At 70.5% G+C, this 53,930-nt stretch carries 58 protein-coding genes (2 of these 58 cut by a window edge); 19 read left to right on the top strand and 39 right to left on the bottom strand.

The features are described 5' to 3' along the window. The 3 genes in view from cmk to aroA are tightly spaced (each overlapping or abutting the next) and all read right to left on the bottom strand, a layout consistent with a single transcriptional unit that may run on beyond the window. Positions 1 to 335, bottom strand: the 5' portion of a protein-coding gene (gene cmk, locus AAFN86_RS17175) for a (d)CMP kinase (protein WP_347544701.1). Its footprint begins 307 nt before the window's first position; the window shows 335 of its 642 coding nt (coding positions 1-335); its start codon is at positions 333 to 335; the stop codon falls past the left edge of the window. Beyond that, positions 332 to 601, bottom strand: a complete 270-nt coding sequence (locus tag AAFN86_RS17170) for a hypothetical protein (RefSeq protein WP_347544586.1) — start codon at positions 599 to 601, stop codon at positions 332 to 334. The genes cmk and AAFN86_RS17170 overlap by 4 nt, the downstream gene beginning before the upstream one ends. Beyond that, the gene (aroA, locus tag AAFN86_RS17165) at positions 576 to 1,922 is read right to left on the bottom strand and encodes a 3-phosphoshikimate 1-carboxyvinyltransferase (RefSeq protein WP_347544585.1); all 1,347 of its coding nucleotides are present in this window, start codon (positions 1,920 to 1,922) and stop codon (positions 576 to 578) included. Before aroA ends, AAFN86_RS17170 begins: the two co-directional genes overlap by 26 nt. A gap of 92 nt (positions 1,923 to 2,014) precedes the next feature. Between aroA and AAFN86_RS17160 the strand changes: the two genes are divergently transcribed. After that, complete coding sequence (locus AAFN86_RS17160; protein WP_347544584.1) at positions 2,015 to 2,341, top strand: TIGR02300 family protein; 327 nt, start codon at positions 2,015 to 2,017, stop codon at positions 2,339 to 2,341. Positions 2,342 to 2,795: 454 nt separating this feature from the next. On the opposite strand, the gene AAFN86_RS17155 is transcribed toward AAFN86_RS17160, so the two are convergent. From AAFN86_RS17155 to AAFN86_RS17125, 7 genes are all read right to left on the bottom strand, one after another. Further along, entirely contained in the window at positions 2,796 to 3,236 is a 441-nt protein-coding gene (locus tag AAFN86_RS17155; protein WP_347544583.1) for a hypothetical protein, read from the bottom strand. Continuing rightward, entirely contained in the window at positions 3,233 to 4,030 is a 798-nt protein-coding gene (locus tag AAFN86_RS17150; RefSeq protein WP_347544699.1) for an exodeoxyribonuclease III, read from the bottom strand. Before AAFN86_RS17150 ends, AAFN86_RS17155 begins: the two co-directional genes overlap by 4 nt. 217 nt (positions 4,031 to 4,247) lie before the next feature. Then, positions 4,248 to 4,700, bottom strand: coding sequence for a hypothetical protein (locus tag AAFN86_RS17145; protein ID WP_347544582.1), 453 nt, complete (start codon positions 4,698 to 4,700; stop codon positions 4,248 to 4,250). Positions 4,701 to 4,706: 6 nt separating this feature from the next. Next, a complete protein-coding gene (locus AAFN86_RS17140) occupies positions 4,707 to 5,390 on the bottom strand; it encodes a fumarylacetoacetate hydrolase family protein (protein ID WP_408906610.1) in 684 nt (227 codons plus the stop codon). 363 nt (positions 5,391 to 5,753) lie between these two features. Continuing rightward, positions 5,754 to 6,554, bottom strand: coding sequence for a gamma-glutamyl-gamma-aminobutyrate hydrolase family protein (locus AAFN86_RS17135; protein WP_347544580.1), 801 nt, complete (start codon positions 6,552 to 6,554; stop codon positions 5,754 to 5,756). A gap of 287 nt (positions 6,555 to 6,841) precedes the next feature. Further along, a complete protein-coding gene (locus AAFN86_RS17130; RefSeq protein ID WP_347544579.1) occupies positions 6,842 to 7,510 on the bottom strand; it encodes an outer membrane lipoprotein carrier protein LolA in 669 nt (222 codons plus the stop codon). 43 nt (positions 7,511 to 7,553) lie between these two features. Continuing rightward, entirely contained in the window at positions 7,554 to 8,159 is a 606-nt protein-coding gene (locus tag AAFN86_RS17125) for a DUF4412 domain-containing protein (protein ID WP_347544578.1), read from the bottom strand. A 147-nt stretch (positions 8,160 to 8,306) separates the two neighbouring features. Between AAFN86_RS17125 and AAFN86_RS17120 the strand changes: the two genes are divergently transcribed. Continuing rightward, complete coding sequence (locus AAFN86_RS17120) at positions 8,307 to 8,528, top strand: YMGG-like glycine zipper-containing protein (RefSeq protein ID WP_347544577.1); 222 nt, start codon at positions 8,307 to 8,309, stop codon at positions 8,526 to 8,528. A gap of 323 nt (positions 8,529 to 8,851) precedes the next feature. Here the strand turns inward: AAFN86_RS17120 and AAFN86_RS17115 are convergent, their stop codons facing one another. Then, entirely contained in the window at positions 8,852 to 9,499 is a 648-nt protein-coding gene (locus tag AAFN86_RS17115) for a PRC-barrel domain-containing protein (protein ID WP_347544576.1), read from the bottom strand. Positions 9,500 to 9,674: 175 nt separating this feature from the next. Here AAFN86_RS17115 and AAFN86_RS17110 point away from each other — a divergent pair, with 175 nt between their 5' ends. Beyond that, on the top strand, positions 9,675 to 9,842 hold the full coding sequence (locus tag AAFN86_RS17110) for a hypothetical protein (protein ID WP_347544575.1): 168 nt from the start codon (positions 9,675 to 9,677) through the stop codon (positions 9,840 to 9,842). Positions 9,843 to 10,042: 200 nt separating this feature from the next. Here the strand turns inward: AAFN86_RS17110 and AAFN86_RS17105 are convergent, their stop codons facing one another. Both AAFN86_RS17105 and AAFN86_RS17100 read right to left on the bottom strand, forming a co-directional pair. Then, positions 10,043 to 10,468, bottom strand: a complete 426-nt coding sequence (locus AAFN86_RS17105) for a hypothetical protein (protein ID WP_347544574.1) — start codon at positions 10,466 to 10,468, stop codon at positions 10,043 to 10,045. Between the two features lie 5 nt (positions 10,469 to 10,473). After that, entirely contained in the window at positions 10,474 to 10,761 is a 288-nt protein-coding gene (locus tag AAFN86_RS17100) for a hypothetical protein (protein WP_347544573.1), read from the bottom strand. A 120-nt stretch (positions 10,762 to 10,881) separates the two neighbouring features. On the opposite strand from AAFN86_RS17100, the gene AAFN86_RS17095 reads away from it, so the two are divergent. Beyond that, the gene (locus AAFN86_RS17095) at positions 10,882 to 12,624 is read left to right on the top strand and encodes an AI-2E family transporter (RefSeq protein WP_347544572.1); all 1,743 of its coding nucleotides are present in this window, start codon (positions 10,882 to 10,884) and stop codon (positions 12,622 to 12,624) included. A gap of 195 nt (positions 12,625 to 12,819) precedes the next feature. On the opposite strand, the gene AAFN86_RS17090 is transcribed toward AAFN86_RS17095, so the two are convergent. The 5 genes from AAFN86_RS17090 to AAFN86_RS17070 form a co-directional block, all read right to left on the bottom strand. Further along, positions 12,820 to 13,011: a hypothetical protein gene (locus AAFN86_RS17090; protein WP_347544571.1), complete on the bottom strand. Its 192-nt coding sequence runs from the start codon at positions 13,009 to 13,011 to the stop codon at positions 12,820 to 12,822. 61 nt (positions 13,012 to 13,072) lie between these two features. Then, on the bottom strand, positions 13,073 to 14,779 hold the full coding sequence (locus AAFN86_RS17085; protein ID WP_347544570.1) for a sensor histidine kinase: 1,707 nt from the start codon (positions 14,777 to 14,779) through the stop codon (positions 13,073 to 13,075). Between the two features lie 47 nt (positions 14,780 to 14,826). Further along, the gene (locus tag AAFN86_RS17080) at positions 14,827 to 14,997 is read right to left on the bottom strand and encodes a hypothetical protein (RefSeq protein WP_347544569.1); all 171 of its coding nucleotides are present in this window, start codon (positions 14,995 to 14,997) and stop codon (positions 14,827 to 14,829) included. A 32-nt stretch (positions 14,998 to 15,029) separates the two neighbouring features. After that, positions 15,030 to 15,680 (bottom strand): sigma-70 family RNA polymerase sigma factor, encoded by a 651-nt coding sequence (locus AAFN86_RS17075; RefSeq protein WP_347544568.1) that lies wholly within the window; start codon positions 15,678 to 15,680, stop codon positions 15,030 to 15,032. A gap of 150 nt (positions 15,681 to 15,830) precedes the next feature. After that, entirely contained in the window at positions 15,831 to 16,322 is a 492-nt protein-coding gene (locus AAFN86_RS17070; RefSeq protein ID WP_347544567.1) for a sigma-70 family RNA polymerase sigma factor, read from the bottom strand. Between the two features lie 62 nt (positions 16,323 to 16,384). On the opposite strand from AAFN86_RS17070, the gene AAFN86_RS17065 reads away from it, so the two are divergent. The 4 genes from AAFN86_RS17065 to AAFN86_RS17050 all read left to right on the top strand — a co-directional run bounded on the left by AAFN86_RS17065 (position 16,385) and on the right by AAFN86_RS17050 (position 19,621). Beyond that, on the top strand, positions 16,385 to 17,104 hold the full coding sequence (locus AAFN86_RS17065) for a PhyR family response regulator anti-anti-sigma factor (protein ID WP_347544566.1): 720 nt from the start codon (positions 16,385 to 16,387) through the stop codon (positions 17,102 to 17,104). A gap of 103 nt (positions 17,105 to 17,207) precedes the next feature. Beyond that, positions 17,208 to 17,405, top strand: coding sequence for a CsbD family protein (locus AAFN86_RS17060; RefSeq protein ID WP_347544565.1), 198 nt, complete (start codon positions 17,208 to 17,210; stop codon positions 17,403 to 17,405). A gap of 126 nt (positions 17,406 to 17,531) precedes the next feature. Further along, the gene (locus tag AAFN86_RS17055) at positions 17,532 to 17,696 is read left to right on the top strand and encodes a DUF1328 domain-containing protein (protein ID WP_347544564.1); all 165 of its coding nucleotides are present in this window, start codon (positions 17,532 to 17,534) and stop codon (positions 17,694 to 17,696) included. Between the two features lie 83 nt (positions 17,697 to 17,779). Continuing rightward, positions 17,780 to 19,621, top strand: coding sequence for an ABC transporter ATP-binding protein/permease (locus tag AAFN86_RS17050; RefSeq protein ID WP_347544563.1), 1,842 nt, complete (start codon positions 17,780 to 17,782; stop codon positions 19,619 to 19,621). Positions 19,622 to 19,901: 280 nt separating this feature from the next. On the opposite strand, the gene AAFN86_RS17045 is transcribed toward AAFN86_RS17050, so the two are convergent. The 5 genes from AAFN86_RS17045 to AAFN86_RS17025 all read right to left on the bottom strand — a co-directional run bounded on the left by AAFN86_RS17045 (position 19,902) and on the right by AAFN86_RS17025 (position 25,523). After that, positions 19,902 to 20,861, bottom strand: coding sequence for a glycosyltransferase family 2 protein (locus AAFN86_RS17045; RefSeq protein ID WP_347544698.1), 960 nt, complete (start codon positions 20,859 to 20,861; stop codon positions 19,902 to 19,904). 38 nt (positions 20,862 to 20,899) lie between these two features. Next, complete coding sequence (locus AAFN86_RS17040) at positions 20,900 to 22,726, bottom strand: hypothetical protein (protein WP_347544562.1); 1,827 nt, start codon at positions 22,724 to 22,726, stop codon at positions 20,900 to 20,902. A 70-nt stretch (positions 22,727 to 22,796) separates the two neighbouring features. Then, positions 22,797 to 23,405, bottom strand: a complete 609-nt coding sequence (locus AAFN86_RS17035) for a DUF938 domain-containing protein (RefSeq protein WP_347544561.1) — start codon at positions 23,403 to 23,405, stop codon at positions 22,797 to 22,799. Between the two features lie 130 nt (positions 23,406 to 23,535). Beyond that, positions 23,536 to 24,492 carry a tripartite tricarboxylate transporter substrate binding protein gene (locus tag AAFN86_RS17030; RefSeq protein ID WP_347544560.1) on the bottom strand — a complete coding sequence of 319 codons (957 nt, stop codon included), beginning with the start codon at positions 24,490 to 24,492 and terminating at the stop codon, positions 23,536 to 23,538. After that, positions 24,489 to 25,523 (bottom strand): mannonate dehydratase, encoded by a 1,035-nt coding sequence (locus tag AAFN86_RS17025; RefSeq protein ID WP_347544559.1) that lies wholly within the window; start codon positions 25,521 to 25,523, stop codon positions 24,489 to 24,491. The genes AAFN86_RS17030 and AAFN86_RS17025 overlap by 4 nt, the downstream gene beginning before the upstream one ends. Positions 25,524 to 25,566: 43 nt before the next feature. Between AAFN86_RS17025 and AAFN86_RS17020 the strand changes: the two genes are divergently transcribed. The 6 genes from AAFN86_RS17020 (at position 25,567) to AAFN86_RS16995 (ending at position 31,989) form a co-directional block, all read left to right on the top strand. Further along, entirely contained in the window at positions 25,567 to 26,226 is a 660-nt protein-coding gene (locus tag AAFN86_RS17020) for a GntR family transcriptional regulator (protein WP_347544558.1), read from the top strand. Positions 26,227 to 26,247: 21 nt separating this feature from the next. Then, the gene (locus AAFN86_RS17015) at positions 26,248 to 26,721 is read left to right on the top strand and encodes a DUF1801 domain-containing protein (protein WP_347544557.1); all 474 of its coding nucleotides are present in this window, start codon (positions 26,248 to 26,250) and stop codon (positions 26,719 to 26,721) included. Further along, entirely contained in the window at positions 26,675 to 27,067 is a 393-nt protein-coding gene (locus tag AAFN86_RS17010; RefSeq protein ID WP_347544556.1) for a DUF1801 domain-containing protein, read from the top strand. The genes AAFN86_RS17015 and AAFN86_RS17010 overlap by 47 nt, the downstream gene beginning before the upstream one ends. 75 nt (positions 27,068 to 27,142) lie before the next feature. After that, positions 27,143 to 27,475: an FKBP-type peptidyl-prolyl cis-trans isomerase gene (locus tag AAFN86_RS17005; protein ID WP_347544555.1), complete on the top strand. Its 333-nt coding sequence runs from the start codon at positions 27,143 to 27,145 to the stop codon at positions 27,473 to 27,475. A 298-nt stretch (positions 27,476 to 27,773) separates the two neighbouring features. After that, positions 27,774 to 29,114, top strand: coding sequence for a diaminopimelate decarboxylase (lysA, locus tag AAFN86_RS17000; RefSeq protein ID WP_347544554.1), 1,341 nt, complete (start codon positions 27,774 to 27,776; stop codon positions 29,112 to 29,114). Between the two features lie 319 nt (positions 29,115 to 29,433). Beyond that, the gene (locus AAFN86_RS16995) at positions 29,434 to 31,989 is read left to right on the top strand and encodes a TIGR02302 family protein (protein WP_347544553.1); all 2,556 of its coding nucleotides are present in this window, start codon (positions 29,434 to 29,436) and stop codon (positions 31,987 to 31,989) included. 151 nt (positions 31,990 to 32,140) lie between these two features. On the opposite strand, the gene AAFN86_RS16990 is transcribed toward AAFN86_RS16995, so the two are convergent. Next, entirely contained in the window at positions 32,141 to 33,448 is a 1,308-nt protein-coding gene (locus AAFN86_RS16990) for an FAD-dependent oxidoreductase (protein WP_347544552.1), read from the bottom strand. A 59-nt stretch (positions 33,449 to 33,507) separates the two neighbouring features. On the opposite strand from AAFN86_RS16990, the gene AAFN86_RS16985 reads away from it, so the two are divergent. Beyond that, the gene (locus AAFN86_RS16985; RefSeq protein WP_347544551.1) at positions 33,508 to 34,287 is read left to right on the top strand and encodes a glycosyltransferase family 2 protein; all 780 of its coding nucleotides are present in this window, start codon (positions 33,508 to 33,510) and stop codon (positions 34,285 to 34,287) included. After that, positions 34,271 to 34,825: a hypothetical protein gene (locus AAFN86_RS16980; RefSeq protein WP_347544550.1), complete on the top strand. Its 555-nt coding sequence runs from the start codon at positions 34,271 to 34,273 to the stop codon at positions 34,823 to 34,825. Before AAFN86_RS16985 ends, AAFN86_RS16980 begins: the two co-directional genes overlap by 17 nt. Positions 34,826 to 34,838: 13 nt before the next feature. Here AAFN86_RS16980 and fabG read toward each other — a convergent pair whose 3' ends face one another. Together fabG and AAFN86_RS16970 are read right to left on the bottom strand one after the other, a co-directional pair. Continuing rightward, positions 34,839 to 35,543, bottom strand: a complete 705-nt coding sequence (gene fabG / locus AAFN86_RS16975; RefSeq protein ID WP_347544549.1) for a 3-oxoacyl-ACP reductase FabG — start codon at positions 35,541 to 35,543, stop codon at positions 34,839 to 34,841. Next, positions 35,540 to 36,358, bottom strand: a complete 819-nt coding sequence (locus tag AAFN86_RS16970; protein ID WP_408906609.1) for a HesA/MoeB/ThiF family protein — start codon at positions 36,356 to 36,358, stop codon at positions 35,540 to 35,542. The genes fabG and AAFN86_RS16970 overlap by 4 nt, the downstream gene beginning before the upstream one ends. An 85-nt stretch (positions 36,359 to 36,443) precedes the next feature. Between AAFN86_RS16970 and AAFN86_RS16965 the strand changes: the two genes are divergently transcribed. Then, a complete protein-coding gene (locus AAFN86_RS16965; RefSeq protein ID WP_347544547.1) occupies positions 36,444 to 37,709 on the top strand; it encodes a DUF4010 domain-containing protein in 1,266 nt (421 codons plus the stop codon). A gap of 110 nt (positions 37,710 to 37,819) precedes the next feature. Here AAFN86_RS16965 and AAFN86_RS16960 read toward each other — a convergent pair whose 3' ends face one another. From AAFN86_RS16960 to AAFN86_RS16950, 3 genes are all read right to left on the bottom strand, one after another. Beyond that, on the bottom strand, positions 37,820 to 38,080 hold the full coding sequence (locus AAFN86_RS16960) for a hypothetical protein (protein ID WP_347544546.1): 261 nt from the start codon (positions 38,078 to 38,080) through the stop codon (positions 37,820 to 37,822). 181 nt (positions 38,081 to 38,261) lie between these two features. Next, entirely contained in the window at positions 38,262 to 38,837 is a 576-nt protein-coding gene (locus AAFN86_RS16955; RefSeq protein ID WP_347544545.1) for a methyltransferase domain-containing protein, read from the bottom strand. A 12-nt stretch (positions 38,838 to 38,849) separates the two neighbouring features. After that, complete coding sequence (locus AAFN86_RS16950; RefSeq protein ID WP_347544544.1) at positions 38,850 to 39,704, bottom strand: FkbM family methyltransferase; 855 nt, start codon at positions 39,702 to 39,704, stop codon at positions 38,850 to 38,852. 139 nt (positions 39,705 to 39,843) lie between these two features. On the opposite strand from AAFN86_RS16950, the gene AAFN86_RS16945 reads away from it, so the two are divergent. Then, positions 39,844 to 40,704, top strand: a complete 861-nt coding sequence (locus AAFN86_RS16945) for an isocitrate lyase/PEP mutase family protein (protein ID WP_347544543.1) — start codon at positions 39,844 to 39,846, stop codon at positions 40,702 to 40,704. Here the strand turns inward: AAFN86_RS16945 and AAFN86_RS16940 are convergent. From AAFN86_RS16940 to AAFN86_RS16895, 10 genes are read right to left on the bottom strand one after another with little or no spacing between them, the layout of a single operon-like run. After that, positions 40,695 to 41,807 (bottom strand): FAD-binding oxidoreductase, encoded by a 1,113-nt coding sequence (locus AAFN86_RS16940; RefSeq protein ID WP_347544542.1) that lies wholly within the window; start codon positions 41,805 to 41,807, stop codon positions 40,695 to 40,697. The two genes, AAFN86_RS16945 and AAFN86_RS16940, sit on opposite strands and share 10 nt — an antisense overlap. Next, positions 41,804 to 43,183 (bottom strand): FAD-dependent oxidoreductase, encoded by a 1,380-nt coding sequence (locus tag AAFN86_RS16935; RefSeq protein ID WP_347544541.1) that lies wholly within the window; start codon positions 43,181 to 43,183, stop codon positions 41,804 to 41,806. Before AAFN86_RS16935 ends, AAFN86_RS16940 begins: the two co-directional genes overlap by 4 nt. Next, positions 43,180 to 43,455 (bottom strand): (2Fe-2S)-binding protein, encoded by a 276-nt coding sequence (locus AAFN86_RS16930; RefSeq protein ID WP_347544540.1) that lies wholly within the window; start codon positions 43,453 to 43,455, stop codon positions 43,180 to 43,182. Before AAFN86_RS16930 ends, AAFN86_RS16935 begins: the two co-directional genes overlap by 4 nt. Next, positions 43,452 to 44,147, bottom strand: coding sequence for an SDR family NAD(P)-dependent oxidoreductase (locus tag AAFN86_RS16925; protein WP_347544539.1), 696 nt, complete (start codon positions 44,145 to 44,147; stop codon positions 43,452 to 43,454). Before AAFN86_RS16925 ends, AAFN86_RS16930 begins: the two co-directional genes overlap by 4 nt. Further along, positions 44,144 to 45,124 (bottom strand): oligopeptide/dipeptide ABC transporter ATP-binding protein, encoded by a 981-nt coding sequence (locus AAFN86_RS16920; protein WP_347544538.1) that lies wholly within the window; start codon positions 45,122 to 45,124, stop codon positions 44,144 to 44,146. Before AAFN86_RS16920 ends, AAFN86_RS16925 begins: the two co-directional genes overlap by 4 nt. Beyond that, the gene (locus tag AAFN86_RS16915) at positions 45,121 to 46,974 is read right to left on the bottom strand and encodes a dipeptide/oligopeptide/nickel ABC transporter permease/ATP-binding protein (RefSeq protein WP_347544537.1); all 1,854 of its coding nucleotides are present in this window, start codon (positions 46,972 to 46,974) and stop codon (positions 45,121 to 45,123) included. The genes AAFN86_RS16920 and AAFN86_RS16915 overlap by 4 nt, the downstream gene beginning before the upstream one ends. Then, entirely contained in the window at positions 46,974 to 47,927 is a 954-nt protein-coding gene (locus AAFN86_RS16910) for an ABC transporter permease (protein WP_347544536.1), read from the bottom strand. The genes AAFN86_RS16915 and AAFN86_RS16910 overlap by 1 nt, the downstream gene beginning before the upstream one ends. Before the next feature lie 4 nt (positions 47,928 to 47,931). Beyond that, positions 47,932 to 49,452, bottom strand: coding sequence for an ABC transporter substrate-binding protein (locus tag AAFN86_RS16905; RefSeq protein WP_347544535.1), 1,521 nt, complete (start codon positions 49,450 to 49,452; stop codon positions 47,932 to 47,934). Between the two features lie 42 nt (positions 49,453 to 49,494). Then, complete coding sequence (locus AAFN86_RS16900; protein ID WP_347544534.1) at positions 49,495 to 51,144, bottom strand: hydantoinase B/oxoprolinase family protein; 1,650 nt, start codon at positions 51,142 to 51,144, stop codon at positions 49,495 to 49,497. Then, entirely contained in the window at positions 51,141 to 53,210 is a 2,070-nt protein-coding gene (locus AAFN86_RS16895; RefSeq protein ID WP_347544533.1) for a hydantoinase/oxoprolinase family protein, read from the bottom strand. Before AAFN86_RS16895 ends, AAFN86_RS16900 begins: the two co-directional genes overlap by 4 nt. A 158-nt stretch (positions 53,211 to 53,368) precedes the next feature. On the opposite strand from AAFN86_RS16895, the gene AAFN86_RS16890 reads away from it, so the two are divergent. Beyond that, on the top strand, positions 53,369 to 53,930 hold the 5' portion of the coding sequence (locus AAFN86_RS16890; protein WP_347544532.1) for an IclR family transcriptional regulator. The gene runs 257 nt beyond the window's last position; the window shows 562 of its 819 coding nt (coding positions 1-562); its start codon is at positions 53,369 to 53,371; its stop codon lies beyond the right edge, outside the window.

The raw sequence follows: 53,930 nt of genomic DNA, 5'->3' as shown, positions 1-53,930 counted from the left end.
AGCACCGCGCCGCGGTCCCGCCCGAAGGCGCGCTGGAAGTCGAGCAGCGCGGCGCGCACGGCGGGGATGGCCGCCACCGCGCTCGCCGCCATGTCGGCCATCGGCCCGCGCAGGTCGGACCGTTGCAGATCATCGGGCGTCAGGCTGCGGGCGGCGGTCTCGGCCTGGGTCGCATCGCGCGGGTCGGCCCCGTCATCCAGCACGCGGCGCCCCACGGCACGATAAAGCAGTCCGGTGTCGAGATAGGGCAGCCCCAGCGTCGCCGCGAGCCGCCGCGCCAGCGTGCCCTTGCCCGCCGCCGCCGGACCGTCCACGGCAATGACGGTGCCGTTCAGCGCCACAGCGCGGGCTCCGTCGCGACGGCGATGACAAGGCCGATGATCGGCACCGCGATCAGATAGGGGACCACCGCATCCGGCGCGACCGGGGCCACCGCCATCACGGCGAGCAATGCCGCGATCTCCGGCCAGGACGGCTCGCGCGGCACGACAAGGCCGAGCGCGAAGGCCGCCTGGGCCAGCCAGGCCGCGACCAGCACCCCATAGGCGAGCGTGAAGCGCGGCCCCGCCACGACGTCAGGCCGGCCCGATCGGGCTGCCACCGGCCAGCCCGTTCATCAGCGCGGCGAAGCCGGGGAAGGAGGTGTCGATGAAGGCGGCATCATCCACGGCAACCGGCGCCTTCGCGGCGAGGCCCATCACCAGGGCGGACATGGCGATGCGGTGGTCCATATGCGTCTCGACCGTACCGCCGCCGGGGATGGCGCCGGCAGTGCCATGCACGATCAGGTCCTCGCCCTCGATTTCCGCCTTCACGCCATTGGCTGCGAGCAGGGCGAAGGTGGCGGCCAGCCGGTCACTTTCCTTCACCCGCAACTCCGCCAGGCCCTGCATGCGCGTGACGCCCCGCGCGGCAGCGGCGGCCACGGCCAGTACCGGGTATTCGTCGATCATCGACGGCGCGCGGCGCGGCGGCACGGCAAGACCAGTCAGTTCCGTGTATTCGGCAACGATGTCGCCGACCGGCTCGCCGCCGGCGACGCGCTCGTTCTCGACGCGCAGCAACGCGCCCATCTCCCGCAGCGTGGTGATCAGCCCGGTGCGCAGCAGGTTCAGCCCGACATTCTCGACCACCACGCGCGACCCCGGCACCAGCAGAGCGGCCACGATCGGGAAGGCGGCAGAGGAGGGGTCGCCAGGCACCAGGACCGGGGCGGCGACCAGTTCCGGCTGGCCTTCCAGCAGCACCAGGCGGCCTTCCGGAGTGTCCTGCACCGAAACGGTCGCGCCGAAGTGACGCAGCATGTTCTCGGTGTGGTCGCGGGTCGGTTCGCGTTCCACCACCCGAGTCGTGCCGGGGGCGCACAGGCCGGCCAGCAGGCAGGCGCTTTTCACCTGGGCGGAGGCGACCGGCAGGACGTAGTCGATCGGCAGCGGGTCCGCCGCGCCGCGCACGGCGAGCGGCAGCCGCCCGCCTTCGCGTGTCCAGAAGGACGCACCGGTGGCCGAGAGCGGATCCGTGACCCGCTTCATCGGCCGCTTCCGCAGCGATGCATCCCCGGTCATCACCGCAAAGACCGGATGCCCCGCCAGCAACCCCAGCAGCAGCCGCGCCGCCGTGCCGGAATTGCCCATGTCGAGCACATCGGCCGGTTCCACCAGGCCGCCCACGCCACGCCCGGACACCCGCCAGGCGCCAGGGCCAAGCCGTTCGACCTCGGCCCCCAGGGCCCGCATCGCGGCGGCCGTGCGCAGCACGTCCTCGCCTTCCAGCAGGCCGCTGATCTCGGTGGTGCCGACGGCCAGGGCGCCGAACATCAGGGCGCGATGGCTGATCGACTTGTCGCCCGGCACGCCGAGCCGGCCGGTCAGCGGGGCACCCGGCGCACGGGCTTTCAGGGGGCGGGGATCGGGATGGGCCATGAGCGGCGTTTGACATGCCCCGGCAGGGCGTGGCAATGCGCCCGACCCTTTGCACAGGCGCGCGGGCCCCGTGCGCGAGACGGATGTGACCCATGGCGAAGCCAGAACTCGGCCTGAAGCGCAGCTGCGTGGCCTGCGGCAACCGCTTCTACGACCTCGCCCGCACCCCGGCCGTCTGCCCGAAATGCGGCACCGAGCAGCCGGCGGAACAGCCGCGGGTGCGTCGCGCCGCGGCCACGCCGCTGCCCGATGAGAAGCTGAAGAAGCGGGCCACCACGCCGGAGACCGAGGCGGACGACATCGAGGTGGAGGACGTCGAGGGCGACGAGGCGATCGAGGACGCCGAGGAGCTCGAGGACGAGGCCGACGGCATCGACGAGGCGATCGAAGTCGAAGCCGACCGCGACGAGGAAGGCTGATCCGTCGAGGGGCCGCAGGTGGCGGCCCTGCCGGCGACGCGTGAAGTCACCACCCGATACCGGATGGCGGGGCCATGCCGCCGTGGCGTGGCGCGGGTGTTCGCGAACCGTTGGAGTCGTTGCCGTGAGCCGGGGCGAGCGGAAACGGCTTCAGGCTCGGTTGCGCCGGCGCGACCGCCCTGCCCGTTGCCGGATCCCCGCGGCGTCCTTGATGGTCTGATACCAACGGCCCGAGTTCTTGACTCGGGCCGAGGCCGCGAACGCGGCCCGCCGGTAGTCCGGCGAAGCCAAGCCAACCGGAGGTTTGCGCGTCACGCCATCGGCGTGCCTTCGGCACGACGCGTCCGAGGGCAGGGAAAGCCTCATACCAGCGGTCCACGGAATGGGCCGTTGGTCTGATGACGGCCGGGTTGCGGGCGCCATGCGCCGGCCGGACGCCCCGGCCGCGCAGGGTCTATCGCTGCGGCGTCGTCGGCCGCCGCGGTGGCGGCGGCGTGCGGCGGGGCGGGGTGGTCGCGGGCCGCGCCGGGGCGTGCGCCGGATGCCGTGCCGGGGCTGCCCGGCCGCGGGCGGCCGGGCGCGCCGGCCGGGCCGGCGGTGGCGGCGGGCGACGGATCAGGAAGCGCTGCTGCGCCGGCGACATGATCATCCAGCGCGCCTGCAGCGTCTCGTCGTCATCGGCCGATTCGCCGATCCGCGCGAGGCCGGCACGCGCGCGGCGCTTGTGTTCCTCCGACAGGTCTGCCCAGGGGATCGGGCCCGGGGAATAGACGCGCTCAGGCTCCGGGTCCTCCGACGGCAGCACCACGGGCGGCGGCGGTTCGGGGGCGGCGCAGGCGGCGAGGCCCGCCAGCAGGGCCAGCAGTCCGGTGCGTCGTCCGAAGGGGCCGGTCATGCCGCGATCTCCACCATCACCGGCACATGGTCCGACGCCTTCGGCCAGTCCCGCGCATCCTTGAGCACGACATGGCGCGACAGCGCGCCGGCGAGGTCCGGGCTGACCCACACATGGTCGAGCCGGCGCCCGCGATCCGACGCACGCCAATCGGCCGCGCGATAGGACCACCATGTGTAGAGTTTCTGGTCCGCCGGCACGAAGTGGCGCAGCGCGTCGTGCCAGCCGCCCACCTTCTGCCAGGCGTTCAGCGCCTCGACCTCGACAGGGGTGTGGGAGACGACGCCGAGCAATTGCTTGTGCGACCAGACATCGTGTTCGAGCGGCGCGATGTTGAGGTCGCCGACCATGATCGCGCGCTGCGCGGGGCGCGCGGCCGACCAGGCGGTGGCCTCGGCGACGAAATCCAGCTTGTGGTCGAATTTTGGGTTGGCGGCGCGGTCGGGGATGTCGCCACCGGCGGGGATGTAGAAATTGTGCAGCTCGATCGGCCCGCCCGGCGCGTCGATGCTGGCACCGAGATGGCGGCAATCGCCCTTGAGGCACCAATCCGGGTCGTCCTTTCGGAGCAGGATCGGCCGCTTCGAGAGGATGGCCACGCCATTGTACCCCTTCATCCCGCGCACCAGCCGGTGCGCGAAGCCGAGGGCTTCGACGCCGTCATGCGGGAAGAATTCGTCGGGGCATTTGGTTTCCTGCAGGCACAGCACGTCGGGTTCGAGCTGCGCCACAAGGTCGCTCAGCAGCGGCAGCCGAAGCCGTACGCTGTTGATGTTCCAGGTGGCGATGCGCAGCGGCGCGCGGCCCTCGGCAATGGCCGGGGCCTGCGGTTTTGCGCGCGAGGTGTTGCGGACGGGAATGGTGGTGCTCCTTCGCGGCGTGCGTCAGTCGCGCGCTGTCGATGGCGTGGTGGCCCCGGTGCGGGTTCGCTGGATGGAAGGCATGAAGGCAGGTGATTGCCCGCCGCGCAACCCGCGTCGAGGCCGCACGACAACCTCGCGGTGGCAGCGGTCAGGCCACATCGGGCCGGCCTCGACTCTCTGCAGCGCGGCGTTCGGTTGCCCACCAGCCGACAATCTGGGCGCCCCAGCAAGCCATCATGGCGGCATGGAGCAACGACGACAGTGAAAGCCCTGGCGCTGCTGGGCCGGCCAGCAGGCGCCAGCCAATCCAGATGGCCCAGAAGCCGAACAGGCCAAGAAAGGCGGCGGTGGCGACGCGAAGTGCCAGCCACCGCGCGCCCTCGATCACACCGAGGATCATCGCCGCCGTTACCAACAGGACGGCAACGACATACAACGCCCACACCAATTCGCCCGGCGCGAAGCCGCCACCGATGCGCCAGCGCAGCACCGCCGGGAGGCCAAAGGCAAAGGCGATGAACACGCTGGCACCAGGTTCCGACGGCCATAGGATCTGCCGCCAGAAGCCCGTCACGCGGCGGGTCGCGTCGTCGGCCGCCATGGGCGATCAGACGATCTTCGTCTTCACCCCGCCGACGCCCTCGACGATGCCTTCCAGCACGTCGCCGCGCACCACGGCCGCCACACCTTCCGGCGTGCCGGTCATGATCAGGTCGCCCGGCGCGAGTTCAACAAGCTCGGACAGGTTCGCGATCACTTCCGGCACCGACCAGATCAGCTTGGACAGGTCGGAGGTCTGCGTGACCTTGCCGTTCACCTTCAGCTCGATCTTGCCCTTGGACGGGTCGATCCCGGCCGCTGGCACCAGCGCGCCCATCGGCGCGGACTGGTCGAAACCCTTGCCCATGTCCCACGGGCGGCCGGTCTTCTTCGCCTCGTTCTGGATGTCGCGACGGGTCATGTCCAGGCCGCAGCAATAGCCCCAGACATGCTTGAGCGCGTCGGCCACCGCGATGTTCTTGCCGCCCACGCCGATGGCAACGACCAGCTCCATCTCATGGTGCAGGGATTTGGTCACGGTCGGATACGGCATGTCGGCGTCGTTGATGACGACGGCATCGGCGGGCTTCGCGAAATAGAAGGGCGGCTCGCGTGTCGGGTCGGAGCCCATCTCGATCGCATGCTCGGCGTAGTTGCGGCCGACGCAGAAAATGCGGCGCACCGGGAACATCGCATCGCTGCCCTTGACGGGGATGGCGGCGACCGGCGGCGGGGGCAGGACGTAGGACACCATGCGGGCAAGGCTCCGATCGAGGGGTGGGAAGCGCCACCTATACAGGCCGTCGCCGCAGGCCGGAAGCCAGCGCGGGTGCCGGGTGTCACTTAAGATTTTACATGAAGATGCTGATCGAAGCCCAAGTATTCGAACTGCATCCCAATGCGAGGCGGCCAAAAAAGAGCGCCCGGTCAGGGGGGTGACCGGGCGCCGTATTTTATTCCGATCGGAATGGTCGGGCGAGCCGGCAGGGGAACCGGTTCTCGACCACCGGCATATTGGGTGCCGGTGAATGAACACTAGACCCGCACGCCGTTGAAGGCAAAAGGGAAATGCCACGTCTTGCGTGATGCGCGTCACCTGCGCCTTCCGCCATCGTTATTCCGCCGCCTGCGCGATGGACGCCAGACTGTTTCGCGCCGCGCGATGGTTTGCACAGGCCTGTCCGAAGGCGAGGAATATCGCGCGGCTGTCCGCGTCCTGTTCCCAATCGTATTCCGGGTGCCATTGCACGCCCATGGCGAAGGCGCTCGCACCCTCGACCCGCACGGCTTCCACCGTGCCGTCGGGCGCCCAGGCTTCGGCCACCAGGCGCGGCGCAAGCCGCTGCACCCCCTGGTTATGGAGGGAATTCACCGCGAGCCGCGCCGCGTGGCGCGACGGCGGCGTCAGGATCCGCGCGAGCGCGCCGTCCTTTTCGATCCGCACGCCATGCGCCTTGCCGGTGCGAACGCGCGGTATCGGCTGGTCGGACGGCGTGGAATGGTCCATCCGCCCCGGCAGGTCCTGGATGCGCTGGTCGAGGCTGCCGCCCAGCGCGACGTTCAGTTCCTGCATGCCCCGGCAGATCGCCAGCAGCGGCACGCCATGGTCGATGGCCGCGCGGATCAGCGGCAGGGTGGTGGCGTCGCGCTGATGGTCCTCGGGCGTGCCGTCGGCATGGGCCGGGCCATCATAATGGCCGGGCCACACATTCGAACGGCTACCGGTCAGGATCAGCCCATCGAGATGGGGCAGGAGTTCACCCGACAGATCCTCCCCGGCGGCGGGCAGCAGCACGGGCGTGCCGCGCGCAGGGCCGCGCACGACGCGGATATAGCTGTCGGACGCGGCGTGATTCGGCGTGCCGAAGATGCCGAACGGTTTCTGGCAACAGGAGATGCCGATCAACGGTCTCATGGAGAGGCAGACTCCCGCGATGCGGTGTCAGGATCAAGGCGTTCCGTGGAATTTTCGTGAAAAACGGAGCGTCGTTGCATGCGTGCCATGCGAAGGCTGCCTACGGAGATCGCTCGAAGCGATCTTCGTAGGCATTTTTCTGTGCCCTCGGGCGGCGGGCGCCACACAACCGCGCGGCTTTCCTTCGCGCCCTGGACTGGTGCGCGGGGGGGGGGTGGGTGGCGGACTGGGCGCGGTAGCGCTGTGCGCCCGCGGTGCGCGGCTGCGCCGCGACCCGGTTCGCGGTGTCAGCCCCCGCTCTGCGGCGCGCCCATGCCGCCGGGTTCGAAGAAGCGCGGATCGTTGAACTGGAACAGCCCGTCCGGGATGCGCAGGCCGGTTTCGATGCGGAACAGGCTGACGCGCGTTTCGCGGCGCTGCGGATCGACCACCGCCCATTGGCGGAGCTCCATCGGATCGGGGTTGAACACCAGCGTCAGCCGGCCTTCGCTCGGCTCGCTGGTGCGGTACATGGTCACCCGCAGGAACCCTCCGGACCGCTCGATGCCGGTGACGGTCACATCGCCGGACAGTCGAACCTCCCGCCGCAGCAGGATCGCCAGGGGGGTCTGACTGACCAGCAACGTCGTCGGCGCGCGAAGCTCCCGGTCATACATCAGGAACTGGCCGGCATAGGCGACCAGCAGCAGCGGCTCCGGCGGGTCGTACTCGAAGCGCATGCGCCCGGGGCGCGAGATCCAGGCGGTGCCCTCGACCGCGGCGCCATTCTGCGCGATCTGCAGGAAACGCGCGCGCAACGTCGTCAGCGCGTTCAGATAGGCTTCGACACGCGTCAGGTCGGCGCGGTCCCTTTCGGTCAGCGCGGCGGCGCCCGGCGCGGGTGGCGCCGGGGCGCGCTGGGCCAGCGCCGGGGTGGCGAGCAGGGCGGGGGAGAGCAGCAACAGGCGACGGTTCATGACGACAGCATGTGGTCCGTCGGGCCCATCGTTGGAACCCCTCTCAGCGCGGGGCGGCCTGGCGCGGCACGCCCATTCCCTGCGGCATGCCCTGCGGCATCTGCATGGTCTGGTAGCCCTGCGGGCGCTGGAACTGCGCCGGATCCTGCGTGCCGTAGGCGACGCGCACGGCTTCCATCTGGCCCTGCTGGCCCTGGGAACTGCCCTGTGCGCGCAGCATCACGCCATCGGCGGTGATGCAGGCCTCGCCGCTCTGGCTCTGGCCCTGGTAGCGCCAGACGGTGCAGTCGTTGCCGGCGATCTTCTCGGTGCCGCCGCGGGTGAAATTGGCGTTCTGCATCTCGCGCTGGATGCTGGCGGCCTGCTGCATCGGCACATCCATGATTGTGCGCATCGCTTCCATCACCATGAAGCCGCGCTGGTTCTGGTGGTCGGCGACCATGTAGCCGACGCCGCCGGGCATGGTCATGCGCATCAGCCGCTGGGCGGCCAGCCATTGCATGGTCATCTCGGCACCCTGGCCCTGGCCCTGGCCGCTGACGCGATAGGTCACGGCGACATCCCGCGTGGGGTAGATCTGCGGGCGGTCCTGCGCCTGGGCGGCGATCGGCAAGGCGGCAATCAGGGCTGCGGCAATGGTGATGCGCATGGTGGTCTCCTTTGGGCGGAGTGTGGCCCGACGAATGTGGCGCGGGGATGAACGGCTTCGCAGCATCGTGGCACGGAAATTCCAATCGCCCACGCAACGCCGCGCGATGACGCGCGTTGCACCCGCAGACATGACAGGAGGTTGATCATGATCCGCAAGTTTCCTGCTCTCATTGCGCTCGCCGCCGGCCTCGGCCTTGCGGCCTGCGGCAATTCCCCCGGCGAGCGGGCGGTCACCGGCGGCCTGCTCGGCGCCGGCACGGGTGCGGCCGTGGGCTCGTTTTCCGGCAATGCCGGCACCGGCGCGTTGATCGGCGGCGCGGTGGGCGCGGTCGGCGGCGCGGTGACGGCACCAGGCGTCCTGCGCTGACCGCAACGGCGCTGGCGGCCAGAACAAGGGCGGTGCGCGAGGAGCGCACCGCCCTTTTTTGTGGCCGCGTGCCTGGGGGGAGCCCGGAAGGCCGGGGTTGACCTGGTCGTGCAGGCATCGCGAAGGCAAGGTCGCGGGAGCAAACCCGCCCGAATCCCCGTCTTCGTCCGTCCGTCGGTGCCGGCGCCGGCGTGTCGCCGGCGGTGTTTGGTGGCCGCAAGACTGGCGGCGGGCAGCGACCCTGCAACGCGTTCACCACGCGACAACGCCGCCCGAGGGTGCATCCCTCGGGCGGCGTATCCAGTCCTGCGGTGCGACGCGCGTCAGCCGCGCGCGGCGTAGCTCACCACCGGGCGGGCCTGCAGGCTCTCCTTGGTGGCACCATTCAGGGTCCAGCGCGCGTTGTCGTCGGCAAAGCGCAGTTCGGAAAGCGGCACCGCCACCAGACGCGCGCCCATGCCCAGGAAGCCGCCGACCGACACCACGGCCACGGGCGCCGCACCGTCGCGCTGGATGATCAGGTCCTCGACCTCGCCAATCGACTGGCCCTGATCGTTGTAGATGTTCGCGCCGATAATCTTGCTGGCGCGGCTGCTCGGTCGGACCTCCTGCGTGGCGGCGGCGCGGGCCGGCTGCGGCGTCGCGGACCCGGTCGCCGAGGTCACCGCCTGGCCGGCACGTTCCAGCGCGCGGCCGACCGCAGTGCCGGGCGGATTGTTGCCGGTCCCGTCCGGGCTGGAGGGCTGGCCGGCCGCGCGGTCCGCTGCGCGACCCAGCGCGGTGGACGGCGGATTGCCTGGCTGGCCATCGGGAATGGTGCGCTGGCCGGTCGCGCGGTCGATCGTGCGCCCCACGGCGTCAGAGGGCGGGTTTGCGGCCGTGCCGTCGCGCGTCTGCGCGAAAGCAAGGCTCGGGCCCATCGCGATCACCGCGGCCAGCGCGGCGGGAAGCATGCGGGAAGTGTTGGTCATTGGCGGTTCTCCTGTGGCGTTGTCCCGGCTCGCGGCCGGTTGAATGGAGAACGTCCGCCACTGGCAGGGGTTTGCTCACATTGGCGCGAGTGCGGTGCAACCGGGCGAAGGGCGTGCAACCGAACCGTTCGCCCGTCCGTTCTCGTCACGGCCACCTTGAAAGCGGAGAACGACGATGGTCCGTATCTTCACCCTGCCGATCCCGGTGCGCACCACCCACGGACGCTGCCTGGCGCGGTTCGGCATTGAACCGGAGCGTGCGGGCGACCCATGGTGGGTCATCTATCGCGACACCCATGGGCGCTGGCTGACCGCCATGGTCGAAGGCGCGCTGCCGGCCTGAATGGCGACCGCTCGCGGCCCCAGGTGGCCGCGCGGCCGCCGCCGCGATTCAAGCGACGGTCTCTCACCCATGCTGCGGAGACCGTCCGGGCCCGCGCTTCATGGCTCGGGGTGCGCCGCAAGGCGTCGCGCGACACTCACGATCATGCACGACATCTGATCTGGGGCCGGCGCCATCCGCCCCCGGTCGCGGCGCGTGGCTTATTGTCGCTTGATCCAAGATGCGACGGCCTGGCCGGTGATGGCGCCGATGAGAGGGCCGGACCCGCTGCGCAACGCCAACGCCACCGCGTCGCGTACGGGATCGCGCTGCGTCACGGCGGCCAGCATCGTCTCCCGCAGCGCCCGCGCCTCCTCAGCGATCGGATCGACCCGGCGCCGCGCCATCAGCGCCAGCACGCCGGCAATGGCCAGGTCCCCCAACGCCACGATTCCGGCCGCGACGGCGATGCCGTGCTGCGGCGTCAGCTGGGCGATCACGGCGATATGCGCGGTGGCGACGGCGGCGACGCCGAAGGCAGCGGCCCCAGCGATCCATCCGGCACGGCGGGCGGTGCCGCCGACCTCCCGGCGCAGGCGGATGCCTTCCGCCTGCGCCGCCACGCCGAGCATCCGAAGGACGCGCATCGCGATTATCGCCGCATCAGCAGGCCGATGGCGAGGCCCGCCAGCACCGCCGCACCGACCGCCGCGAAGGGCTGTGCGCGCACCGTGCCGGCGAAGTTGTCGGTCTGGCGCCGCACGGTCTCCGAGGCGCCCTGGGCGAAGGCCTCCGCCTGTTCAGCCATGCCAGCGATGGCGGGGCTGACGCGGTCATTCATCAGCGTCTCAACCTTGGCGCGCAGGGCGGCGATCTCGGTCTCCGCTGCCTTCTTCGCGTCGCTGGCCAGGTCGGCCGCCTGGGTGGAAGCATTCGACATCGTCGGTCTCCTTCAAAGCAGTTCGAACACACAACGCCGTGCCGCGGATTGGGTTGCACGACGATGAAACCCCGCGGCGTGCAACCGCGTTCCCCTTCCGTCGCAATGCGGGAGACATCGATGCCGTCTGAACCGGAACTGCCAACGAGGCCTGCGGCCCCGGGGCCCGATCCGCTGTGGCTGATCGCGGCGCTGATGGTGTTGGCGGCGCTGCATCTGGGGCGCGACGTGTTCATCCCGATGGCGCTGGCCCTGCTGCTGTCGGTCGTGCTGATCCCGCTGGCGCGCATGCTGCAGCGCCTGGGCCTGCCACGGCCGCTGACGGTGACGCTGCTGCTGTTGCTCAGCCTATCGGCGATCGGGGCGACCATGCTGCTGGTCATCTCGCAGGTGCTGACCCTCGCGGCCGACCTGCCGAACTGGGAGACCAACCTGCGCGCGAAGCTGCGCGCGGTGTCCGAAGGCTCCGGCGTACTCGATCGCGCCGCCGGCACGATACGCCGGCTGGCGGAAGAACTCGGCGGCGGCGCCACCACCTTCGCGCCGGCGGCCGCCGCCGCTGCGCCCGGCAGCGGCGGCGGCACGCTCGAGACGCTGCTCGACATGGCCGGCCTGGTGGTCGCGCCCGCCGCGTCGCTCGCCGTGGCGCTGCTGCTGATGGCCTATCTGTTGATGCAGCGGGAGGATGTGCGCGATCGCTTCCTGCGCCTTGCCGGCATGCAGGATCTCCATCGCACCACCCGCGCGATGGCCGACGCGACCGAACGCGTCGGCCGCTATCTGCTGATGCAGATGCTGCTCAATGCCGGCTTCGGGCTCGGCATGGGCGTCGGCCTGATGGCGATCGGCGTGCCCAATGCGCCGCTATGGGGCGTGCTGGCCTTCGTGCTGCGCTTCATCCCGTTCCTCGGCGCCTGGATCGCGGCCCTGCTGCCCTTCGTCGTCGCTGTGGCAACCGGCGCGGGGTGGACGGAACCGGTGCTGGTCATCGTGCTGTTTGTCCTGGTGGACGGCTTGATCAGCCACGTCCTCGAACCGCTGCTCTATGGGCGGACGACGGGCATCTCGCCCTTGGCGCTGCTGGTGTCCTCGGCGGTGTGGACGGTGCTGTGGGGTCCGATCGGGCTGCTGCTGGCACCGCCGATCACCGCCTGCCTCGCCATCCTCGGGCGCCATGTGCCGGCCTTCGGCTTCCTTGAGATACTGCTCGGCGATGGCGAGGCGCTGCCGGCGCCGCTGCGCTTCTACCAGCGCTACTTGGCCGAGGATGCCGAGGGCGCGCAGCAGATCGCCGAGGAATATGCCGAAGCCGAGGGCCTGCCGGCGGCCCTGCGCGACCTGGTGGTGCCGGCCATCGCGGCGCTGGCGGCCGATCGCGCCGCCGGCACCCTCTCGGCGCCGGCGGCACGGCACATGGCGGCCGACATCGCCACTCTCGCCGCCGCCCTGGCAGCCGAAACGGAGGTGTCGCAGGAAGCCGCCTGCATCCGCGCCGTGCCGGCAGCGGGTCCGGCGGACCGAGCCCTCGCCGCCACCGCGTTGGCGATGGCGCGGCTGCGCGGCTGGCGACCGGCGGCCGATGGCGAGATGGCGACCCTGGCGATCCTGTGCCTGTCCCAACCGGTTTCGGCAGCACGGCTTCGGCGTGTGCGGGCGGAGGCGCCGCGCGACGCCCGTGGCGTGATCGGTCTGGCGATGGAAGATGCCGCGGCGACGCAGCTGGCGCCGGTGATCGCGCCAGCGCCGGTGACGCGCAGCCTGGAGGCGATGTCGGCGCGGATCGGGCAGGCGCCCGTCGCGCGCGTCGAGACCACCGACGAGGACGACCTTCCGCTGGGATTCGGGGTTGCCGCGCCGGCCTGATGGGGCATGCGGGCGCTGGCGCCCGCGCCGCCTCGGCGAAGGCCGGCCAAGCGTGGCCGGCTCGGCAGGTGTCCGGGCGAGGTCCGGCCACGCCGGGGCGGCATCGACAAGACCCCGTCCAAGACGCGGCCCCTGAACGGCGAAAGGCCCGGCCCGCTTGCGCGGGACCGGGCCTTCATTGTTATCCAACCAGTGTCAGTCGGTGGCGCGGTCGATGGCGCGGCCGACGCGCTCGATCGGGCCATTGGGCGGGTCGACGGCGTCCCGCACATTCTGGGCGGCGCGATCGATGCGCTCCCCGGCGGTTTCGGCCGGCCCTTCATCACAGGCGATCAGAGGCAAGGCGAGCAGCAGGGCGGCGCAGGCGGCACGGATGATGGATGACATGGGATCTCCGAAACAGGGTGATGAAACGGCAACGCCCATCTCCCGCGCCGGTTGCGTGCGATCACGCCGCGCCGCGCAGCGTCGGCTCCGTCTCGCTGTGCTGCAGGGGGAAACGCACCGAGATGCGTGTGCCGCCGTCACCCGAAATCTCCGCGATGCCGCCGAGATGGCTCGCGAAGCCCTCGATCAGGCGCATTCCCAGGCCGTCGCCATCATCGCTGGGCTGGGTGTTGCGCATGCCGATCCCATTGTCCTCCACCACCAGATGGGCGCTGTCGTCCTCGACATGCAGGGAAATCGCGATGCGTCCCCGGCGCCCGTCGGGGAAGCCATGGCGCATGGCGTTGCTGACGGCTTCGGTCAGCAGCAGCGCGAGCGAGATGGCCTGGTCGGACCCCATCTCGACATCCTTGGCGTCGATCTCGATGTCGACCCCCGATTCAGGTCCGGCGCCCAGGGCATCGCCAAGTTGGCGCGACAATTCCTCGAGGAAGGGGCGCAGCGAGATGCGTTCGAAGGTCTGGTGCAGGTAGAGGTGGCGGTGCAGCGTCGCGAGCGCCTGAACACGGTCGCGCGCCACCGCGAACTCGACCTTCGCGGCCTGGCTGCGCAGCCGGTCCGCCTGGAGGCTCAGCAGAGACGCGACCACCTGCAGGTTGTTCTTCACGCGATGATGGATCTCGGCCATCAGCAGGTCGCGCTGGTGCAGCGCGCTGGTCAGTGCCGCCTCGCGGTCCTGCAGCGCGCCGGCGGCGGCCAGCAGCGCGCGGTCCAGGTCGCGCACCTCGCGCGGGCCATGGGCGTGCGGGTCCGGTTCGAAGGCGCGGCCCGGCGCCCAGTCGCGCACCCGCGCGGCAAGCCGCCGCAGCGGCCGCGAAACACCGAGTTCGACGCCGACCAGGATCGCGAAGACGCAGGCGGCCAGGAACAGGCTCAGTTCTAGCAGGCGCTGCGCGAAGACGCTCCAGGCCGCCTGCTGCATCTGCTGCATCGCGACGCCGGCCAGCAGCCGCAGCCCGGGGTCGAGTGTCACGATCGACCAGGCATGCAGCGTCCCGTCGCGCGCGTTGCCGAGCAGCGACATCTCGGGCGAGGCGAGCATGCGGGCCAAATCGGCCGGGGGGGGAAGCGATCGGGCGCGGGCGGAACCGAGCGGCAGCATCGAGCCATCGGCATCGAGCAGCCAGACATCGTGTTCCCCCGAAAGGGTCGGGGCGCGATCGCCGCGCAGGAAGAAGTCGAGGTAGAGGCTGCCGCCGACGATCGCCCGCAGCCGCCCTTCGGCATCCAGGATCGGTGCCGCGCCCGGCAATACGGCGCGTTCGCTGATCATGCCTATGGTGAACTGGCCGACCACGAATTGCCGGCTGGCCTGGATGTCGCGGACATAGTCGAGCGAGGCGTAGTCGCCGCCGCGCGGTGCGGGCAACCCGCTGCACAGCAGCGTCCCATGGCCGTCCAGGATCCAGAAGTTCGAATAGCGATCCGGGGCGAGGGCGCGCACCTCGGCGAGCTCGCTATCGCAGGCCTCGGGCGGCAGTTCGAGCAATTGCGGCCGATTGGCGAGATTCGTCAGGAGTTCCCGCAACCCATCCACCGCGGCACCGTGGCGCGCCGCCGCGACCTCCCGAAGGATGACCGCGTCGCGCAGGCCGCTGGCGCCGGCGGTGCGGAAGGCGGACCATGCATTGCTTGTCGCGATGCCGGCGATCGGGATGGTGGCCGCCGCCACCAGCGCAAGAAGCCGCCCCCGGACACCCCCGAACACCTGCGTCCAAACGCGGCTGGGTCGGGGCGGCTGTTCGCCGCCGCCGGTCACTTCCGGCGGTCCCGCTCGATCAGCTGGAGCAGTTCCGGCGGGATAGGTTCCCGCGCCACATCATCGAACATCTGGTGCAGGCCGCGCCGCAGCCAGATGTCGAAGGCAGCGTCGGGAACGGCCTTCTTGGCGCCGCGACCACGCGCGGCGCCGGTCCTGCCGTCCACCTTGTCCTTCCTTTCGTCGTCAGGCTGGCCCATCACATCCCATGCCAAACCACCGGGGTCGCCGTGTCGGCGTGCCTCACATCACGCGCGACACTACGCGGGGCAGGCACCGAAGCGCCAGCGCCACGACGCCGCTTGGCGGCCCGACCGTTATCGTCGCGGCCCAGAAGGCGCGCTTCAAGCGTGCAGCGCGCCCGGAACACGCGGCACTTTGCCGTGCCGACAGCGCAATTCATGGCCGCCGCGACGTCCTCGTAAGACATGCCCTGCACCGTCACCATCACCAGCGCCATCCGCTGGTCGGCCGGCAGCTTGGCCATCTCGGCGCGTAGTTCACCCAGTGCGAGGCTGTCTTCCTGGCTGGCCGGCCGGGCGAAGGCCTCGGCCGGAGCGTCGTCCATGTCCATGGTGTCGCGCAGGCGCCGGCGGTCCGAGATGAAGCGATTGCGCAGGATGCGGTACATCCAGGCGCCGAAATTCGTGCCGGGGGTGAAACTCGCCTGGGCGGCGAGCGCATTGGTGACCGCGGCCTGGACGAGATCGTCGGCATCCGAGCGGTTGCGCGTCAGGGACAGGGCCTGCACACGCAGTTTCGGGAGCAACGCGACCAGCGCGTCATGGAAGGACAGGCCGCGGTCGCTCGCGACGGAAGCCTGGTCGGAGGTGTCGAGGTCGATGCTCATGCCGGACAAACGCTTCGCGCGACAGGACGGTTGCATGGTTAGTATCACAAAATCGTGATATCTGCCGGGCAGCGCGCATGCAACCGTCGCGCTCTTCGCTGCGTTGTCCTCGTCATGCGGTCGTCTGACATGTCCGAGCCGGCGCCGGGCCTACGAACGCGCGACGAAATCGCGCGCCAGGGTGGCGCGCGCGCGGGACACGCGCGCCTTCACCGTCCCCTCGGGCACGCCGGCGATCGCGGCCGCCGTGGCGATGTCCAGCTCCATCGCCGCCACCAGGATCAAAGCCTCCCGCTGGCTGGGCGGCAGGGTTGCCATGGCGGCCTGCAGGTCGTGCAGTGCATCGCGGCCGGCCTGCACGGGCGCCGCCACCTCGGGCGGTGGCAGGGTCGCCAGGCTGCGTTGCTCGACCCGCTTGCGCCGCTGCTGGTCAACGAACAGGTTGCGCAGCAGACGGAAGGTCCACGCCCGCAGATCGGTGCCCTCCGCCCAGGCGTCCTGTCGTTCCAGCGCGCGCAGCATCGTGTCCTGCACGAGGTCGTCGGCACGGGCGACATCGCGCGCCAGGAACCGGGCGAAGGCCCGCAACTGCGGGACGAGCGCGACGATGGCCTCGCGATATCCCTCGCAGTGCTGTTTCATGCGCCGTGCCGGTGCGCGTCTACCATCTCCATGACCATAGGCCTGTTCCAGAAGGTGCCAAGATGAACGCGATCCATCCGTCGGAGTTGCTTCGCGCGCTTCCCTATGTGCGGCGATATGCGCGCGCGCTGACCGGGGCGCGTGACAGCGGCGATGCGCTGGTCGCGGCGGCGCTGTCCGCGCCGCTGCCCGACGTGGCGCCGCGTCTCGCGCTGTATGCGGCGGTCGCCCGCACGGCAACATCCACGCAATCCTCCACGGGGCCGGATCCGCTGCAACGCAACCTGCTGCTGCTGACCGCGCTCGAGGACCTGACGGTCGAGGACGCCGCCGTCATCCTCGACATCGACCGCGCGGAGGCCGAGGCGGAACTCGAGCGCGGTCGCGCCGCGTTGCGGGCGACCGCGGCGACCGACATCCTGGTCATCGAGGACGAGCCGATCATCGCACTCGACCTCAAGCGCCTGGTCGAGACGTGCGGGCATCGCGTCGTCGGCGTTGCCGCGAGCGAGGCGGCGGCGCTGCGCCTGGCGATGGAAAAGCGGCCCGGCCTGATTCTCGCCGACATCAACCTCGGCCGCGGCGGCGACGGCAGCAACGCGGTGGCGCGGATCCAGCAGGCCATGACGGTGCCGGTCATCTTCGTCACCGCCTATCCCGAACGGTTGCTGACGGCCGAGGGCGTCGAGCCCGCCTTCATCATCAGCAAGCCGTTCGAGCCGCTTGCGCTGGCCATCGCGACCTACCAGGCCGTGAATGGCGGCCGCGTGCCGGTGGCCTGAGGCGCGCGCCATCACGCTGCGGCGATCGGTGGCAACCGGCCGCAGGCCCCGCCGTTCCCCCATCGAGGCCGCCACCCCGGCGGCCGGCATGCAGGAGAACGCCATGAACAGCGACACCATCGCCGGCAACTGGAAGCAACTGATGGGCAAGGCGAAGGAGCAATGGGGCAAGCTGACCGACGACGATCTGACGGTCATCGAGGGCAAGCGCGACCAGCTCGTCGGCCGGGTGCAGGAACGCTACGGCATCGCCAAGGACAAGGCCGAGGCAGAGGTCGCGGCCTGGGAACGCAGGATGTGACCTGAGGCGCCGAGCCTTCAGACATGATGGACGCCGCCGGGGCAACCCGGCGGCGTTTCGCTTTTTCGTGCAACCGGCAATGGTGCCTCCGCGTTGATCTGCCACGAACGCAAGTGGAGAGACACCATGCTCTATTGGACCCTGATCTTCCTGGTCGTCGCCATCGTCGCCGGTGTGCTCGGCTTCGGCGGCATCGCGTCCGCCGCCAGCGGCATCGCGAAGGTGCTGTTCGTGGTCTTCCTGGTCCTGTTCCTGGTCTCGCTGATCGCAGGGCGCAGCTTCGCAGGCTGACCGGGCGCTCCTGAAACGGCACCGCGCCTCGGCCGGGGCGCGGGGTCTGCCGCCAGCATTCCGGCTTCCAACAGTGGTGATGCATGGCAGACGAGACCACCGCCGAGGCACCGGAAGGCCAGCCCGGCACCTCGGACCTTCGCGGCTTCTGGCGGTGGGTGCGCGCCTGGCTCGTCGCGCCGGATCGCGGCAACGCCCGATGGCTGATCGCCGGCGTCGTCGCCATGACGCTGGCACAGGTGCTGGTCCAGATCCGGTTCAACACCTGGAACCGCGACTTCTTCGATGCGCTCGACAAGCGCAATGGCGAGGCCTTCCAGTACCAGATTATGGTCTTCCTGGTGCTGGCCGGCCTGTCCATGGCGGCCGCGGTCTATCAACTCTATCTCAAGCAGCTGCTGCAGCTTGCGTGGCGGGAATGGCTGACGCGCCGGCTGACCGACGCTTGGCTGCACGACAGCCGGCAGTACCAGCTCGAGGCCGGGGCGGCCGAGGCCGACAATCCCGACCAGCGCATCTCCGAGGATGTGCGCATCGCCGCCGACCTCTCGATCGACTTCCTGCTCGGCATCCTGGTGTCGGTCAGCATGCTGGTCGCCTTTGTCGGCATCCTGTGGTCGCTGTCCGGCCCGCTCGACATCGTGCTGGGCGGCATGAACATGCACATCCCCGGCTACATGGTCTGGGCGGCGGTGCTCTATGCCGGCGTCGGGTCCGGGCTGACCTGGCTCGTCGGGCGGCCGATGGTGCGCATCCAGGTGCGCCGCACCACCGCCGAGGCCGATTTCCGCTTCGGCCTGACCCGCGCGCGCGAGAGCGGCGAGAGCATCGCGCTGATCCGTGGCGAGGCGGATGAACGGCGCGGAATCGACCGCCTGTTCGGGCAGGTGCGCGGCGCCTGGCGGGACCTGATGCGCAGCCAGCGCAACCTGATGTGGCTGACCAGCGCCTACGGCACGCTGGCGATGATCTTTCCCACCGTGGTCGCCTCGCCCGCCTATTTCGCGGGGGCGATGTCGTTGGGTGTGCTGATGCAGGTGGGCGCGGCCTTCGGCCAAGTGCAGGCGGCGCTGAACTGGTTCGTCGACCGCTTCCCCAACATCGCCGAGTGGCGCAGCGCCGTCTCCCGCCTGGTTGCCTTCCAGGACGCGCTGGACGACCTCGAGGCGCTCGCCGCCGATCCGTCCCAGCCGACCATCGTCATGGAGGAGATCGCCGAGGGCGAGCCGGAGCGGCTCGAGCTCGATGAGCTGGAGATCGCCTTCGCCGACGGCACCACGGTGATCGCCGGCGCTTCCGCGGTGATCGAGCCGGGTGAGCGCGTGCTCATCAAGGGTGAATCAGGCACCGGCAAATCCACCATGTTCCGCGCCATCGGCGGGCTATGGCCCTGGGGCGGCGGGCGAATCGTGATCCCGCCGCGCGATGCTATGGCCTTCCTGCCGCAGCGTCCCTACCTGCCGCTCGGCACGCTGTCCGGCACGCTGTGCTATCCGGCGCCGGCCGAATCCTTCGAGAAGGTGACGCAGGTCGAGGCGCTGGAACTGGTCGGGCTTGGCGAACTCGCCGAGCGGCTGGACGAGGAACAGCGCTGGGACCGCGTGCTGTCGCTGGGCGAACAGCAGCGCCTGGCGATGGCGCGGCTGCTGCTGCAGAAGCCGAGGTGGATCTTCCTCGACGAGGCGACCGCGGCACTCGACGAGCCGAACCAGGACGCGATGATGACGCTGCTGACCGAATCGCTGCCCGATGCGGCGATCATCTCGATCGGCCACCGCCCGGGTCTCGAAGCGTTCCACACCCGCACGCTGACGTTGGAAAAGCGCGAGGGCGGCGCCCGCTTCCGCCGCGCGGCGCCGCGCATCGTCAGCGAGAGGACGAAGCGGCGGCGGCAGCGCTTCCTCGGCGGGCGCGTGTCAGTCTGAACAACGGAGCGCGGAATGGGAGGGGCGTCGCCCCTTTGGAGCACTCCACCAGAGGCCGGTGGGCTTTTGGAAACCGATACCTGGCGAACAGCATTGCGGACGGTCGTGCAGCCGGTCGGTCAGTGCCGTGCAAGGGCGATCTTCGTGTCTGGCGGCGGCCTTCTGCCAACAGCACGAGTCATTGATTCGTGCCGAGACCGCGAAGGCGGCCCGCCGGTAGTCCAGCGTCTGGGGGCAGGCCGAAGCCGATGCCAACGGGCGAAGAATTCGGCCGTTGGCATCATGCGTCGTTCCCGGGGGCCGGGATCGACAGGTAGGCCAGGAGCCGCGCTTCCAGCCTGCCGCGCGATACCGTGTCGAGGATCAGGCCACATGCCACCGACAACGCGGACAGAATGGCCAATCCGGTCGCCAGCAGCGCGGTCGGCAGCCGCGGCACCAGGCCGGTCTCGACATAGGTCGCGAACAGCGGCACCGCGAGGAGCAATGCCAGCGCCAGCATGGCCGCGCCGCTGCCGGCGAAGAAGGCGAGCGGACGTTCCCGCTGCACCAGCAGCAGGATGGTGCGCAGGATGCGGATGCCGTCGCGCCAGGTGTTCAGCTTGCTGACCGACCCCACCGGCCGTTCCTTGTAGCGCGTGCGCACTTCGCCCAGCGGCAGGCGCAGTTCCAGCGCATGGACGGTGAATTCCGTCTCCGTCTCGAAGCCCGAGGCGAGGGCAGGGAAGGACTTCACGAAGCGGCGGGAGAAGACGCGGTAGCCCGACAGCATGTCGGTGATCCGGTCGCCGAAGATGCGCCGCACCATCCCCGTCAGCACGCGATTGCCGAGGCGGTGGCCGGGGCGATAGGCATGGCCGGCATCGGCTTCGGTGACACGCACGGCGGTCACCATGTCGAGCTGGTCGGCCAGCAGCAGGCGCACCATCTCGGGCGCCGCGGCAACCTCGTAGGTGTCGTCGCCATCGACCAGGACATAGGCGTCGGCCTCGATGTCGGCGAACATCCGCCGCACGACATTGCCCTTGCCCTGCAGCGACTCGGTGCGGACCACGGCGCCGGCTTCAGCCGCGACCTCCCGCGTGCGGTCCTTCGAATTGTTGTCGTAGACGTAGACCACGGCGTCCGGCAGCGCCTCGCGGAAGGCGGCAACCACGCGCGGGACCGCGATTTCCTCGTTGTAGCAAGGGATCAGCACGGCAACCCGTCGCCGCGCCGCCGCCCCAACCGGATGTTCCATTGCCGCCATGCCGTGATGCCCGCCGATTCGTCGTTGCATCACTGCCCGATACAGCGCGCCTCGGCCAGCACCACGTCTCCGCGAAGGCCAACAAGGCCGTCGGCAGGAAGGACAAAGCGGAAACGGCCGCCCTGCTGCGGCTCGGCCGCGGGGGTGGCGTCAAGCCTTTCGGCGCCGGGTGCGAGCACCTCGCCAACCCGGCAGCCTGCGCCGAAATCAAGAAGTGCCGCCCCGTCCACGCGCAGGCCGCGACGGCCGGCGCTGACCAATCCGCGGCCGGCCGCCTCGCACAGCCGACGCGTCGGCCCGGCATGGCGCAGCGGTGGCGGCGAATCGGCACGTCCATCACGCGCCAGCGGGCAGACCAGAGGGCCGGCGCCGGCGGGCGACCAGTTGGTACAGATGCGCCGGCAGCCTTCCGTCACCGGCGACAGGCCATGCGAGGCAAGCAGGCCGAACCCCTGCCCATCGCCCGGCGCGACGGCATAGAGCGGCGCCGCCCCGTCGCGCAGCGCGGCGAGGGCGGCGCGGTCGCGCGGCCCGCCGACCTCGGCAATGCCCGTCAGGCTCCACAGCGGGACCTCCGGCGGCAGGCCGATGGCGAGGAAGGCCGTCGGCTTGGCCGTGCCGAGCACCGTGGCGCCAGGGGCGAGCGCCGGCCAATCCACCGCCAGGTAGAGATCGCCGAGCGGGGCGCGCAGCGCCGGTACCGGCTTGGTCAGCGGGAAGGCGACCATCACGGCGACCGCGGCGGCGGCAAGCGCGGCGCGCGCCGACAGGGCGGTCAGCGCCGCGATCAGCAGGGCGGGTGCCAGCGCCTCCAGCACGAAGGCGTAGCGGTAGATCGAGAAGATCGGCAGCCACAGCGCATAGCCCGCCAGCAGGAAGGCTGCGACGGGCAGCGCGCCGCGCCGCGCCGGGGCGCCGCGCAGGAAGGGCAGCGCCAGCGCCGCCAGCAGCCCGGCGGCGAGGCGCGGGTCGCGCATGCGTTCCTCGGTGACGCGAGGGATGTCCGACACGGCCCAGAGGAAGGGGCGGATCAGCGCCTCGGTCAGCGTGGCGGGCATGAATTGCAGGTCTCGACCCGCGCGGGGAATGCCCTCCCCGGTGTCGAACAGCTCGTTGAAATACGGGAACAGCGGGTTGCCGGTCGCCGCAGCCAGATGCGCCGCCCACCAGCCGCCCGTCGCGACCATGCCGGCCAGCCCGCCCAGCGCGCAGGCCAGCAGCGCGGCCGGCAGCCGGCGGTCCAGGCCGAGGCGCGCCGCGACCATCACCGCGATCGCCGGCGCGAAGGGCGCGTTGGTCAGTTTCAGCCCGATCGCCGCCCCGCAGGCGAGCCCAGCCAACGCCGCCGCCCGCCACGGATGCCCCACGGCCGGCCGCAGCAGCGCCAGCACGCCCAGCAGCACCAGCCCGCCTGTGACCACATCGCCCGAGGTCGTGCCGACCTGGCTGCGGAACACCGCCCCGCCCGCGGTGCCGACCGCCGCCAGCACGGCCAGCCACTCCGCCGCCGGTGCGCCCGCCAGCATGTGCCGTGCGCAGCGCCAGGCGACCCACAGCACGGCGCCGGCCGGCAGCCCCATCAGGAAGGCGATCAGGCGCGGCCAGTCATTCAGCCGCCACAGCAGCCAGCCGAAGGGAATATCGGGCAGCGGGTTGTGGAAGCCCTGCATGCCTGCCGGCAGCAGGTCGAATGGCCGGTCCACGAACAGCCGCCAGGGCGCATAGACATGGTAGTTCTGCGCATCCCAGCCGCGATCCGCGCCCATCACCATCGAGGCGACGCCGCAGGCAAGCATCAGCAGGGCGAGAACCGGCAGGCCCGATTGAACGGCCAGCAGCCGTGTCGCGCCTGCCATCCGGCCTGCCGGCGTGGACCCGGGCGTCAGCATGGCATGGCGAAGCGGGATCCGGCCGGCATGTCCATGGTCACGCGCGACGGAAGACGACGGTCAGGTTGTTCGCCGGCATGGCCGTGACCGTCGGCGGACCGAAGCCGCGCGAACCGGCGAGGGCGGCGACCGCCTCGAGGTCGCGCACGCCCCAGGCTGGATCGCGGGCCCGCAGGTCGGCATCGAAGGCGGCGTTGGACGGCGCGGTATGCGCCCCGCCCTGGCGGTAGGGGCCGTAGAGGATCAGCGGCGCGCCGGGCGGCAGGATCGCCGCCGCGCCGCGCATCAGCCCCTCGGTGGCCGCCCATGGCGCGATGTGGATCATGTTGATGCAGACCACCGCATCGGCGGTGGCCAGGGGCCATGCCGGCGCCGCGGCATCGAGCGCGAGCGCCGGGCGAATGTTGGCCAGGCCGGATTCGGCGGTCCAGGCGTCGATGCTGGCGCGCGCATCGGGGTCGGGGTCGCTCGGTTGGAAGGTCAGGTTGGGCATGGCGGCAGCGAAGTGGATGGCGTGCTCGCCGGACCCGCTTCCGATCTCCAGGACCAGGCCGGTGGCGGGCAGGTGACGGCGCAGCGCGTCGAGGATCGCGTCGCGGTTGCGGGCGGCGGCGGGGGCGAAGCGGCGCGGGTCGGGGCTGGTCATGACGCATGGCATCCCGCGACGCCGCCGTGCTGGCAAGCGCTTCGAGGCCCGGCGCCAAGGAATCGTGGTCCGGGGGCCCGCCGGCCCCTGGCAGGGTGGTCCGGAGGGACGGCGTCCCTCCGGCCTTCGGTCAATCCAGCCGGATCCCCCGCGCCCGCACGATCGTTCCCCAGGTCTCGGTCTCCGCCGCCAATTGCCGGCGGAAGGCGTCGGGCCCTTCGGTGCGGATCTCGGCACCCAGCCCCGCCATGCGCGCCGCCATCGCCGGTTCCGCCAGCACCTGCCGGAAGGCGCCATACAGCCGCTGGATCGCCGCATCCGGCGTGCGCGCCGGCGCCAGCGTGCCCTGGCCGATGCCGGCATCCCAGGCCGGCCAGCCGAGCTCGCGGAAGGTCGGCACATCGGGCAGGTCCGGCAGCCGGTTCGGGCCGGTGACGGCGATGGCGCGCAAGCGGCCATCCTTCACGAAGGGCAGCACGGCGGTCGCGCCGTTGACGATCAGCTGGCTCTCATTCGTCACCGCCGCCTGGATGCCGATCATGCCGCCCCGGTAGAAGACCTCGGTGACGGTGCCGCCCCAATGCTGGGCGACGACGAGCAGCGTCAGGTGGTTCAGCGCGCCGACGCCCGAATGGGCGAAGTTGATGCGGCTGGGCTCGGCCTTCACCAGGGCCGCGAGTTCAGCGCCATTCTGCGCGGGTACCGAGGGATGCACCGCCATGATGTAGGGCGCGAAGGTCAGCAGGGTGATCGGCGCGAGGTCGGTCGCGGGGTCGTAGGGCAGGCGCGCGAACAGGGATGGCCCCGCGGTCAGGATGCCGGTGTCGGTCAGCAGGATGGAGGTGCCGTCGGGCGGTGATTTCGCGACATTGTCGGCGCCGAGATTGCCCGCCGCGCCGCCGCGATTGTCGATCACCACCACCTGGTTCAGCACGCGCTGCAATTCCGGCTGCAGGATGCGCGCGAGGATGTCCGACGACCCGCCGGGCGGGAAGGGCACGACGATCCGCAGGGGTCGGTCCTGCGCCGCGGCGTGTCCGGCAAGCAGCAGCACCGGCGCGGCCAGCAGGGAACGGCGTGTCGTCATGGTCGTGTTCCTCCCATCTCCGCGTCGAGGGCGCGGATGATTCCGGCGATATACCCCGTGGCATAGGCACGGCTGCGATGGCCCCAGACGGTGTCGTCGGCCACATGCGGCACATGATCGTCGATGACGAAGCCGTCGAAGCCGGCATCGCGCAGCACGCGCAGCACGGCGACGGGATCGACGGTGCCCTCGTCGATGAAGGCCTCCGCGAAGCGGGGCAGGACGCCGGCGACGGAACGCAGATGGACGTAGTGGATACGCCCGGCCTTCGCGAAGCGCGCCAGGGCGGCCATCATTGGTGCGGCGCCGGCCTCGGCGAAGGTGCCGGTACAGAAGGCGATGCCATGGTTCGGGCTGTCGGCGAAGGACATGGCGCGGGCGAAGGCGGCCTCGTCGCGGAAGATGCGGGCGACGCCATCCAGCACGGGCACGGGCGGGTCGTCGGGATGCAGGGACAGTTTCACGCCCGAGGCTTCGGCGACGGGCAGCACCGCGGTGATGAAGCGTTCCCAATTCGCCCACATGCGGGCATCGTCGCGCGGCGGCAGGGTGCCGGTGGCGACCTTGCTGCCGATCGCGTCGTCATAGGCGGTGATCAGCGCCCCGCCGCGGCCATGCGCCGCCTTGGCGGTGCGCCAGACGCCATCGGGGATCCAGTTGTAGCCGAGCACCGGAATGCCGGCCTGGCCCATGGCGCGGATCGTCGCCTTGAAATCCTCGATCTGCTCCTCCGCACCGGGCAGGCCGAGCATCGCCTTGTCGATCAGGTTGCGTGGCACGCCCTCGATGCAGTCGAGCGTCAGGCCATGGGCTTCGACGGCGGCGCGCATCTGCGCGAGGTCGAGGGCCGACCAGCGTTTCGTCGGCGCGCGCGGCCCGGCGGCGGCGGTGAATTCCTTGTTGAGGAAAGCCACCCAGGCCGGGCTGTCGAGGTCGGGCTTGTTGACCGTGACGCCGGCGCAGCCGATCTGGCGCGCGAAGGCAAGGTCGGCCTGGGTCAATTCCCGGAATTGCCCGGCAAGGACGCGCATTGGACTGGTTTCTCCCGTCAGGATTTTATCTAATCGTGTCGATATGACAAAATCAAGCGCCGTAACCAACGAGGATGCCGTCACTGCCCGGCTCCGCCGGCTGATCGTGGATGGGGCGCTTGCGCCCGGTGCGAAGCTGACCGTCTCGGCACTTGCAGCGCGGTTGGGTGCCGGGGCGACGCCGGTGCGCGCCGCGCTGAAGCTGCTGGAGGGGGAGGGGCTGGTCGAGGCGCTGCCCTATCGCGGCGCCCGCGTCCGGGCGCTGGCGACCGAGGACATCCGCAACATCTATCGGCTGCGTGCCGCGGTGCTGGGCGTGCTGGTCCCCGATGTGGTCCGTCACGTCTCGAATGCGGAGCTGGATGCCCTCGACGCGCTGGAGGCGCAGTTCGAAGCCGCGGTGGAAGCCGGCGACGGGGCGGGCGCGATGGCGGTCAACCAGGCCTTCCATCGCGCGCTTTTCGCCACCGCGCGCAATCCGGATGCGGCGGCGGTGATGGAGCGCAGCTGGGCGCTGGTCGAGGCGCTGCGCCTGCGTCTCGGCTTCGGTCCCGGTCGCCTGGCACGGTCGGTCGAAAGCCACCGCGCCCTGCTCGCCGCGCTGCGGGCACGCGATGCGGTGCGTGCGACGGCATTGGTCATCGCGTCATCGGATGCGGCGATGGTCGATCTGCTCGCGCGCGCGGCGGCAACCGGCGCCTGACCGGCGGCGTTGGCGGAAGGCATGACCAACAAGGCCCCGGCGCTGCTTTCGGGCGGCAATCCGCAGATTCCGAAAGGCGAGGGCGATGGCCCCGTCCAGGCCTATATCGCCGCCATGCCCGGGTGGAAGCGGGCGGTCGGGCGACGGCTCGATACGCTGATCGGACAGATCGTTCCGGATGTGCGCAAGGCGGTGAAGTGGAACACGCCCTTCTACGGCCTGGGCGATGACGGCTGGTTCCTCGGCTTTCATTGCTTCACCCGATACGTGAAGATCACCTTCTTCCGCGGCGCCGTGCTGCACCCGATGCCCCCGGTGCCTCGAAGCAGCCCGGCGTGCGGTATTACGACGTCCATGAGCACGAGCCCGTGGATGAGGCCCGGCTTTCGGCCTGGATCGAACAGGCCAGCCGGCTGCCGGGCGAGCAATCGTGACGGGAGGAGGCAGCATGACGGAAGCGGGCGACGGGGAGGCTGCCTCCCGCCTGATCGATAGGCGGATCGCCGAACTGGGCGACTGGCGCGGCGAGATTCTGGGCCGCATCCGCGCCGTGATCCATGCCGCCGACCCCGAGGTGGTCGAGACCTGGAAATGGCGGGGCGTCCCAGTCTGGGAACATGCCGGCATCCTCTGCACCGGCGAAACCTACAAATCCGCCGTGAAGATGACGTTCGCCAAGGGCGCGTCGCTGGCAGACCCATCCGGGCTGTTCAATGCCAGCCTGGAGGGCAGCACCAGGCGGGCCATCGACTTCCATGAAGGCGATGGGATCAACGAGGCGGCCTTGAAGGCGCTGATCCGCGCCGCCATCGCCCTGAATACCGCGAAGAAGCGGCGCTGACGCCCCGCCCTGCGCATTCGCGCCGGCCGGTGTAGGCTGGCCGCCGCAACCACCAGACGGGAACACCACCAGCCCATGAGCGACACCAAGATCGGTACCGGCGCGGAAGCCTCGCCGGGCCAGTACATCCAGGTCCACTACACGGGCTGGCTGTTCGACGCCGAAGCCCCGGACAACAAGGGTGCGAAGTTCGACAGCAGCCGCGACCGCGGCCAGCCTTTCGAATTCCAGCTCGGCGTCGGCCAGGTCATCGGTGGCTGGGACCAGGGTTTCGCCGGCATGAAGGTGGGCGGCGAGCGCACGCTGATCATCCCACCCGAACTCGGCTACGGCGCCCGCGGCGCTGGCGGGGTGATCCCGCCCGATGCGACACTGATCTTCGAGGTCGAACTGCTCGGCGTGAGCTGAACGCCAAGCCCGGATCGTGGCCGGGCCGCGATCCGGGAACGGGGGGCGCGTCCACGCCGCGGATTTGGCGCACACCGCCACGGCGCGACGTTCACGCGCTGGCACCGCCCCAATCGGATCGCGGCCCTGCCGCGGTCCGCGAGCGCACGGCGCGACCGCGCCCAGGCAACCCGCCGCGCCCAACGCGCCAGTGCAGGGCGCGCAAGCCCAGGCCCGCGGATGCGGGCCGCCCGGCGCTTGAGGGCCACACAAAGACTCAAGCCTTGCGAAGCAAGGCCACCATCCCGACAATGGCGGGATGGCCTTCCCGCTTGCCCTGACCGACGCCGTCGATCCCTCCTTCGCGGAATTGCTCGCGCTCCGCCCCCATCTGTCCCTGCACGTCATGGACGGGCTGGTGATGGAGGACGTGCCCCTCGCCCGCATCGCGGCTGAGGTCGGCACCCCTGCCTGGGTCTATTCCGCCGGCGCGCTGCGCCGCCGCGCCCGCGCGCTGAAAGCCGCGCTGACCGGCGCCGGCCTGACCGCGACGGTGCATTTCGCCATGAAGTGCAACGACAACCTCTCGGTGCTGAAGGTGCTCGCCGCCGAGGGCCTGGGCGCCGACGTGGTCAGCGAGGGCGAGTTGCGCATCTCGCGCGCCGCCGGCATCCCGGCCTCGGCCATCGTTTTCTCCGGCGTCGGCAAGACGGCGGATGAGATCCGCCACGCGATCGCCGAGGACATCTTCCAGATCAATGCGGAAAGCGCGGAGGAGATCGAGATGATCTCCGCCATCGCCGCGCAGATGGGCCGCACCGCCCGCGTCGCCATCCGCGTGAACCCGGATGTGGACCCCAAGACCCACGCCAAGATCACCACCGGCAAAAGCGAGAACAAGTTCGGCGTCGCCATTCCGGACGCCATGGCAATCTACGCCCGCATGGCGGCACTGCCGGGCATCGAGCCGATCGGCATCGCAACGCATATCGGCAGCCAGATCACCGCCGGGATGACGGCCTATCGCGCCGCCTATGCGCGCCTGGCCGAGATGGTGAAGGCGCTGCGCGCCCAGGGGCTGCCGGTGCAGCGTGTCGATTGCGGCGGCGGGCTCGGCATTTCCTATCGCGATGAACCCGCGCCGTCGCCGGAGGCGCTGGCCGGCGCGATCCGGGCGTCCCTCGGCGAACTCGGCCTGCCGGTTATGCTGGAGCCGGGACGCTGGATCGCCGGGCCGGCCGGCGTGCTTCTTGCTTCGGTCGTGCTGCAGAAGCAGGGCGCGGCCCACCGCTTCGTGGTGGTGGATGCGGCGATGAACGACCTGGTGCGGCCGGCAATGTATGAGGCGTGGCACGGCATCGTGCCGCTGTCGGCCGCGCGCGCCGCTTCCCCGCTGTCCCCAGCCGAGGTGGTCGGCCCGGTCTGCGAGACCGGCGACACCTTCGCCCGCGGGCGGCTGCTGCCATCGCTGGCGACCGGGGATGCCGTCGCCTTCCTCGATGCGGGTGCCTATGGCGCGGTCATGTCATCCACCTACAACGCCCGGCCCCTGGCGGCCGAGGTGCTGGTGGATGGGGACCGCTTCGCGGTGGTGCGGGAACGTCAGACGCATGACGCGCTGCTGCATGGGCAGCGCGTGCCGGACTGGCTCGCGACGTGAGCGCGTCGGTGGAGTTGGAGGGGCGCCGCCCCTCCAAACCACCCCGCCAAAGGCCTGGGGCCTTTGGAATGCCGGCTTCTGGCTCCGGACATGATCGTCGGTTCCGGTCTTCGCTGCCCCCTCGGGTGGCGAGGCGGCAGAGGTCATCCATGACCGGCCACGGTGCCCAACGCCAAAATACCGCATTCCAAAGGCCCGTTGGCCGACGGGCCTCAACCGCGTTGCTTTGCAACGCGATTGGGAACCGGTGGTGGGGGAGGTCCGGAGGGGGCAACGCCCCTTCCGGCTTGCAACTCCCTGCAGCCCAGGAGCGCGCCGCATGACGCAGCTCACCCGCCGCACCCGCCTCGCGCGCCTTGTCCTGTGGTGGGAAGCCGCCTGGCCGGCGCTGTGGCCGCCACTGGGCGTCATCGGCGTCTTCCTGCTGGTCGCGCTGTCGGGCCTGCCCTTGGTCCTGCCGGCCGCGCTGCACACGTTGATTCTGCTGGGCTTCGCCGCCGCACTCGGCTGGGCCGGCTGGCGCGCGGTGCGGATGCTGGCGCTGCCCGGCACCGCGGCGGCGCAGCGGCGGTTGGAACGGGATTCCGGCCTTTCGCACCGGCCGATCGCCACATTGGGAGACAAGCCGACAGGCGACGACCCGGTCGCCCATGCGCTGTGGGAAGCGCATCGCCGCCGCGCGGCGGAACGGATCGCGGCGCTGCGCGTGGCAGCTCCAAAGCCCGGCCTTGCCAGGCGGGACCTGCGCGCCTTGCGCGGGGGGCTGGTGGTAGCGCTGGTCTCGGCCCTGGTCATCGCCGGACCGGAAGCGCCGGAACGCGTTCGCCGTGCCCTGGTGCCGCATGTGGCCGGCGCCGCCCTGCCGGCCACGCCATCCGTGCGGCTGGAGGCCTGGATCACCCCACCGGCCTATACCGGCGCGGCGCCGGTCTTCCTCGACCCCGCTGGCGGGTCGGTCGTGGTGCCGGCGGGCAGCCGGTTGCAGGTGGCGGTATCCGGCGGTGCCGGCGGGGTGCCCGACCTGGTGCTGGATGGCACGGCGACGCCGTTCCGGACCCTCGATCGCGCCTCCTTCGCTGCCGAGGCCGTGCTGGATGCGGGCGCGCGGCTCGCGGTGCGGCGGGACGGATCGGACATTGCCCAATGGAGCCTGACGGTGCGCGCCGATGCACCGCCCGTGGCCAGCTGGGACCAGGCGCCGGCGCGCGCGCAGCGCGGCCTTGCCATCCGGTTGCCCTGGCGGGCCGAGGATGATTGGGGTCTCGCCACGCTGCGCGTCGAACTGCGCCTGAAACTGCGGCCGGAGGCCGAGCCGGTGGTGCTCGACCTGCCGCTGCCGCCGGGCAGCCCGCGCAGCGCGCATGGCGCCGGCCAGCCTGACCTGTCGGCCCATCCCTGGGCGGGGCTAGAGGTCGAGGCGCGGCTCGTCGCGCGCGACCATGCCGGCCAGGAGGGCCGCAGCGAGGGCGCCTTCCTGGAACTGCCCGAACGGTCCTTCACCCATCCGGTGTCGCAACTGCTGATCGCGCTGCGCAAGGCGCTGTCGGTGGACCCGTCCGGCCGCGAGCCTGCGCGGCAGGAACTGGACCGCATCGCCGGCGCCCCCGAAGCCTTCGAGCACGACACCGGCACGTTCCTCGCCCTGCGCAGCGCCCGGCACCGGCTGCAGCGTGACCGCCGCCCGGCGGCCATCGCCGAGGTGCAGGAAACGCTATGGGACATCGCCGTCGCGCTAGAGGAAGGGCGCACCGACCGCACCGCCCGCGCCCTGGCCGCGGCGCGGGAGGCGCTGCGGGAGGCGCTGGAGGAAGCCCGCCGCAACCCGGAACAGCGCACCGACGAACAGCGCGCCGAAACCGAACGCCGCATCCAGGAGTTGCGCGAGGCGATCCGCCGCCATCTGGAAGCCCTGGCCGAACGCCTGCAGCGGGAGAATGCCGAGGCGCTGCCCTATGACCCGCAGCAGCGGCTGATGGACCAGCGCGAGCTGGACCGCCGCACCCGCCGCATGGAGGAAGCCGCCCGCCAGGGCCGCACCGAGGACGCGCAGCGCGAATTGGCCGAGTTGGAGGAAATGCTCCGCGCGCTGGAGGAAGGCCGCAACATGCGCGCCGAGGACCGCCAGCGGCAGCAGCAGCGCCAGCGCGGCCAGCAGCAGATGGGCGCGGTGCAGGACATGGTGCAGCGCCAGGCCCAGATGCTCGACCGCGGTCACCAGCGTGCCGAGCAGGCCGACCGGGACCGCGCCCAGCAGCGCCGGCAACAGCAGACCTTCACCTGGCCGCCGCGCCCGCCGACGTCGCAGGACGCCCAGCCCACCCCGCAGCAGCAGGCGGAGGCGCAGCAGGATGCGCGCATCCAGCGGGCTCTGCGGCGCGCGCTGGGCGAGCTGATGCAGCAATTCGGCGACCTGACCGGCGACGTGCCGCAGCAGCTCGGCGAGGCCGACCGCGCCATGCGCGATTCCGCCGAGGCCCTGCGCGACGGCCGTGACGCCCGCGAGAACCAGCAGCGGGCGATCCGCGCGCTGACCGAAGGCGGCCGCCAGATGGCCCAGCAGATGCAGCGTCAGTTCGGCCAGTCCCAGCCCGGCGAGGGCGAGGAGGAAGGCGAAGGCGAGGGCATGGCTGGCGGCGAGCAGGGCGGCGAAGGCCAGGACCAGGCGCAGCAGCAGGGGCCGGGGCGCGATCCGCTCGGCCGCCGCACGCGGGAACAGACGGGCGGGCAGGACAATGCCTCCGACACGCGCGTGCCGGATGAGGCGGAGCTGCTGAAGACCCGCCGCATCCAGGAGGAATTGCGCCGCCGCGGGGCGGAGCGGGAAAGGCCGCCGGCGGAACTGGACTATATCGACCGGCTGCTGCGGCAATTCTGAGCGCGGATTGGCGGGCTGGGCGCTTGGTTCCTGCGGCCCATAGCCCGGTGGTGGCGTGATTCGGCGGGCGACGCCCCATGCGCGACGATGGGGTGGTCGCGGTGGGATGGAGAGGGGCTCTGCCCCTTTCCGAGGCGTCCGGCGTCCCGCCCTACGCCGCCACCTTCACCAACCCGTCCGGCCGGAGCCGGTAGCCGAAGCGGTGGGCGAGCGACAGCAAGTGATACGCCGCCTTGAAGGCCAGCACCGGCATTTGCCGGTTGGCGTTCACATGCACGTCGCCGGCCAGCAGGCTGACCAGCCCTTCGCGCATGCGGAAGCGGTTGGACGGGTTCATGAACATGTCCCGCAGCACCGGCGTATTGATCCGGTAGATCAGCCAGGACAGCGACCCGATGGCGCGCTTTACCTTGCGTTCGAAGGCACGCGCCATTGGCGCGGCGCGGGCAGGGTCATCCAGCCAGGTATCCGCGACATCGGCACCCATCTCCGCGCTCGCCATCGCCAGCAGCACGCCGGAGGAGAACACCGGGTCGATGAAGGCGTAGGCGTCGCCCGCCATCAGCCAGCCATCGCCATGCATGACCTTGGATGCGTAGGAGTAGTTGCCGGTGGTGGTGACGTCGCTGACCAGCTCCGCGCCCTCGATCCGGCGCGCGACCGAGGGCACGGCCCGCAGCGTGTCCAGGAAGAAGTCCCGCGCCTCCCCGCGCCGGCGCTTGAAGAAGCCGGGATTGCTGACGACGCCGATGCTCATGACGTCGTCGGGTAGCGGGATCATCCAGAACCATCCCTCGTCGAACAGGTGGATGGTGATGTTGCCGTCCTCGGCCTCGCCAAAGGGTGCGACGCCGCGGAAATGCCCGTACAGCGCGCCGGTGTTGTTGTGCGGGTTGCGCGCCTTGCTGCCCATCGTCGCGGCCAGCACGGTGTCGCGGCCGGAGGCGTCGATCACGAAGCGTGGGCGGAAGCCGTGCAGGGTGCCGTCCTCCCCGCGAGCGGTGACGCGATGACCGGCGCGGGCATCCAGCGTCACGTCCAGCACGCGCATGCCCTGCCGCATGTCGGCGCCGGCTTCCCGGGCGCGGCTGAACAGCACCTCGTCGAACTCGCTGCGCCGCACCTGGTAGGCGTAGGTGTAGTCCTGGTTCAGCCCGGCGGCGAAGGAGAAGGCGGTATGCTTGCCGTGTTCGTCCGAGACGAAGCGCGCGCCGGGCTTGTGCACGCCGATCGCGGCCATGCGGTCCGCCACGCCGAGCGTCTCGAAGATGCGCAGGTTGAGCGGCAGCAGGCTCTCCCCGATATGGAAGCGGGGATGGTGGTCCTTTTCGAGCAGCACGACATGCCGGCCCTTTTCCGCCAGCAGCGTGGCCGCGGTGGCGCCGGCAGGCCCGCCGCCGATGATCAGAACGTCGCAGGACGTCGCGTCCGGCGCGGTGTCAGGGGTATCGAGAGGCATGGTCCTGTGTCGGGCTCCGGTCCCGCGATAGTGTAGCACATCATTCCAGACGGTTTCCCGTGACGGACGCAACTGCCCCGACCCCTGAATTCCTGGTGGCGGTGATCCCCGCCTATCAAGAAGCCGCGACGATCGCCGATGTGGTGACGCGGCTGCGCGGCACCGTGCCTGGGCTGGCGGTGCTGGTGGTCGATGACGGGTCGTCGGATGGCACGGCCGGGATCGCCGCGGCGGCGGGCGCGTTGGTGCTGGGCGGCGCTGCCAACCAGGGCAAGGGCGCGGCGCTGCGCCTGGGCATGCGCGCGGCGCTGACGCGCGAGGCAGGCTTCGTCGCGACACTGGACGGCGATGGCCAGCACCGGCCGGAGGACCTGCCGCGGCTGCTGGCATTGGCTGCGCCCGACCGTATCGTCATCGGGTCCCGCCGCGGCGCGCCTGGCCAGCCTGCGGCGCGGCGGCGGGCCAACCGGGTGGCGGATTTCTGGATTTCCTGGGCCGCGCGCCATCCGGTGGCCGACAGCCAATCGGGCTTCCGCATCTATCCGGCGGCAGCCCTGGCCGATCTGGCGCGCTACGAAGGCCGCGCGCGGGGCTTTTCCTTCGAAAGCGAGATCCTGATCGACGCGGCGCGGGCGGGGATCACGACCGCCGCGGCCGATATCCCGGCGCTGTACGGCGCGGCGCTGCGCCGGGCGAGTCATTTCAGGCCCGTTGCGGATATCGCCCGGATCGTCATCATGGTTGCCGGCAAGCTGCTGGCGCGCGGCATGGACCCGGTCGGGCTGTGGCGCAGCCTGCGGCCACCAGGTCAGGAGAAGCGGGATGCTCCATCGACGTGACATGCTGCGCGGCGGGATGCCGATGCTGGTGGCAGTGGGCGCGAGCCTCGGTCTCGGCGCCTGCCGCGAGGCGCCGATCTACGACAGCGTGGGCGGGCAATTCGTCGGCAACGGCAACATGGCGGAACGCGAATCGCAGATCCGCCGCGCCGCCGCGACGCAGACCGGCTGGACCATCCAGCCGGTGCGCTACGGCCTGCTGCGCGGAACGAATGTGTGGCGCGACCACCAGATGGTGGTGGATATCGCCTTCGACGTGCGGACCTTTTCCATCCGCTACGTCAACAGCGTGAACCTCGACTACAACGGTGTGCGCATCCACTCCGCCTACAACGACCGGGTGCGGGCGCTGGAGGCGGCGATCCTGCAGACCCCGCCGAATGCCATGAGCCGCGCCGCGCCGGCCGCGCGGACACCCGAAACCGTGCTGGGGCCGACCGCGAGTGCCAGGTCCCGCCGGCTGAGCGAGGGTGTCTCGGCACTGCCGGTCGGTGCCGTGCCGGACCCCGCCGCGATGCCGGCGGGCCAGACGTACTGAACGGCCGGTTCCGCTACGCCATGCCGCCGTTGATCGACACCGTCTGCCCGCTGATGTAGCCGGCGCGTTCGGAACACAGGAAGGCAACGAGGTCCGCCACCTCCTCCGGTCGGCCAAGCCGCTTCGCCGGGACGATCTGCTTGACCACCTCCGGCGCCACGGCGCCGGCGATGGCCGGGCTGTCGATCAGTCCGGGGGCGACGGCGTTCACCGTGACGCCGCGCGGCGCGCATTCCATCGACAAGGCGCGCACGGCACCGATCAGCCCGGCCTTGGCGGCGGCATAGTTCGCCTGGCCACGATTGCCCATGATGGCCGACACCGAGGACATCGCCACGATCCGCCCATGCCGCGTGCCCATCATCGGCAGCAGCAGCGGGCGCGCGACGTGGAAGAAGCCGTCGAGCGATACGGCCATGACGCGGCGCCACTGCGTCTGCGTCATCGCCGCCATGGGCACGTCGTCGTGGATGCCGGCATTGTGCACCAGCACCTGGATCGGGCCGGCTTCGAGCAGCGCGTTGCAGGCGGCCAAGGTGGCGTCGTGGTCCGTCACGTCGAAGGATGCGGGGGTGCCGCCGATCTCCGCCGCGAGCGCCGTGGCCCCATCCGCATTGGCATGCGCGTGCACGACCACCGCGCAGCCATCGCGGGCCAGGGCACGGCAGATCGCCGCCCCGATCGGGCTGGCGCCGCCGGTGACGAGGGCGCGCCTCATCCGACCGCGCAGACGGGTCCGGCCATGTCGCGATGCGCCGACAGGTCATGGATCGTCGCATCCGGCCCGCACAGCGCGCAGGCCGGGTCGCGCTTCAGCCGTACGGTGCGGAACCGCGCATCCAGCGCATCCCACAGCAGCAGGCGGCCCTTGAGCGGGTCGCCGATGCCGATGATCAGTTTCAGCACCTCGGTCGCCTGCAAGGTGCCCATCACGCCGGTCACCGCACCCAGCACGCCGGCCTCCGAACAGGTGGGCACCAGCCCCTCGGGCGGTGGTTCCGGGTGCAGGCAGCGATGGCAGGGGCAGGTACCGTCATGCCCAGCGAAGACGGACAACTGTCCTTCGAAACGCAGCACCGCCGCGCTGACCAGCGGCCGGGCCAGCAGGTGGCATGCGTCACCGAGCAGGAAGCGCGTGGCGAAATTATCGGTCCCGTCGCAGATGACGTCGTAGCGCGGGATCAATTCCTGCGCCGCATCGGCGTCCATGCGACGGGCGTGCACCTCGACCACCGTGGCGGGGTTCAATGCGTGCAGCGTCTCGGCCGCGCTTTCGGCCTTGTTGCGGCCGATGCGGGCAGTGGTGTGGGCAACCTGGCGCTGCAGGTTGGACAGTTCCAGCCGGTCGTCATCGACCAGTCCGATCGTGCCGACGCCGGCCGCCGCCAGGTACAGCGACAGCGGCGATCCCAGCCCGCCGGCGCCGACCACCAGCACCCGCGCCGCGCGCAGCCGCGCCTGGCCGATCGCGCCCACTTCCTGCAACAGGATGTGGCGAGAGTAGCGGTGCAGTTCAGCCTCGGTGAAATCCAGCTCCATGGGCGGGATATGGGCGCGCCGTACACCTCAGCGCAAGCCAGCGCTTGCGGGGCGGGCCAACCCCGCGCGATATGCGCCGATGGACGGGGAGGATCTGATCCGGCGGCTCGCTGTCGCGCTCGCGATCGGGTTGCTGGTGGGCGCCGAGCGCCATTGGCGGGAGCGTGACGCCTCGCCGGGGCAGCGCACCGCCGGGGTGCGCACCTTCGCGCTCATCGGTCTCGCCGGTGGCATCGTCGCCGCGCTGGCCGGTCCCGCCGGCCCGCTGGGTGGTGCGCTGCTGATCGGCGCCGGGCTGGTTTCCCTGGTCGCCGTGCTGCTGCCTTTCGCGCTGCGTGAGGCCGAGGCCGAGGGCAGGTTCAGCGCCACCAGCCTGGTCGCCGCCATCGCGACCTATGCACTCGGCGCGCTGGCGGTATCGGGGCAGGGCCAGGCGGCCGGCGCGGCGGCGGTGGCGATGACCGCGGTGCTCGCCGCGCGCGAATCGCTGCACGGGCTGATGGCGCGCATCACCTGGGCGGAGATGCGATCCGCCATCCTGCTGCTGTCGATGACGCTGGTGGCGCTGCCGCTGGTGCCCGATGAACCGGTGCGCTGGCTGGCGGGCGTCAATCCGCACAAGGCCTGGATGCTGGCGATCCTGCTCGCGGGCATCTCCTTCCTCGGCTACCTGGCGGTGAAGCTGGGGGGCGGGCGGCGTGGCCTGCTGCTGGCCGGTGCGGCAGGCGGCCTGGTGACCTCGACCGCGGTGACGCTGGCCAATGCCGCCGCGTCCATGCGGAACGGCCCGGCGCGAGGGCTGGCGGCCGGCGCGCTGGTGGCGGGGACGGTGTCATGCCTGCGCACCGTGGTGCTGGCGTTGCTGGTGGCGCCGCAGGTCGGTCGGTTGCTGTGGCCGGCGCTGATCGCCGCGGCAGTGGCGATGGGTGCGATGGCGCTGACGCTGTCGCTGCGCGGCACGACCGCCGAAGACAGCCCGAATCCGCCTGCCAACCCCTTCGAGATTGGCCCCGTGCTGCGTATGGCGGCGTTGCTGGCCGGCGTCGGGGCGCTGGCGAGGCTGGGCGCCGAATGGCTTGGCAGCGCGGCGGTGATCATCATCGCGGCGGTGACCGGCCTGACCGACGTGGATGCCATCACCCTGTCGGTGACGCAGTTGGTGCCGGCGACCATCACGGCTGCGCTCGCGGCCCACGCGATCGCCGTGGCGGTAGCGAGCAATATCGTCGCCAAGGCGGTCTATGCCGCGGCGCTGGGCAACCGGGCCTATGGCCGGTCCTACGTCATCGGCTCGCTGCTCGCCCTGTGTGCGGGCGGCGTGGTGCTGCTGGCGACGCTGCGCTGAAGCAGGCTGCGTGTGGCTGGCCTGCGTCAGGCGCGCGAGGATGCGCGGCTGATCACACGACCGGAGCGGTGTTCGTGAGCGCGGCCGAGCGCCAACCGATCGTGATGGTGTCAGCCGGCCACCTGGCTTCCGGCGACGGCCATCGGGGCGCGTGGCGCGGCGTGGCCGGGTGGCAGCACGCGTGCGGTGAGCGCCCAGGCAATGGCGAGCGCCGGCAGCGCCCAGGCGCCGTTCGGCATCAGTCCGGAGACGGCGAACAACAGCGGCAGCGCGGCGGCGGCGTAGGCGGCGGCCACATTGCCGGTGAGATCGAAGATGGCAAGGCCCGTAGCCGCCATGGTCAGGCTCCAGATGCCGATCAGGATGAACATCAGTCGTGTCCCGCGCCGTTGCCGCCGCATGGTGGCGCCAGGCCGGTTAAGGCGCGGTTACGCCGCGGGGCGGCGGGACCCATCCCTGTCGACCGAAACGGCGCGCGCGAAGCCGCGACTGTCATGGCATTCCAAGGCGGGCCGGTTCCTGGCGGGAACAGCGGGGGCGCCGCTTCTCGCATCACGCGTGGGCGGTCGCCCACAAGGCGAAGGATTCATCGCGCACCACCCGCGCCGTCGCGAACCCCGCGCGCCGCAGCGCGACCTCCAGCGTGCGGGCGGTGAAGCCGGTCCGATGCGCCATGAAGTGATTGCCCGCCGCGATCGCCGCGCCATGGCCGAACAGCATGTCGAGCGGCGCGATCGGCCCGGCCGGGGACACATAGGCCGGTTCGTCCAGCCGGTCCTGCGCCACAAGTTCAGCCGCGCGTTGCAGGTCCGGCATTGTCACCAGCGCAAAGCCGCCTGGCCGCAGGACACGGCGGAACTCGGTCAGCGCCAGCGGCACTTCATGCGCGAACAGATGTTCGAGGTTGTGTGCCGACCACACGGCATCGACGCTCCTGCTGCCCACCACCGCCATATCGGTGATGGACGCGACGATATCCGGTGCGACGCCCGGATCGATGTCGAGCCGGACCTCCCGCCAGTCGCCCGGTGTGAAGAAGGCGGGTGGCAGCTTGCGTGGATCGGCCATGCCGCACCCGACATGGAGCACGGTGCGCAGCGCCGCAGGGGCCTCGACAAGCAGGGTCATGGGGTGTCTCCGTCAGGCGGCCTGCGGCAAAGGTGCCTGCAGGCCCGAAAGATACGGCTCGGCGCGGGCCGCGCCGCTGCGCCGGTCGTGGTCCGCCAGCAGCCGAAAGACGATGTCGTAGGCGCCATACGCATCGTGCAGGATGGCCGCCATCGCCAGCAGTTGGCGGTCAGACAATGCATCGAGCCGCGTCAGGTCCCGAATGAACACCGCATCGGCCCAGACCAGTTGCCCGAGGCCCGCATAGGGGTCGTTGTTCACCATCATCGGCCGCACCGCGCGGGATACTTCCGGGAAGAAGCGGTGCAGGACGAAGCCACGCCCGCGCAGGAACAACTCCATTTCGCTGAACAGCGGCTGGCCCTTGTAGAGCGGCAGGAACTCGACTTCCGCCTGGATCACCAGCACGTCGCGCAGGCGCGCCTCGGCATGGCGCAGGACCATCAATTCCGCGCCCTGGATGTCGAGCTTCAGCAACTCCGTCCCCACAGCCTCCGGCACGTCATCGAGCCGTACTGTGTCGACGGCTTCGGTCGCCAGCACGCGACCCCATTCAGGAAAGCCGTGGAACAGCGACAACACGGCCGGGTCGGGCTCCAGCAACGATGTCATCCCCGGGGCCTGGCAGATGTGCAGGACGTGCCGCGCGCCATCGCCGACCGCATGCGGGAAATAGCACTCAAGCGGCCCCTTCCGCTGTTCCAGAACCGCGAGTGCGGCGCGGTTCGGCTCGAAGCCCACCACCTCGGCATCGCCGGCGCGCAGCATGGCGGCATAGGGCGGGTCGGAATCGATCGGGTTGGCGCCGATGTCGACCACCTTCACGCGCGGCGCGGCACCGCCCGTCAGGGCCTGGAAGGATTGCATGCGCGGCTGCCTCCTGCAGCGGGAAACCCGCGCAGACTGACGCCCCAGGCATTGCGGATTGGTTGACGCGGGCGGGGACCTTCACAGGCGCGCCGGTTCCGGGGAACCTGCCGCCACGGGGAAACACCAGGACCGCGCCATGACCGCTGCCGACCGCCTTCGCGCCCGCCTTGCCGCGGGTGGCATCCTCTCCGCCCCGGGCGCGCCGGATTCGCTCGCCGCGCGGCTGGTCGAACGCGCCGGCTTCGAGGCGATCTACATGACCGGCTTCGGCGCAACCGCGTCACGCCTCGGGCGGCCCGATATCGGCCTGCTGACCCAGACCGAGATGACGACGCACGCCCGCGACATGGTCCGCGCCGTCACCATCCCGATCATCGCCGACGCCGATACCGGCTATGGCGGCCCCGCCAATATCGCCCGCACCATGGAGGAGTACGCCCAGGCCGGCGTCGCCGCCGTGCATCTGGAAGACCAGGTCGCACCCAAGCGCTGCGGGCAGCTTGCCGGCATTCGCCTGATCGACGCCGATGAAGCCGCGCGCCGTCTGCGCTGCGCCATCGCATCACGTCCGGCAGGCGGCCCGCTGGTGATCGGCCGCACGGATGCCATGCCGGCGATCGGCCCCGACGAAGCGATCCGCCGCGCCCTGATGTACCAGGATGCCGGCGTGGACCTGGTGTTCGTCGATGGCATCAAGCGCATCGAGGAGGTGGAGATCGTCGCCCGCCGCGTGCCCGGCCCGAAGGTCGTCAGCATCGTCGATGGCAACGAGACGACCGCGCTGACGGCACGGATGCTGGAACAGATGGGCTTCGCCGTCGTGCTCTACGCCGTGTCGATGCTGTTCGCGGCGTCGAAGGCGATGGCCGAGGCACTGGCGGTGTTGAAGCGGGACGGCACGCCCGCCGCCGCGGCCGGCGCAATGATGACCTATGCCGAGTTCAGCGGCCTGGTGGACCTGCCAAGATTCCAGAAGCTGGACGAGGATTACGGCTGACCGAACCGCTCGATGCGGAAGGCGTCGAGCGGGATGTCGGTGTGCCCATCCACGACCAGCTCGGCCATGATCGCACCGATCCCCGGGCCGAGCTGGAAGCCATGGCCCGAGAAGCCGAAGGCGTGGAACAGGCCGGGCGTGGTGCGGCTGGGCCCGATCACCGGAATGCGGTCGGGCATCTGGCCATCGATACCAGTCCAGGACCGTATGATCTGCGCGCCGGCCAGCGCGGGCACGAGTTGCACCGCAAGCTGCGTCGCTTCCAGCGTCACCTCCGGCAGCGGGCGCGACCACGGTACCGACGCGTCGGATTCGCCATGCCCGCCACCCAGGATGACGTTACCGCGCGGGATCTGCCGCAGATAGACATTGCCGCCGACGACGCCGAGGTTCGGCTCGATGAAATAGGGCAACGGCTCGGTCACCGCCATGTTGGGCGACAGCGGCGCGATCGGCACCGCCTCGCCGAAGGCCTCGGCGACGGCGCCGCCCCAGAAGCCCGCCATGTTCAGCAGCACCGGGGCGGAGAAGGCATCGCCCACCTCGGTGCGCAGGGTGAAGCGCGCGCCGTCATGGGTGTGGGCGACGACCTCGGCATGCTCGCGGATATCGGCTCCGGCGGCGCGTGCCGCGTTCGCCAGGGCCGGCGCAAGCAAACGCGGATTGGCCGCACCATCCTCCGGCGCGAAGGACCCCGCCACGACCTTGGGGCCGAGCCAGGGATACTCCCGATGGATCGCATTGCGCCCGACCATGCGCAGTGGCAGATCATGCTGCTTGGCGACATCGAGATAGGCGATGAGCTCGGCCTCTTCCGCGTCCGTGCGCGCCAATTTCAAATGGCCGGTGACGGTGAATTCCGCATCGGTGCCGACCAGTGTGCCGAGCCGTCCCCATATCTCACGCGACAGCCGCGCGATCGGCAGTTCCGCCGGATTGCGTCCCTGCTGGCGCACACCGCCGTAGTTCACGCCGGACGCCTGGCCACCGACCAGCCCGCGTTCCAGCAGGATCACCCGCAGCCCGCGCTGCGCAAGGTGCAGCGCCGCCGAACAGCCTGCGCCACCGCCACCCTGGATCAGCACGTCGCAGGACGTGGTCATGGCGCGGCCTCCGCCAGGATCGGGATGGGCTTGACCGGCGGCTGGCCGCGCAGCCGGCCGATCTCGGGCACGGTGCAGCCCAGTTCGGCCGCGAGGATTTCCGCAGCCGCCGCGCCGCAGACACGACCCTGGCAACGGCCCATGCCCACGCGCGTGAAGGCCTTGGCGCGGTTCATCTCGGGGGCCGGGCCGGTGGCGGCCTCGGCGCGCGCGGCGGCACGCAGTTCGCCCGCGCGCAGGCCTTCGCAGCGGCACAGTAGTGTGTCGTCCGCCATGCCGCGCACGAGGTGCGCGGGGAAGGGAAAAGCGCGTTCCAACGCGGCACGAAAGCGAGCCTGCGCGGCGATGCGGCGATCCAGCATCACCGTCTGGATCGGGTCGATGCGATGCCCGGCATCTTCCAGCAGTGCGAGCGCAGCGCGCGCACCGGCGACCTCGGCAACCTCCGCACCGCCAATGCCCGCACCGTCACCCGCGAGGTAGATGCCCGCGACAGGCGTGCGGCCGGCACCATCACGCACCGGCACCCAGTTGGATTGCACGGCATCATGGCGAAAGGGCACGGCGGCGAGGTCGGCAAGCTGGGCTTCCGGCTTCAACCCCCAGCCCATGCCGACGGCGTCGCATGCGGTGCGGTGGTCGCGGCCCTTCGCGTCGCGCCATGTCACCGCCGCCACGCCATCGGCATCGCCTTCGATGGCAAGTGGCGTGATGCCCTCGGCGATGCGGATGCCGCGCCGGCGCAGCCAGGCGGTATAGTACAGCCCCTTGGCGAAGGTCGCGCCGCCGAGCAGCAGTCCGGCTGCCTGTCGCGCCTTGGTGGCGAAGGGCGTGGTGTCGAGCACCGCCGCCACATCGGCCCCCGCCTTCGCATACTGATACGCCACCAGCCACAGCAGCGGGCCACTGCCGAGGAACACCACGCGGCTGCCGATCGCACAGCCCTGCGTCTTCAGCGCGATCTGCGCCGCGCCCATCGTCGTCACGCCTGGCAGCGTCCAGCCGGGAATGGGGATCACGCGATCCATCGCGCCGGTGCAAAGGATGGCGGCGTCATAGGCCAACTGATCCTGCCGGCCGCGCGACAGCGTGCTGAGCTGCTTCGCGCCGGGGCGGATGTGCCAAACCAGCGTGTCCGGCCGCCAGTCGCTGCGCGGCTTCAGCGCATCGAGCGTGTCATGCAGCGCCGTTGCGCGCTTCGCCTCGAAGCCATAGAGACTGCGCGCATCGCGGGCGAGGCCCGGTGGTGGTCGTTGGTAGATGCGGCCGCCACCGTCCGGCGCCTCATCGATCCAGACCGGCGAGACGCCCGCGGCCACGAGCCGTTCCACGGCGCGCACCCCGGCGGGGCCGGCGCCGACCACCGCGACCTTCATCCGCGCCGAACCTCCATCCCGTCCTGCGCCAATGTCGCGCAGGCGCGCACCCGGCCGAGACCTTCGACCACCACCCAGCAATCCTGGCAGGCGCCCATCAGGCAGAAGCCGGCACGCGGGCCGTCGCCGAACTCGCTGTCGCGCAGATGCCCCGCGCCAGCGGCGAGCAACGCGGTCAACAGCGTGTCGCCTTGCTGCGCGGCGACGGGCGCGCCTTCCAACGTCAGCGCGATGCGCGGACGCTGCGCGTCGCGCAGGCGAACCAGCTTCACAGCGTATCCTCATGCCGGCAATTCACCAGCAGTTCGGCGACCGTGGCGTTGTTCGGCAGGCGCAGGACGGATTCGATCAGCGCGGCGACATCCTCCGGCCGTGACATGGTGTCGCGCGACACCTTCGTCACATGGGATGTCATGTCGGTATCGACGAAGCCCGGACAAACGGCGGTGGCACGGATGCCGTGTTCCCAGCCCTGGCGGCGAACTTCCTGCGTCAGCGCCATCACCGCGAACTTGCTCATCGCATAGCCGATATTCTCGTTGCGCACGCGCTTGCCCGAGAGCGAGGAAATGTTCACCACGCGGCCCTCGCCGGATGCGACCAGATGCGGCCAGGCGGCGCGGATCACGCGCATCGGTCCCTTCGCATTCACCGTCCACATGGCGTCGAAATTCGTCTCGTCGGCGTCGAGCATCGCGGCACGCGGATTGATGCCCGCGGCATTCACCAGCGCATCGATGCGACCGTGACGGGCGATGGTGGCGGCAACCCAGGCCTCGGCGCTGGCCGGGTTGGTGGCCTCGAAGACTTGCCCCGCCAGCCGGTCATGCGACGGCAACCGCGACGGATCACGCACCCCCGCGCTGACGACGTAGCCAGCGGCGAGCAGTCTTTCGGTCACCGCGCGCCCGATGCCACGCGCGGCGCCGGAGATCATTGCAACGCGGCCGTGCGGATCCATCATGCGGCAATTTCCTCGGCACGGTGACAGGCGATCATGCGGCCGGACGCGCCGGGCAGCGGCCGCAGCGTGGGCACCGCATCGGCGCAGGCCGGTTGCGCCATCGGGCAGCGCGTGCGGAACACGCAGCCGGAGGGTGGGCTGGCGATGCTCGGCACCTCCCCCGCCAAGGGTGCCGCCGCCGCACCGCGATGGCGCAGCGACGGCGTCGCCGCCAGCAGCGCCCGCGCATAGGGATGTGCCGGGGCGCGAAAGATCTCCGCCGCCGGGCCTTCCTCCATCACCAGACCGAGATACATCACCACGACGCGGTCACACAGATGCCGCACCACATGCAGGTCGTGGCTGATGAAGACCAGCGCGAGGCCGAGTTCCGCCCGCAGATCCGCCAGCAGGTTCACCACCTGCGCCTGGATCGACACGTCCAGCGCCGAAACGGGCTCGTCCGCCACGATGAAATCCGGCTGCGTCGCCAGCGCGCGCGCGACCGCGATGCGCTGGCGCTGTCCGCCGGAGAATTCATGCGGCAGTCGCTTCGCATGGTCGGGATCGAGTCCGACCTGGCGCAGCAGCGCGGCAACGCGTTCCTGCGCCACGGCACCCTGCGCCAGCCCATGGATCACCATGCCGTCGGCGATCTGCGCGCCCACCGTGCGCCGCGGATCGAGACTGCCATAGGGGTCCTGGAAGACCATCTGCATGCGCCGCCGCAGCGCGCGCAGTTCGGCAGCGGGGACCTTCGCGAGGTCGCGATCCTCGAACAGCACGCGCCCGCCGGTCGGCGGCATCAGTCGCAGCAGCAGCCGGCCGAGAGTCGATTTACCGCAGCCGGATTCACCGACGACGCCAACCGCCTCGCCGCGACGCAATTCGATATCGACGCCGCGCAGCGCCATCATCGCGGTGCCACGGCTGAAGAACCCACCACGACGATGGAAGGCGCGGGTCAGCCCCTCGCCACGCACCAGCGGGGCTGTCATGCGACCTCCCTCCAGCGCAGGCAGCGCGCGCTGCGGTGTGGCGCGACATCCTCCAGCGCCGGCGCGGCCGCGGCACAGGCGGGCTGCGCCATGGCGCAGCGCGGCGCGAAGCGGCAACCGGGCGGCATCGCCCAGGGCTGCGGCACCGTGCCGGGAATGGCGGACAGCCGTTCCGCATCGCCTTCCGGCGTGCTGGCGATCAGCGCGGCGGTGTAGGGATGGCGGGGCGCGGCGAGCACCTCGGCAGCGGGACCTTCCTCCACCACCTCGCCGCCATACATGACGGCGACGCGGTCGGCGATCTCCCCCACCACGGCGAGATTGTGCGTCACGAAGACCATCCCCATGCCGCCTTCCGCATCCTTTAGCGCCTGCAGCAGTGCCAGGATCTGCGCCTGCACGGTGACGTCCAGCGCCGTGGTCGGTTCGTCCGCCAGCAGCAGGCGCGGGTGGTTGGCGATGGCGGCCGCGATCATCACGCGCTGCCGCTGCCCGCCCGACAATTCGTGCGGATAGGCCATGGCGGCGCGTTCCGGATCGGGCAGGCCGACCTGGCGCAGCAGGGCGACGACGCGGTCATGCAGCCCATCGGTCGTGCCATGGGCGCGCAGGCTCTCGGCCACCTGGCTGCCGATGCGCAGCAAGGGGTTCAGGCTGCTCGACGGGTCCTGGAAGATCATCGCCAGATCACGGCCACGCAACGCGCGCAAATCAGGTTCGCGCAGGCGCAGCAGGTCGCGCACGCGTCCGTCGCGGCCAGTCAGCAGGATACTGCCGGCGACCGGCTTCACCGCCGCCGGCAACAGACCCATCACCGCGAGGCCCGTGAGTGTCTTGCCCGACCCGCTCTCGCCAACGATGGCGAGTGTCTCGCCCGGCGCGAGGCTGAAGGATACGTCGCGGACCACCGTGACCGGCCCCTGCGGCCCCGGCACCTGCAGCGTCAGCCCCTGCACCGTCAGCAGGCCCGGCGCGTCTGCCATCGCCGGTGCCGGCGGCAGCGCGAAGACACGGCCGAGGAAGCCCGGCCGCCCCGTCGCCCGCCCGCGCGGGTCGAGCACGTCGCGCAGCCGGTCGCACAGCAGGTTCAGCACCAGCACCGTGCCGGTCAGCGCGAGGCACGGCCAGAACAGCAGCAGCGGCGCCTGTTCCATTGCCGCCCGCGCGCCGCGGATCATCAACCCCCAGGATGGCGACGGCGGCACCACGCCAAGCCCGAGGAAGGACAGGCCGCTTTCCAGCAACATCGCCGAGGCGACGGTCAGCGAGAACTGCACGATCAGCGGCGTGGCGATGTTGGGCAGCACGGTCAGCGCAAGGATGCGCCGCGTCCGCGCGCCCAGCGCCTGCTGCGCTGTCACGTAGTCGAGCGCGCGCGCCGACAGCGTCTCGGCATAGGCAACGCGGGCGAAGCCGGGCGCGAACAGGATGGCGAGCGAGAAGATCAGCGTCCCCGCGCCAGGGCCCAGCAGCGTGACCACCAGAAGGGCCAGCAGCAGCGGCGGGAAGCACAGCACGATCTCCGCCATGCGCACGGTGAAGAATTCCACCACCCCACGGAAATAGCCGCCGAGGATGCCGAGCAGAGTGCCGGCCACCGCCGCCGCGGCCGTTGCCGCGAAGGCCACGGACAGCGATACCCGCGCACCCCAGATGATGCGCGACAGCACGTCGCGCCCATATTCATCCTGGCCAAGCCAATGCAGCGCGGACGGCCCGGTCAGGCGGTTGGCGACATCCTGCCGCACCGGATCGGCCAGCGGCAGGATCGGCGCGGCGATCGCCAGCAGCACGATGGCCGTGGCCAGCAGCACGGGCAGGATCAGGCTGCGCAGGGCGGCGTGGCGCATCAGCCGTGCCGGACGCGCGGGTCGATCACCGCATAGAGCAGGTCGACCAGGAAATTCAGTAGCACGAACAGCGCTGAGATGACGAGCACGATGCCCATCACCTCCGGATAGTCGCGCGATTCGACGGAGCGCACGAGGTAGCCGGACAGGCCCGGCCAGTTGAACACGAATTCCACCAGCACGGTGCCGCCGAGCAGCGAGCCGAGATGCAGCGCCACCACGGTCACAACCGGCGTCAGCGCGTTGCGCAACACATGGCGGCGGATGATCCCGGCGGGCGAGACGCCGCGTGCCTGCGCGGCACGGACATGGTCGCGTTCCAGCACCTCAAGCACCGAGGCGCGCATCACGCGGAACACCACCGCACCGAGCCCGACCGCGATGGTCCCCGCCGGCATCAGCAGCAACAGGATGTGCCGGCCTGGATCGCGCGCGAAGGGCACGTAGCCACCCGCCGGCACGAGCTTCAATTGCTGCGCCAGCACCAGCACGGTCAAAGTGCCGACGACGAAGACGGGGATGGACAGCGCCAGCCCGGCCCAGGCCGTCAGCACGCGGTCCAGTGAACCGCCCGCGCGCAGTGCCGCCGCGACGCCCAGCGGCACGCCGAAGACCAGCGCGATCAGCCCTGCCGCGCCGACCAGTTCCAGCGTGCGTGGCAGGCGCAGTGCGATCTCGTCCACGATCGGGTGCTCATCCTGCAATGCCAGGCCGAAATCCCCGCGCAGCAGGCCGCCCATGTAGTCCAGGTATTGCGTCCATAGCGGCAGGTTCAGCCCGAGCCGGTCGCGCAGTTCTTCCACCGCCGCCGGGTCCGGGGCGATGCCACCTTGCGAGAGCAGCAGCTCCGCCGGATCGCCCGGGATCAGATGGATCACCAGGAAGACCAGCGAAGCCACCGCCCAGACCAGGCCGACCGAGACGATCAGGCGGCGTGCGGCGAAGGCGAGCAAGGCGTCAGGCCACGCTGGTCGTTTCGAAGGTCAGGCCGGAATAGAAGGTCAGTGCTCCCGGCAGGTTCGTGAAGCCCGTCACCTGCTTGCGCATGGCATAGCCCTGGCTGCGCCAGGTCAGGCCGACCATCGGCGCCTGTTCGATGGCAATGCGTTCGACCTCGCGATAGATGTCGCGACGCTTCGCCTGGTCGAATTCGGCACGACCGGCGGCGAGCAGCTCGGTGATGCGGTCGATCTTGAGGTTGAAGCTGCGGACGTAGGATGGCGCGAGCGAGCCATCAATGAAGCTGGCGATGCCGTCGGGGTCGTTGCTGTCGGCGGCCGTGCCCATCACCGCGACATCGTACTGGCCGCGATTGCCGATCGCCACGCGCGTCGCCCAGTCCGGCATGTTCAGCTCGGCGCGGATGCCGACGGCGGCGAGGTGCTGCTGCACCACCTCCGCCGTATCCTTGTGCATGCCGTACTGCGCGGTGGACAGCAGCGAGCAGGAGATGCCGCCGGTATGGCCGGCCTCGGCCAGCAGGCGCTTGGACAGGTCGGGATCGTACTTCCAGCCATCCTTGAATTCGGCGTTGTAGAAGGGGCTGGACTCCGCGACGGGCAGCTGCTGAAGCGCCGAGCCACGGCCAAAGAAGGCGGCGCGCACCAGCTCGTCGCGCTTGATGGCGTGGGCGACGGCCTTGCGCACGCGCGGGTCGTTGAAGGGCGGGCGCGACCCGTTGAACACCAGGAACATGAAGGCGCCATCGACGGTGTCGAGGCTCAGCGCCGGATCGGCGGCGATCGCATCCATCGACTGCCAGGGTACATATTCGATCAGGTCCACATCGCCCGAGCGAAGTGCCGCGACGCGCAGGTTCTCATCGGCATAGGCGATGGCGCGGATGCGCCTCAGCTTGGGCAGGCCGGCGCGATGGAAGCCGGTGAAGGGTTCCAGTTCCAGCGAGACGCCCCGTTCCTGCGCCTTGATCATGAACGGTCCGGCGCCGACGAAGGTCCCGCGCGGCGAGTTCCGCGAGATGATCGGCAGATGGTAGGACGCCATCATGATCGGCAGCGTCGCCACCGGGCTTTTCAGGATGATGCGCACGGTGCGGTCGTCCGGCGTCTCGACCCGTTCCACGCCTTGCATCTCGGCGCGGAAATAGGCGGTGGAGCGTTCGGCGGCGATCTGCTCGATGGTCCACTTCACATCGGCCGAGGTGACCTTCTCGCCGTTCTGGAAGCGGGCATCGCGCAGCTTGAACTCCCAGCCCTGGGTGCCGATTGGCTGCCAGGATTCCGCGAGTTCCCCGCGCAGCGCGCCATCCGGCGCGTAGGAGGTCAGGCCGCGATAGATCATCAGCTTGATGGTCGCGGCGGCCGTGCCGGTGTTCTGCCAAGGCTGGATGCTGGGCGGGAAGGATGACAGGCCGAAGGTCAGCTCACCCGGCGTACCGGCGCGGGCACTGGGGGCGCGCAGGAAAGGCAGGCTTGCGGCGCCGGCCATGGCGGCGCGGCGGGAAACGGTCGGACCCATGCTCAGCACTCCTGTTTCTTGTTGCCCAGACGAAGCCTTGGTTCACCCAGCGTAGCGGTAGATGTCGCGTGCCGTCTTCTGCCCGATTGCACCCTCGGCCAGGTCGCGCGCCACGGCAGCGGTGTCGCGCTTGTCCGGCGGGCCATAACCGCCGGCACCAGGGCTGACCACGGCGAACCACTGGCCGGCCTTCAGCACGGCGTTGTCCTTGTCGAAGGTCACGCCGGGTCCGCATTCGATGGCGCCGTGGCCGCCGGCGCCGCCGCCGAGCAGCCCCCAGGACTGCGACGACAGGCGGGACACATCCACGCGCACGCGGCAATCGGCGTCGGCGCGATAGACGCGGCGCAGGCCCATGCCGCCGCGGAACTGGCCGACACCACCGGAATCATCGACCAGCTCGTAGCGCAGCAGCGTCAGCGGGTATTCGATCTCCAACGCCTCGACCGGCAGGTTCGATGTGTTGGTGACGTGCACATGCACGCCGTCCAGCCCATCCTTGGTCGCGCGGGCACCAGCGCCGCCGCCCATGGTCTCCAGGTAGACCCAGATGGCGCCATTGTCCTCGCGCTGCCCGATGAAGGTGGCAACGGTGCAGACGGAATTGGAACAGGCCGTTACGCGGTCGGGGACAGCTTGCGCCAGGGCGCCGATGATCAGGTCGGACACGCGCTGGCAGGTCTGCACGCGGCCATTGACCGCCGCCGGATGGGAGCAGTTCAGCACGGTGCCATCCGGCGCGGTGACCGTCAGCGGGCGTGCCAGCCCGGCATTGGGCAGGATGGTCGGATCGACCACCGATTTCACGACGTAGTAGGCAGTCGCGGCGAGTGCGGTCCAGGTCATGTTCAGCCCGGCGCGCAGTTGCTTGGGGCTGTCGAAATGCAGCGCCATCGCGTCGCCCTGGATGGTGACTCGCACCTTCAGCGGCAGCTGCTCGGTGACCTCGGTGCTCTCGAAGACATCCTCGAAGGTCCAGCTGCCGTCGGGCATGGCGGCGATACCGCTGCGCATCTTGCGTTCGGCGTAGTCGAGCAGCGCCGCACCTGCAGCCAGCACCACCGCCGTGCCGTACTTCGCGCACAGCGCCTGGAAGCGCTGCACGCCGACGCGGTTCGCCGCCATCTGGGCGCGCAGGTCGGACAGGCGTTCGCGCGGCACCTGGCAGTTCAGCAGGATGAGGTCCAGCACATCCTTCTGCAGTTCCCCGGCGCGATACAGTCGCACCGGCGGGATGCGCAGGCCTTCCTGGTAGATGTGCGCGTGCCCGCGATCGGCGAAGTCGGAATGGTGGGCGAGGTTCACCGTCCAGGCGACGATGGCGCCATCGACGAAGATCGGCTCGGCCAGCACGATGTCGGGCAGGTGGGTGCCGCCGCCCTCATAGGCGTCGTTGCCGACGAAGACGTCGCCGGGCTGCATCTCCTCCACCCGGTGCTTCTTCATGATGTGCGGCACGATGCCGATGAAGGACCCGAGATGGATCGGGATGTGTTCCGCCTGGCACAGCGTGTTGCCCGCGGTGTCGAACAGCGCGGTCGAACAGTCCCGCCGTTCCTTGATGTTCGTCGAATACGAAGCGCGGATCAGCGCCTCGCCGGTCTCCTCGACGATGGAGGAGAGCGCGGCGCCGATCACCTCGACGGTGATGGGGTCCAGCACGGGGGCGTGGGTGGCCGGAGCGTCGTTCATGCCGTCACCTCCAGGATCAGGTTCAGATAGGCATCCACGCGGGCATGCATGCCGGGCAGCACGACGGTGGTGGTGTCCATCTGCTCGACGATGGCGGGGCCGGTGAACAGGTTGCCCGGTGCGAGCTTCTCGCGACTGTAGATCGGCGTGTGGACGAAGGCGCCGGCCTCGGGGAACCACACGTCGCGTTCACCGATGATGGCACCCGAGGCATCGGGGCCGGCATCGGGGTACGATTTCAGTTCCGCCTTCTTCACGCGGCCGGTGGCTTCCAGGCGCAGCGTGACCAGCTGCACCGGCTCGCCCTCGGCGATGAAGCCGTAGCGCTGCTTGTGCGCCTCGGCGAAGTCTTCGGCCAGCGTGTCGATGGTCGCCGCTGTCACCGGACCCTCGGGCAGCGGCACGGCGAGCTCGTAGTTCTGACCGGCGTAGCGCATGTCCGCGGTGCGGGTCATGTGCTGGTCGGGTGAGGCGATTTCTTCGTGACGGAACCACTCCTCGGCCCGCGTCGCCAGCCCGTCGAAGGCGGCGGCCACGTCGCCGACCGACTCCGCCGTTGCCGGCAGCAGCTTGGTCGCGGCGAAATCGGCGCGCAGGTCGGTCAGCAGCAGCCCCATGGCGCAGAGGATGCCAGGATAGGGCGGCACCAGCACGCGCTTCATGTCGAGTTCGCGCGCCAGCCGCGCCGCATGCAGCGGGCCCGCGCCGCCGAAGGCCATCAGCGTGTAGTCGCGCGGGTCGTAGCCACGCTGCACGGAAATCACGCGGATCGCGCGCGCCATGTTGGCGGTGACGACCGAGATGATCCCCTGCGCCGTCTCCATCACGCCAAGGCCGAGCTTCTCGGCCAGCCGTGCGATCGATGCTTTGGCCAGATCCTGCCGCACCTTCATGCGGCCGCCCAGCAGATAGACCGGGTTCAGCGTCTGCAGCACGACATTGGCATCGGTCGTCGCCGGTTCCGTGCTGCCGCGGTCGTAGCAGACCGGACCCGGATCGGCGCCGCAGGACCGCGGCCCGACCTTCAGCAGCCCGCCGCCATCGATATAGGCGATGGACCCGCCGCCGGCGCCGACCGTGTGGATGTCGAGCATCGGCGCCTTGATCGGATAGCCATGCACCATGGCCTCCGAGGTCAGCTTGCAATGCCCGCCATTGAGCAGCGCCACATCGGTGGAGGTGCCGCCCATGTCGAAGGTGATCAGATCGGGGAAGCCCGCGACGGCGCCGATCGCCTGCGCGCCGACCACGCCGGTGGACGGGCCGGACAGCACCGCGCGGACCGGCATCTCGGCCGCCGTGCCGAAGCCGATGACGCCGCCATTGGACTGCGTCAGGTGCGGTGTGGCGGTCATGCCGAGGTCGCGCAGCCGCGGCGTCAGGCGCTCGATGTAGTTGCGCATGACCGGGCCGAGATAGGCGTTCAGCACGACGGTCGACAGCCGCTCGAATTCGCGGAATTCGGGGGCGATCTCGTGGCCGGCGCTGATGAAGACGTCGGACATTTCCTCGCGCAGGATGGCGACCGCGCGCTGCTCATGTTCCGGCCGGATGAAGCCATACAGGAAGGAGACGGCGATCGCCTTCACCCCCGCTTCCTTCAGCGCCTTCGCCGCCTCGCGCATGCGCGCCTCGTCCAGCGGCAGATCGATGCGGCCGTCATGGCGCACGCGTTCCGGGACTTCCTGGCGCAGGTCGCGGCTGACCAGCGTGGGCGGCTTGTCCGCCTGCATGTCGTACAGGTCTGGGCGCTTCTGGCGGCCGATCTCGAGCAGGTCGCGGAAGCCATCGGTCGTCACCAGGCCGGTCTTCACGCCGCGATGCTGGATCAGCGCGTTCGTCGCGACCGTGGTGCCATGGCCGAAATACGCGACCGGCGCGCCGGGCTGCGCGGCGTCGGGGGCGACGCGGCGCATGCCTTCCTCGACGCCCTGCGCGATGCCACGGGAGGGGTCATCGGGTGTGGAGGAGACCTTCCACACCTCGACCCGGCCCTCCTCCTCATCGAAGAGGCAGACATCGGTGAAGGTTCCGCCCGAATCCACGCCAACACGCCAACGGGCCATGAAGCTGCTTCCCTTCGCGGATGATCGCGCCTTGCGCGGTGTGACTATCCTGTTGCATTTCGCCGCTCGGCAAGCCCTTATTCCTTCCAGCGAGAGGCAGAAACGCATTTTTTCTCTCTGCGGAAATTTAATGGCCGATTGGGAAGGAAATGCCGCGCGTGTCGGAAATACTCCATGAACCCGCCATTGGTGGCGTCAGCCGCGCCTTCGGCCTGCTGCGCCTGCTGGGCGACAGCGGCCCCGGCGGCACCCGCCTGACCGAGATCGCCAGCCGCGCCGGCCTGCCGCGCCCATCCGTCCACCGCATGCTGCGCGCCCTGGCTGCCGAAGGCGCGGTCGCCTTCGATGCACGGTCCAAGCGCTACACCCTCGGCCTCGGGCTGTTCCTGCTGGCGGCGCGGGCGGGCGATACGCTCGGCCTGCGCGAACTGGCGCGGCCGACGCTGCTGCGGCTGACCGCGTCCCTGGGCGAGACGCTCTTTCTGCTGGTCCACAACGGCTATGATGCCGTCTGTATCGAACGCAGCGCCGGGCCACTTCCTATCCGGTCCTTCACCGGGGACATCGGCGGGCGCGTGCCGCTCGGCGTCGGGCAGGGATCGGTGGCGATCCTCGCCTTCCTGCCACCCGGCGAACGGGATGAGGTGATCCGCCACAACCTGCCGCACATGCGCCAGATTGGCGGGCCGGATGAGGCCTCCCTGCGCGCCGAACTCGCGC

Origin of the sequence: Roseomonas sp. CAU 1739, from assembly GCF_039839775.1 — a bacterium.
Taxonomy (GTDB): Bacteria; Pseudomonadota; Alphaproteobacteria; order Acetobacterales; family Acetobacteraceae; genus Neoroseomonas.
This window is presented reverse-complemented; position numbering and strand designations above follow the sequence as displayed.

Excerpts from the sequence above, each read along its gene's own strand:
- aroA (WP_347544585.1), bottom strand. The coding sequence starts at position 1,922 with ATGGCCCATCCCGATCCCCGCCCCCTGAAAGCCCGTGCGCCGGGTGCC.
- AAFN86_RS17160 (WP_347544584.1), top strand. The coding sequence starts at position 2,015 with ATGGCGAAGCCAGAACTCGGCCTGAAGCGCAGCTGCGTGGCCTGCGGC.
- AAFN86_RS17155 (WP_347544583.1), bottom strand. The coding sequence starts at position 3,236 with ATGACCGGCCCCTTCGGACGACGCACCGGACTGCTGGCCCTGCTGGCG.
- AAFN86_RS17145 (WP_347544582.1), bottom strand. The coding sequence starts at position 4,700 with ATGGCGGCCGACGACGCGACCCGCCGCGTGACGGGCTTCTGGCGGCAG.
- AAFN86_RS17135 (WP_347544580.1), bottom strand. The coding sequence starts at position 6,554 with ATGAGACCGTTGATCGGCATCTCCTGTTGCCAGAAACCGTTCGGCATC.
- AAFN86_RS17130 (WP_347544579.1), bottom strand. The coding sequence starts at position 7,510 with ATGAACCGTCGCCTGTTGCTGCTCTCCCCCGCCCTGCTCGCCACCCCG.
- AAFN86_RS17125 (WP_347544578.1), bottom strand. The coding sequence starts at position 8,159 with ATGCGCATCACCATTGCCGCAGCCCTGATTGCCGCCTTGCCGATCGCC.
- AAFN86_RS17120 (WP_347544577.1), top strand. The coding sequence starts at position 8,307 with ATGATCCGCAAGTTTCCTGCTCTCATTGCGCTCGCCGCCGGCCTCGGC.
- AAFN86_RS17115 (WP_347544576.1), bottom strand. The coding sequence starts at position 9,499 with ATGACCAACACTTCCCGCATGCTTCCCGCCGCGCTGGCCGCGGTGATC.
- AAFN86_RS17110 (WP_347544575.1), top strand. The coding sequence starts at position 9,675 with ATGGTCCGTATCTTCACCCTGCCGATCCCGGTGCGCACCACCCACGGA.
- AAFN86_RS17105 (WP_347544574.1), bottom strand. The coding sequence starts at position 10,468 with ATGCGCGTCCTTCGGATGCTCGGCGTGGCGGCGCAGGCGGAAGGCATC.
- AAFN86_RS17100 (WP_347544573.1), bottom strand. The coding sequence starts at position 10,761 with ATGTCGAATGCTTCCACCCAGGCGGCCGACCTGGCCAGCGACGCGAAG.
- AAFN86_RS17095 (WP_347544572.1), top strand. The coding sequence starts at position 10,882 with ATGCCGTCTGAACCGGAACTGCCAACGAGGCCTGCGGCCCCGGGGCCC.
- AAFN86_RS17090 (WP_347544571.1), bottom strand. The coding sequence starts at position 13,011 with ATGTCATCCATCATCCGTGCCGCCTGCGCCGCCCTGCTGCTCGCCTTG.
- AAFN86_RS17075 (WP_347544568.1), bottom strand. The coding sequence starts at position 15,680 with ATGAGCATCGACCTCGACACCTCCGACCAGGCTTCCGTCGCGAGCGAC.
- AAFN86_RS17070 (WP_347544567.1), bottom strand. The coding sequence starts at position 16,322 with ATGAAACAGCACTGCGAGGGATATCGCGAGGCCATCGTCGCGCTCGTC.
- AAFN86_RS17065 (WP_347544566.1), top strand. The coding sequence starts at position 16,385 with ATGAACGCGATCCATCCGTCGGAGTTGCTTCGCGCGCTTCCCTATGTG.
- AAFN86_RS17060 (WP_347544565.1), top strand. The coding sequence starts at position 17,208 with ATGAACAGCGACACCATCGCCGGCAACTGGAAGCAACTGATGGGCAAG.
- AAFN86_RS17055 (WP_347544564.1), top strand. The coding sequence starts at position 17,532 with ATGCTCTATTGGACCCTGATCTTCCTGGTCGTCGCCATCGTCGCCGGT.
- AAFN86_RS17050 (WP_347544563.1), top strand. The coding sequence starts at position 17,780 with ATGGCAGACGAGACCACCGCCGAGGCACCGGAAGGCCAGCCCGGCACC.
- AAFN86_RS17045 (WP_347544698.1), bottom strand. The coding sequence starts at position 20,861 with ATGGAACATCCGGTTGGGGCGGCGGCGCGGCGACGGGTTGCCGTGCTG.
- AAFN86_RS17040 (WP_347544562.1), bottom strand. The coding sequence starts at position 22,726 with ATGGCAGGCGCGACACGGCTGCTGGCCGTTCAATCGGGCCTGCCGGTT.
- AAFN86_RS17035 (WP_347544561.1), bottom strand. The coding sequence starts at position 23,405 with ATGACCAGCCCCGACCCGCGCCGCTTCGCCCCCGCCGCCGCCCGCAAC.
- AAFN86_RS17030 (WP_347544560.1), bottom strand. The coding sequence starts at position 24,492 with ATGACGACACGCCGTTCCCTGCTGGCCGCGCCGGTGCTGCTGCTTGCC.
- AAFN86_RS17025 (WP_347544559.1), bottom strand. The coding sequence starts at position 25,523 with ATGCGCGTCCTTGCCGGGCAATTCCGGGAATTGACCCAGGCCGACCTT.
- AAFN86_RS17020 (WP_347544558.1), top strand. The coding sequence starts at position 25,567 with ATGACAAAATCAAGCGCCGTAACCAACGAGGATGCCGTCACTGCCCGG.
- AAFN86_RS17015 (WP_347544557.1), top strand. The coding sequence starts at position 26,248 with ATGACCAACAAGGCCCCGGCGCTGCTTTCGGGCGGCAATCCGCAGATT.
- AAFN86_RS17010 (WP_347544556.1), top strand. The coding sequence starts at position 26,675 with ATGACGGAAGCGGGCGACGGGGAGGCTGCCTCCCGCCTGATCGATAGG.
- AAFN86_RS17005 (WP_347544555.1), top strand. The coding sequence starts at position 27,143 with ATGAGCGACACCAAGATCGGTACCGGCGCGGAAGCCTCGCCGGGCCAG.
- lysA (WP_347544554.1), top strand. The coding sequence starts at position 27,774 with ATGGCCTTCCCGCTTGCCCTGACCGACGCCGTCGATCCCTCCTTCGCG.
- AAFN86_RS16995 (WP_347544553.1), top strand. The coding sequence starts at position 29,434 with ATGACGCAGCTCACCCGCCGCACCCGCCTCGCGCGCCTTGTCCTGTGG.
- AAFN86_RS16990 (WP_347544552.1), bottom strand. The coding sequence starts at position 33,448 with ATGCCTCTCGATACCCCTGACACCGCGCCGGACGCGACGTCCTGCGAC.
- AAFN86_RS16980 (WP_347544550.1), top strand. The coding sequence starts at position 34,271 with ATGCTCCATCGACGTGACATGCTGCGCGGCGGGATGCCGATGCTGGTG.
- fabG (WP_347544549.1), bottom strand. The coding sequence starts at position 35,543 with ATGAGGCGCGCCCTCGTCACCGGCGGCGCCAGCCCGATCGGGGCGGCG.
- AAFN86_RS16965 (WP_347544547.1), top strand. The coding sequence starts at position 36,444 with ATGGACGGGGAGGATCTGATCCGGCGGCTCGCTGTCGCGCTCGCGATC.
- AAFN86_RS16960 (WP_347544546.1), bottom strand. The coding sequence starts at position 38,080 with ATGTTCATCCTGATCGGCATCTGGAGCCTGACCATGGCGGCTACGGGC.
- AAFN86_RS16955 (WP_347544545.1), bottom strand. The coding sequence starts at position 38,837 with ATGACCCTGCTTGTCGAGGCCCCTGCGGCGCTGCGCACCGTGCTCCAT.
- AAFN86_RS16950 (WP_347544544.1), bottom strand. The coding sequence starts at position 39,704 with ATGCAATCCTTCCAGGCCCTGACGGGCGGTGCCGCGCCGCGCGTGAAG.
- AAFN86_RS16945 (WP_347544543.1), top strand. The coding sequence starts at position 39,844 with ATGACCGCTGCCGACCGCCTTCGCGCCCGCCTTGCCGCGGGTGGCATC.
- AAFN86_RS16940 (WP_347544542.1), bottom strand. The coding sequence starts at position 41,807 with ATGACCACGTCCTGCGACGTGCTGATCCAGGGTGGCGGTGGCGCAGGC.
- AAFN86_RS16935 (WP_347544541.1), bottom strand. The coding sequence starts at position 43,183 with ATGAAGGTCGCGGTGGTCGGCGCCGGCCCCGCCGGGGTGCGCGCCGTG.
- AAFN86_RS16925 (WP_347544539.1), bottom strand. The coding sequence starts at position 44,147 with ATGATGGATCCGCACGGCCGCGTTGCAATGATCTCCGGCGCCGCGCGT.
- AAFN86_RS16920 (WP_347544538.1), bottom strand. The coding sequence starts at position 45,124 with ATGACAGCCCCGCTGGTGCGTGGCGAGGGGCTGACCCGCGCCTTCCAT.
- AAFN86_RS16915 (WP_347544537.1), bottom strand. The coding sequence starts at position 46,974 with ATGCGCCACGCCGCCCTGCGCAGCCTGATCCTGCCCGTGCTGCTGGCC.
- AAFN86_RS16905 (WP_347544535.1), bottom strand. The coding sequence starts at position 49,452 with ATGGGTCCGACCGTTTCCCGCCGCGCCGCCATGGCCGGCGCCGCAAGC.
- AAFN86_RS16900 (WP_347544534.1), bottom strand. The coding sequence starts at position 51,144 with ATGAACGACGCTCCGGCCACCCACGCCCCCGTGCTGGACCCCATCACC.
- AAFN86_RS16895 (WP_347544533.1), bottom strand. The coding sequence starts at position 53,210 with ATGGCCCGTTGGCGTGTTGGCGTGGATTCGGGCGGAACCTTCACCGAT.